Raw genomic sequence first — 57,671 nt, 5'->3', positions numbered from 1 at the left:
GTACCGGTATATACGGCCGGGTCGAAGGTAGATGTCATTTTATCTATTGCTCCTTGATTTGATGGCTGTTCTAAAAAAAGAGATGAAAGAGTAATCTGGAGAACAAGTTAAGTGAGCGTCGCGGATTATGGCTCTTTAGGCTCGTAATTGAAGACTTCAAATTGTTTCCCCAGACCAATTTCCAGGTTGTACCAAGATTTTGGCCAGAAATCGTCAGTGAACCAGTGAGAAAACGAAGTTATGTTTGGGAAGCTGAATTCGCCGAAGTTGGGATCAAAGAAAACGACACCTTTCTGATCATTCACATAGGCCGCTACAGTATGTCCAGCCATTTTTCCGAGAAAACTAATTTTCTTGTAGCCTGAGCCTTTATCACCCGTATCCAGAATGGCGCGTAATAGGTCTGTTGTACCTTTGTTACCGGTTTGACCGACTATCTTGGATGAGTGTTCGTCCTCGTCGTTTTTTTGCATGCTTGGCTGAACGCCTTGAGTACCAAGCCAGTACTCTGTCATGGTACTTTGTTCATCATCCAGATAACCGTCCATCTGTAACTGTTTAATGGAAACCAGTGAGTCGATATGAAATTTTCCCTTTTGGCCCCCGACATAGAGTTGGTCAAAGATGCTTTCACCCTTGGCATGGGCGCTTATCCAATGAGCGGATATAGACTCGCAGACACCGCCTGAGGTGTCTTTGTGTTTCATGATTTGGTCTAGGAAAGTACCTTTGGTTTGGGCAAATTTGAAGGTGACTTGACCACCGTGTTTACTCGCCGAATTTCGGACTTTACCTAATCTGGTTCTGACCCCGAAATGCATGAGCCTGTCCATTATCATGCTAGGGGAGAATCGACTTTCTTGGTTTTTCTTGCCATCGGTGGTTAGTTCACGATCGAGCATAGAATGGCCTGGCAGATTGCGTTGTAAAGTGGCCGAGAAACGTTCCTGTAACCCAGGTCTTTTTCTGTTAGTGTATTGAGAATTAAGTTCCAATGGAGTTGTGGTATTTATATCCTCCTTATCATGTCCGATAGAATCCCTTAGTTGCATTGGGCATTTTTGGAGTTTTTCTTTTTCACTGTATTCGTGTTCCATATATATTACCTCTAAGTTAATTTTTTTATTGTTGAATATTAGACTGATATTTTAAGGCTTACTTTAGCCTGTTTATTTTTATCAACTATCAGTACGAGATCTTATATTTTTTGGTTTCTTGCGTTTTGAAAAGATAAATGATTCTGGAGATATATTGGTGTCACTGTCATGTATAGGAACAGATTTCTTTTCTGCAAAGATTATTTTTTCTTCAAGGATGGTGTTATTTTTCTTTATAGGTGGTTGGCTTGGGTTAAGATCAGCAATCTGTTTGATCTCTTCTAGATCATTAATTACACGTGTGATAGAGTGGCCTGGAATTTCTGGTGAAATCAGCACCTCTTTGTCTGCAAAGGCGTTTTGAGCAATGTTGCTATTTGCGGTACCAAAGAAAGTATTATCCGGTTTATTCAGGTCGAAGATTTTAGTGGTATCAGGCAGCTTATTAACGTCGATTTCTATTATTGGAGACCATGTTTTTTCTGGTCTTAGCCTTCTTTCTGATGCGGGTCCAATCCCATTCCAATTCCTTACAGTATTCTGCGCGGCCCCTCGCTCGTCACCTGTAGAGATGTAAGGGCTTAATACATCATCACCGGAAACATGTTGTGCAATAGGAGTATTAGCGCTGGAAGCGGTTGCTATAATTGAAGCATATGTCGGCCATTCTTTTAATTTTTTATATTCAGCAGCTCTATCCAGATGTCTATCTTTGAGTTCTGTAAATAGATTACCATCAGGTGACACCGATACTTGATCTTTTGTAATGGGGTCTCGTTTGTTTGAGGCTATCATACGGATTGCACGGAATAGTTTTTTTCGACCAGTTCTATTAATAAAATCTTTCGGTGTTTCATATTTATCTTCCATATTAGAAGTATTTTGATTGTTTCTGGACAAATCTAATACTGGTAAAAATAGTTTTTCTTCATAATTATCTGATTGTGTTGAGCGCTTTCTTTTTCTATCATCGGTTTTACCGTATTCGTACACCATAATTATCACCTATGAGTTTTTAGTGGGAAGTATTTATCTTGTGGTCTTGTTATATTAATGATTGTACTATAGCTAAGATGTTAATTGAATACGGGGTAATTCAACCACATCATCATAACGTTTGCGTTGGTTGATATTATCGACCTGAGCTGTAAAACGATTATTTTCATCTACCTTGAGAGCCGGTAAACCAAGACGATGGGTAATGCCTGGTAAAAAGTGATCAATACCTTCATGGGATTGCAAATGAGCATTACCATAAATGGCAACGAACTTCTCTCCCGCAGGCAATTGTCGTAAACGCTCTACCGCCACGTTATTAGCTGCCCCTGCACGATACATCAGGCCATGTTGTGTTCCTTCCACGGTAGGGCGAGTTGTGCTGTTGTTATCTAGTGCAATGATTTTCATCTGCTTGCTTCTGGCTTGTTCAAACAAATTCGCAGATAAATGTTTAGTCTTAAGCATTGCGGCCAGTTCAGCAGGCATGGGTTCATTCCCACTTGCTAGGAATTTATCTATCAACGGTTGAGCTAAATCTGAGCGTAGGTGTTCCAGGCCAATGACTGTCACGCCATGCGCTTTTAATACCTCCATCTGATCTTCGACAAAACGTAATCCGTTCAGATCTGAGCCATGACTTTCACCAATCAGTAGCCCTTGGCGATCTTTAAGTAAAAGAGACAACTGGCTGTTCAGATCCACATTGTTATTCAGTTGATGATTAAATTGCGTCAGCGCATCTGAGGCAAATTGCTTATCCCAAGCAGTCACATCAGTGTCATGAGAGCTGTGATATATTGCTTCTATTTGTGCCAATCTGCCTTGTTCCAGTTGTGCCAGATAGGCAGGATTAGCAAATCGGTGGAGCAAAATTTCTTCTTGCGATTTAGTAGAACCTGGTTCAGCTTGTTTGGCTGCTTCCTTAAGGAAATAGACCGCCATCTGCACGCTTTCAACTCCAGTCATATCTAGCAGCTCATTATAGCTGTAACCAAGATGGGCCTGTTTATTTTGTTCATCAAGCCGGGTATGAGTCAGCAATCCCTTATTCTGGGCGGTGTCCAACCACTTTTTAAAGTCATCAAATTGAGCGCCTAGCTCCACGTGAAACTTAGGTTCAAAAGGTAGATCATTGGGAATTTTTCCTTGATAGCCTGTTTTAGCAGCAAGATAGGGATCTTCTTTTACCCAACGCACCATCAGATCGGTCAGCCCAGGTGTATTACCTGTGGCCTCATCACGAGCAATCTGGTAGATATGCGATGCCATTTCAGGGCGAGTTTCCGCCATTTCCAACAACGAGTGGCGTATTTTCTGCAAAGTACCGGTAAACATCAGATCCCCAAACTGCGTTTGTATCCTTCTCAGGGCAGTATTACGTTTAGAATCAGGATGTTCTTCTAGGTAACGGATAATGCGTCGATACAATTCGAAACCTGTCGTCAATTGCTCATTCCCACTTAGATTATGAAGATGCTCAAGTCCATCCAGAATTCCCTGATAGGAGGGACCAATCCGTTTGGCAAAAACCGAAGCCTCTTTACGTAAATTATTGCTGGTGATGAGATCGTGGAGTAATGGATTATTCTGATTACTTTGAGACAATTCTAGTGCCTGTTCAAATGATTTTTCTTTATTATTGTCTAATTGTATCGACGGTTTTCTTTTTCTTTCGATGGTTTTATCGTATTCATATACCATATTATCACCTGTTAATTTTCGGGAAGAGGTATGTTGGAAATAAATACTATATAGATTGACTATTGTCATTTTATTTTTAAAAAATAAAGTTAAGTATATTTTAATATATAAGCAAAGTGATTTTATAAGAAATTTTAATTGGTGTTGCAGTGGGTTTTTTATATAAATATGAATTAGAGATTTTTAATGGCTATTAGTTTATCAGATTTATCTTCTGAAGTAATAATACCAATATTATTTATCCTAACAACGGCACTATGACTATTTTTCCATGTCGAGAGAATACCTTTTATTCTAGGTAAATAATCCAAACGGGTAATACCAGAAACTTCAAGAATTACGTTTTGATTATTCTGATTTTCATTATTTTCCTTAGCAGGTTTGGTTGTCAGATTCACTTTCGAAAGGGCAAGGTGAACATCTTCTGTGCCGCCTAAATCGGCACACAATTTTCTAAATAAAGCTTGGTTTATTTGAGAATTATCCAGATTTGGTTTTTGTTCCATAGAAGCGGAAATCTGGCTAACGGGTTTTATGACGTCTTTAATATCTTGAAGCTTTACTGGTGCGGTGATTGAATATAACAAAGAAAGGCGAGGGCGGTTGCCGAGCGCTTGCCAAAAGTTACCTAAACTATTTAGATTTTCTTGCGGTGGAATGACTCTGGTATATGCCGCTGGAATTTTAGGTAATTGTCGGTTGTTAACTAATGCATTTAAAATAGCTGTCATGACGCGTGCAGCTTGATTATTGGGATGACTGTCAGGGTTAGAGGCATCTCCTGATGGTTGGTTTGAATGCCAGTAAGTAATTAAATAGTTGTAATTAATATTTACCCATCCAGACAATAATGAGTTGGTGGCAGGATTATAACTCCTTGGTTCCGCGGAGCGTAATTGTAGATCTTCATGTATATCATAAAGAAATACACTGACGGTAGGTTTAGCAGGAGTTGAATTAATTTCCGGTAGATCAAAACGGATATCAATTATTTGGTTAGAGGTGTTTAGATGTTGAGATAAAATTTCATGTAATGCGGTATTGACTGCAACAATCGCATTATTAGGATCAATTATATTTGTCATATCGACTCCAATCTTATTAAACGTTTAAAAAAACAATCGACCAGTTTTATTCAATTCGAGAATAACTGCCCGTTCTATATGTTTGTTATCAATCTTTTCACTATTATCATCTACTGCTAATATTGATGCTAATAAAGCAATATTTCGGATATTCGCACCCGTCAGATCTGTTTGTTTAGACAAATGATCAAAATTAAGTTCGTCTGATAAATGTAGTTGTTTAGGCCAAATTGCCTGCCACATTTGTTTACGTAATATTTCATCGGGATAAGTAAAATGGGTAATAAAGGTAAAGCGGCGGTTAAAAGCGCTATCTAAATGACTACGATTATTAGTGGCTAAAATCACTAATCCGGGATAATTTTCCAAGCGTTGTAGCAAATAAGAAACTTCAATATTGGCATGTCGGTCTTGGGCATCTTTGGTTTCACTGCGTTTGCCAAATAGGGCATCGGCTTCATCGAAAAACAGCACGCCGGAATCGGCTTCGGCCAAATCGAAAATTCGAGAGATATTTTTTTCCGTTTCACCGATATATTTATTCACCACGCTAGAGAGATCGACTTTAATCAGATCAACGCCAAGATGCCCGGCAATCACTTCTGCGGCCATCGTTTTTCCGGTCCCTGATTCACCATAAAATAGGGCGCTAATACCGGTACCATAACCTATTTTCTCTTGAAAACCCGCGTTTAATATTTGGTTTCGGTAATTAATAGCGGCAATAATTTCTTTCAGTTGTTGAGTTAATCCCTCTGAAACCACCAAGTCATTAAAATTGCGTTTGGGGGTTATTCGTTGGGCTAATTTACCGAAATTTTGTTGGGCGCGGAAATTTAATGCCTTACGCAAATCGATCTCCTTCAATTGGTCTTCTGGTTGCCGGATTATTTGATATTGAACGGCTTCTTTAATAATTAAAGGTAACGTTTCGGGAGTAAATGAAAAACGCTGACATAACTGAGTAAGATTAATTCCTTGATCGGCATTATCTGGCAGATTTTCTTTTAGCATTGATTTTTTCTCTGCCGGCGTTGCTATAGGCATCTCAATTTGTACCATTGGCAGATGTTGAATCCATACAAATGAATCTCCCGGTTCTACCAGACAAACTACACGTAATTTTGGTTGATTCAGCAGGGTGGACAATTCGCTTTGATATATTTTCTTTTCCTCTGCAAATAAAGAAAAATTGCGGATTAATAAGCAGGCATTGTGTAGCCGGGCTTCCCGTATTGCGTCTGTTAACAGGCCGGGTTTAGTGTTGATATTCTCTTCGTCCGGTAGATGGGTTAAATCGAGAATTAAGGTACTGATGTCATGAAGTGCCATAATATTATTGACTGCTAATTCTCTGGCGCTCTCTTGTTTCCCTTTGAGAATCACCAGTGGGCGTACTTCATCTATCTCATTTAACAATATCTTTTTAAGTGAATGATAAAGGGTTTGCGGATACCAAGTCTGTGAGGTAGAAGAATGCCAATAAGCACAGGTTATCAGGGGAGGTAAAATAACCCGTTGGCCGGATAAAAAATGCCAGACGCTACTGTGTGTTAAAAATTGCGTTTGCAGCCAAATGGGTTCCTCATGGTTATTAAGCTGTAACAGATGGTGATTGATTAATGGTGTCTGAGGCAGAAAGCTATTTTGCAGTAATTGCCAATCACTTTGGCGTTGGCTAAATAATTCAATTGCTAAAGCAAAACTGGGCCACTGCTTTTTACTGTTACCGTGCAGAAAAGCAAATAGTGCATGATAACGACTGTCAAAATGGGGTAATAAACCCAATAGTAAAGTATCACGCTCAAATTCAGTCAGTTCAAAACGTTCTATCAACAATGATAATGTACCGGTAATAGTTTTATTCTCTATTTCCTTATGAATAATAATATCACTCTGTTTTAACCAATGAGGCATGCCTAATGGTTTTATCAAACGTTGCTCTATTTCATCTTCGGTCAGTAAAAAACTTTCCGGTAAGGAATCGTACCAATTTCCCTTTTGATAATAGTAGCGTTGTAATAGCAGATCAATACGCTCCAGATGAGGATAAATCCAATGCAATTCTGCTGCCATAAAGTGGTTATTTGTCAGAGGTAAGTTCATATAAACCTTTTAAATAGTTTGCCAGTTGATTAGTAAAGGATGATCCAGCCAGGGTAGTTTGGCGATATTTAATGGCCAAGGCCAGTCAGATAATAGTGCATCAAACGGTTGATGTTGTACCGTGATATTGATTTCTTGTTCATCTATTCGTAATTCACCTGGTCGTTGTAAAAATAACTGACGGGCGTCATTACGGCTTAATTTCTTCCATGCGGGAAGTTGGGCGATAGCTGCGTCCAGCCATTGATCTATTATTAACTGTTTCTCTGGTTCAATGGATATTGATTCGATATTTTCGTCAGTCATTAGCCCACATAAAATAGAGTTTAACCCTTTACGTTCTATCGGTGCTTTTTCAGTTCCCCAAATGAGATAATCAAGGATAACAACGGCACTGAATTGAGCTTGACGATGGATAAATTTCTGCTTTTCAAGTAGACCAAGTTGATTAAACAGCGCAGGTAATATCGGCCATAAAACTAATATTCCAGCATTGTTTATCGGTTGTTCAGGTAATAAAATTGGTTCAGGGAGTTGTGTGTTGTCATTTCTAGGTTGGTTATGGTTATTTTCTCCTGTTGTAATAAAGTATTTCGACAGGTATTGGTATTCTTCAACCGATAGATATTTTTTACAGTATTGTGAAACGGGTATTGTTTGCCAGAGTGGTTTTAACCAATTATTTAATGGAGAATTACCGGTTGCAGTCTGGCGAAATAGCGCAATAATAGATGCGATATTAATCTTACCATTATTAATGCCAGTCGTGATACGTGAAATAATTTTCGCGTCGGGTTCAGGTATTTCTTGTGTATTATGTTGTTGTATATATTTCAGAGCATTCAGTATTAATTGCCAGGAGGAAACTGGTTCCTCCTGATGTTGCGGTGTGACTGTGTTCTCCGATAATTTTCGACTAATGGCAGTTAATAAAGCGGGTTCTCTGATAGCCAGAATGTTTTGCAGACTATGCTCAGATAAACAGCTTCTTGCTAATAAAAGTGTCCAGTTATTTTGTATATGAGATAATTGGTTAATTAATTCTTTAATGTTTACATCAGTAATTTTATTCTTCTTAATTTTCTCCATCGGGTTTAATGTGGGATTTTTTTGATGTAAGTAATGAATAAATTTCTCAATATCAGTCTGATTATTTACCTGATATTGGCTTAATGCTTGAATTAATGTAGCATTAAGTAGAATAGGAAACAGTGAATTAAAATCATCTAATCTTATTTCGCCAAGGTTCAGGGTAAGTGTTTCCAAATAGATATTTGCATTAATGATATATGGGTTAAAATAAGAATTGATTAACTTATTTATACTGGATTGATTAAGCAGGGAGCCATGTAATACTTTTTTAGCTACCTGTGGATTATTGGCTGTAATAGTAATAATAATTCGATTTAATAGATTTGGATCTGAAACCATATTAATATTCTCTTTGTAATTAACAGATATAGAGAAAGCTAAGAGTGAAATATTTCATAGAATCGCAATAATAATTGCCACAGGATATTAATACACTAAAATAACTTATGAATATTTGGATTCATAGATATCTTTGTAATATTAGATATCATAAAATAATCCTTATGAAATCATTATTTCTTCACTGTATTCTTCTACTGAAGCAGAAGGTTTCTTTCCTAGTGTTAATGTTTCTAGAATTCTATATGCGTGATCACCTAAAGGAGCGCCATTATTTTGCCAAAGTTTATAAGTGCTGGCAAATTTTTCGAATTCTTCCGATGATAGCCAATGAATAACGAGTGAGATATGAGCGGGCAGTTCAGCTAAAATTTCAGTTTTCACCCAAGATTCTAATTTGTAAAAATCAGTAGTGCCGCTCTTAATGCGTTCTCGATTCAGTACTATGCTGACTACAAATGAAAATTGGTCAGATTGGATATATCTTTCTCCGGAGAAGTACCAATAAGAGTGCGATGCGTTGCTTTCCGATGGAAAATTATTTATTTGATCTATGTTTTTTTCAACTAATATTCGTTTTTCTATACGATCAAATTCTTTTACCTGTGTTTTAAGCTCATAATCCGGGTCAAGTTTTAGTATTATTTCATCATCCGCTTGGAACATATCAAAAGGAAAACTATCGTAAGGAGAGTCATCGGGTTGTTTTCTGATGGTAATCCAGCGTTCATTTTCATTTGAGGTTGTATCGGCAGAAATCAATTTATATGTGCGTTCCTCTCCGTATCCGTAATCATATTTTGTGTAGGACAAGCAGTGGTGTGATATATATTCTCTTGATGGAAATTCGTTTTTTGAATTTACATCTTTTCTAAGTAATATCCGGTTATTAGCACTATCAAGTTGCACAATTTGGGTTGTAAGTTCATAATCGGACTTGGTTCTTATTGTGATTTCATCATTCTTTTCGATCATGGCAGGGAAGGGGTTTTGGTCATTAAGGGTAATCCATCGTTTATTTTCGGTTTCTTCTTGATTCTCTTCACTGTCATAAACGAGTTGATAATCCATATCTTCTATCCACACGGAACTATTGCGCCAGTGCAGGCTATTAAGCTGCTTAGATGCGTTTTGTAATTTGTCCAGATTGTTTTTTAGATCATTATTGTTATTGGTGTTAATAGTGAATGTATCTCCTGTCACTTCAGTGATCATTAGGTTCAGAAATTTGAATACATTGTAGTCTTCTCTAAATTCCAGATTAATAACTTGACCTTGCATTAAATGGCCTGCTGTATCAGTTTGTGTAATCATGACTTGATCATTTTTAATTTCTAGATTATCAGGTGTTTGGTCATTATTGAATTTTTCATTAGGTTTTATTGGTAAGAGTTGACGATGTTCAATTAAATAAAAAGGGAGTTTATCCAGTTCTGGTGTTTCTTTGAAACACTCTCCTCCCAGACCCAATCGGGCGGCAATGCGTTTTTGTAGCGCTGACACTTTATCAATACGAATATTATTACGTTGATAGGCTAAGCCAGGTTGTTGAGAAAGATATTCGCGCTGAGTAGATAGAAAATCTTCCTGAGAATTTGAGTTTTGTGATAGGAGAGGGGTTGCACATTGCGCTCCAAAATATTGCAATAGATAGTCTAACATCGCCAATTCTTTAGTATAGTTTTTATCATTATTATTGATTTCAGCTTCATTATTCATTTGATTAATTAAATGAGATTTTATGTTTTGATGAGTATTTTTATTTTGAGCTACAGTATTTTCTTTAAAAGGCCATTGAGTACCACGTACAGTATTCCCTCGTTGTTTAAAAGCCAATAGTTTTGGTAACAAGGCGAGATCAGCGCAGTGATTAGCCAAAGTTTGTTCAAAAGGTAACATGAACTGATGTAATTGTACTTGCTGTTGGGTATTAGTTTGTAATCCATAGCAAGCGGGTAATTTATTGCTTACCGGATAGTAATCCAAGACCTTACGATATTTACCCCAATCCAGTAATTCAGGTTGTGTTTCAATCAGAGGCTCTGCAATGAGCTTTTCCTTTACATCTTGTTTGGAAACAACAATTTTAACGCCACCTTTGGCTGTAATGGTGAGTGGGCTATTTGATGAGGTAATTGACTGTAAGGGATCGTTGCCCCATAGTCTGGGATAGAACCCCTGATCGATTGTCCAGGACCAATTATCGTTTGGTAGTTTAGAAATTCTTTCATTATCCTTATCTAACGTGAATTGGGTAACTTTTTTGATTCCTTTGATTCTCAGTAGTTGGTTAACTAAGGGACTTAGATTTAGTTCTTTAGGTTTGGTGTAATCTTCGTTTGAAGGTAATTGGGGAATCCAACCATGACGTAAATAGGGCCCATTAAAAATTTCTTCACTACTGTAACCCATTTCTCTCATAGCTTGGGTGGTATAACGTCGTGGTTTTTCAACTACCATTTGTTCTGCCGCCGTGTAAACTTTAGTGAATATATCAGTGATATCTTTAACGTCATCATCAAGTTGAATATCAATTTTCAATGGTAGATCGATGGGTTCCAGCCAAATAATTTTACTGATTGATTCTCCTAAGTTGCGATTGTCCCTCAGAAAATCATCCAACTTTTTCTGAGCTTGAATTCTATTATCTTGAACTTTTTCGGTTTCTCGACTAGGGAGTAAATAAAGCCAATAATTTCCCCTGAGTGTTAACTTTAACTGTGATGAACTGCTATATTGCTTTTTAATAAAACTGTATTGCCGTTCTTGTTTGTTATACCAGTATGTATAGCGTTGATTTTCAGGTTCATGAATAAGTTGCACGTCATCAAAGAAGAAATAACCATCTCTTTTGTCGTTGCTATGCAAATCCAACAAAGCTCGGCGATAATCCTCTTCGGTGATAGGGCCACAAGTCAATATTTGTTGTGGGCCAAACTCTTTAGGGAAAATACCGTCTCTGGATGTTTGTTCCTCTTGTTTAGGAGTAAGAAGATCTTTCAGTGGTAATGAATGACGGTAAGCTAAATCAGACGCGCCATAACAACAAGCTTCTAATAAGGTGATGCCTGGATCATTTTCCCCCATATCGTTCCAACATTGGCCGGATTGTTGTTCAATAACGGTTTTTGCCTGAGTAAGTAAGGTATCAAAGGCAATATCGTCTTTAATAATGGGAAATAGTCTATCTTGATTATTCATTTGTTAACTCCTTCGTTTAGGGGGGATTATTACCAGACTAAAATCAATACTTCATCATCGTCGGCTTCTATACTTTTACCTACGGTATCTGTGGGTGGATTGCCTTTTTGCAAAGTCAAGCTAGTGACCCGTTCAACATAAGGTGATTGTTGAATCGTGGCTAATAACTGGTAATAGTCAATGCGATTACCTGGTGTTACGCCAATAGCAATATTTTCTCCCCACGGCATGTAGATTCGACTCAGTTCCTGTTGTAATTGATGGCGGCCATAATCGGGATTAACTCCTGAAGCAAATACCAATTCATAGCTAATCGGGACATCAACGTATGTGGGATTATTAATTTCAATGGTTGTCCAGGGGCTACTTAATTGATCTAACCATTCGACCATTTCAGTTAATCGAGCTTGGTTCAATTCTGGACGAAGTGAATCATCATTATCTTTGTAACGATTATTAGGGATGACGATTAATTGGCGCTTTTCTGGCGCTGGTATTTTGGTTAATTCATTGGTAGAAGGGTATTTGACATCAAATATACTGACAAACCGCTCTTTTAGTAAGGTGACAACATCGCTCCAATTTAATGCTCGATTACGATGGGACAGCCGAGCGGGAATCCGTTTCAAAAAGGTTTGTCCGTCTTCTTTCGGACGACCATTCCAAGATGTCCAAGGTTGAGCCACTTCACTGATTGCAACAGATGAGTTCACTGGCTGTTTAATGCTATTAACGGCTAATCCGCTGATAAAGTGATCTTGTTCTACTGTTACTGTGTTGATTAACGTGGCTGTTGTGGCGTTATATAACAATCCTTTAATTCTTGGGTAATCTGGAGGGACTATCTTTATCTGCTTTTTCTCCTGTTCTATCTGCGCTTTTAGCCAGTATCTCCCCTTTGGCATTTGAGATGCTTGGTTTGAAGCGTCCTGTGGTAATAGGATACTTTGATCTTCTGATTCAAATAGATTATATGTTTGGTGGTAAGTTGATCTATTTAATAATTCCCAGGTATTTCTTTGACTCAGATAAAACCAAGACAAAGATAGATTTTTCAGGCCCTTTAGCTGCCAATATAGAGAAAAAGTTTGCCCTGGTGATATATCGGTAAAACCTAAATAGAATGTATCGTGGGTTAATGGTGTTATATCTTTTCCGGCTTCGTCCTTGCCAAAAGGTGTGAGGGGATAAACGGAAAATTGTCGACGGAAAGCTGTAGCACTGAATTCCACCTGTAATTTACTGAGTTCTGGGGTATAGGGCTTATTTTTACCTGTAGAACTTTTCTCGTATTGGGTGTGCATAAAGTCTTGCTCAACTAGTTTTATTTTTATACTAGTTGATTGATCGCTGTTTGAATATAAGTAATGCTTGTCAGGTAAGGTAAAAGTCAGGCTTTTTCCTTGTGGTGCATTTTCGCCATCAAATAATGACAGAATTTCATCAAGTTTTTTCTCTCCTCTGTAGGGAGTGACAAGATAGCCTTCCACTTTAAATACATTGTTATTGGTAGGTTTATTAGCATATCCTTTATACCACGATGAAAAGTTCTCTGTAGGTAAGTTGACCCATTGAGGAGTAATAGTGAATGTTGTGTTTGATACATATTCAGAGTTAATCCATTCAGGGGGAACTACCTTCGGACTAAAACTGGAGTCCAGTGATGGCGATTGGCCAAAAGGGAAATGAGAGATTTTTGCTTTTGAATTGTCGGAAGCAGAGAGCACGATGTTGCTGTTAATACATATTTTATAAATCCAGGGTAAAGTGAAACCCTCAGTAGTTGTCAATTTTAACAATGGCGTATCGAACGTCATATTATCCAGAGCATTAGGGGGGCTGATGGGATCATTGTTATCATCGTCTGGTAATTGCAACTTAATACTATTAATGTCACTGAGATATTCGACTGACAGTGTTAACCAGTGATTCCCTGAACTTATTTTAGCAGCTATATTCTCAGAATTACCTTCCCATTTACTTCCCAAAATTAATGTAATGTTGAGCCCTTTTTTTAGGAATGTGAATAAAGGCCAAGTAATTAGGTAGCCGGATAGAATCGGGATATCATTAGATGTTGGACTAAAAATCTGGATACCATTTGTTGGTAATTTCATGTTATTTGAAAGGCGAAGAGGTGTTGCAGATTTCCAGCCATCGTTATCTTTCCGATGCCAATATAGGTCAGTCAGTATTGCTTGATTCGTCTGTAAAATTTGTGCCTTCACCCAGTATTGCCCCTTCGGCATTTGGGATGCTTGGTTTGAAGCATCCTGTGGTAATAAGGTACGCCAAGTTCCTCGATCAAATAGATTGCGGGTTTGGTCGTGTACCAAATTATCCAATGCACTCCAGGTATTTTCTTGGTTTAGATAAGACCAGGATAAAGGTAGTTTTTTAATACCTTCTAATTGCCAGTACAGGGATAAAGTTTGTCCTGGTAGTACATCGGTAAAACCTAAATAAAATGTGTCGCTGATTAATGATGGCGTTTCTGCGTTTGCTTTGTCCCAGCCAAAAGGGGTGAGAGGATAAACAGAATATTGCCCAGTTTTGACTTCTGCTCTGAATTCAATTTTCAATGAACTGACCTGAGGAGTATAGGGTAATGCTTTATTTTGGGGCGTTTCATTGTACTGAGAATGCATAAAATCCTGTTCAGCTAATTCTACACGAATAAAAGCTGGCCAGTCGTTTGGAGATTGGCTATCTGCAATAAGACAATTCATTACTGGTAAAGGAAAACTCAGGCTTTTTCCTTGTGGTTTATCCGTTCCATAAAATAATGGTTGAGTCTCAATTTCTTTTTGAGTATTAATCTCTTTTAGTTTGTTTTTTCCCTGAGGCGTAACTAAATATCCCTGTACTTTAAATGCACTATTATCGGGTTGAGAGTTATATGCTTTATACCACGTTTTAAAATTCTCTTCGGGCAATCCCACCCATTGGGGAGTAATCGTGAGTGTTGCGTTTTCAAAGCCGTACCATTCAGGAGCAATCAGATTAAAACCGGAATTTAGTGACGGTGATTGCCCAAAGGGAAAACTAGTCGTACCTACGTTTTCAACACCTCTATCAGAGGAATAACGTACATTACTGTTGCCGTTAGTGCTAATTTCAATACCCATAATCTTGGGTAACATCGCTCCTTGAGTGGTGCCTAGTTTTAATACGGGGACATTAAACTCCATATTATCTAAGGAATCAGGGGGGCTGATGGGTTCATCGTTAGCTGATAAGCTTAAGATGAGTTTAAGATTGGCCTCTGCTTTTTTTACTAACAGTGAAAGCCAATGTTTTCCAGAACTGATCTGAGCAGTAATGTTGTTAGGATTACCCATCCACTCATTTGCTAGAGTTACCTCAATATTACGCACTCCTTTCGACATAGCAAATAAAGAAGAGGTAATCAGATAACCAGATAAGATTGGAGCATCGTTGGGGGTTGGGCTAAAAAGCTTAATACCGTTTTCAGGTAATTTAATATTATCTGAGTCGCTTAATAGTATCGCCGATTTCCAACTATCGTTATCTTTCCGATACCAACGCAGGTCGCTTAATTTTCCTTGGTTCGCCAGTAGATCAGCATCTGATGCATATTGTAATGGGTTTCCAGTGTTATCCTGCCCGGCGTCAAACAGGGTTCCTTTAGGGATAAGATATTCTGCCTTATCTGTATTTAAGGTAATGCCTAAAGCAACGCTATCCGCTTGTGCATTTCTCGGTTTCAATCCTAATAATTCCCGATAATAAAGATCACGATGTCGTACCGGGAAGGTATTAAATAAAACTTTGGTTGTTTCTAAGAGTTTTAAAAAAGCCAATACAAAAGCTTGATGTGCCGGTAAATTTCCATCTGCTTTATTAATTTTTTGGTAAATATCTGCTAATTTCTCAGGATTATTTTCCTGAATAAAATAGAAGCTATCCCAGAATTTTTCTTTCTCTTGACCGAAAGGTATTTCCTTAGAGTATTCTTGTAGCCAGTTTAAAATATCCAGCGTATTTCTTTCATCAAGTTTAAATTCTGTCTCTGGTACGATAGCGGCAAGTTTATTTTTTAATTCGGTGAGTCCCATATTATACCACCTGTTATTTGAATATATTGATGATAGCTTTGCGTAATAGGATCGTTATTTAATAATGGATTTTTAGAGGTTATTTATCCGGCATTAGCGATATATTGACCGGCAATAAAACGGCCTTTTCCCATACTGGGTGTTGTTATATCCGGTACGCCTGACGGATTAATCGCCGGTTGTGTCGGAGTAAAACGGGCGGTAAATTGCTGCCCGACAACAATTACCGTGGCATTACTGCGGCAAAAGTTGACTTGTTGGCTGGCATCCAATTGCGCAATGGTGACTATACCCATGCCGAGTGTTGGGTGGCTGGGGGTAATATATTGCGCCTGGAGCTGTACCTTTTTTTCATCACCTACAATGGCAATCTTTTTACCTTGAATTTGGGCGTGCCCGCTGCCTCTGATAATTGCCGGTCCCAAAATGGTGACTTGCCGGTTGCCGAATAAGGGTTCGAATAACAGACTATCTCCATCGATGATCAATTGCTTACTCATAGGCTCACCTTTGCCCGACCTTCGTTGACTTCAAGAATACCTTCAAGCTGTTGACTAATTTCACTGCCTCTTAGGGCATAGGTCACTTGAATATGTAAGGTATTCGGTGAATCTGTTTTCTGAGTTACCTGAATATCGGTGATTTCAGCACGAGGTTCATAGCGCAGAACTCGCTCTTCAATACGGGTTTGAATCTCCGACAACAATTCATCACTGATATTTTCAAACATATAATCATTCAGACCGCAGCCATAATCTTCACGCATAATCCGTTCACCGGGTTCAGTTAAAAAAAGGATTTTTATACTTTGGCGAACATTTTCGGCGCCTTCGGCCATTGCTACGCCAGTCTTAAGAGAAAACTGGGGCGGAAATTTCCAGCCGCGCCCATAAATATCGGCTAATATTGGGTTTGTCATTTCAATACCTCATTACTGTGTTAAGTTAATTTTCGAGCCTTTAATATCAACGCCGGATTTTCCTATAGCTGACAGAGATTTTTCCGCTTGTATGTTAATTTCCTGAGCTTGAGTGATGAGATTTTTAGTTGAATTGAGCGTAATATCTTTATCCTGTTGCAGAGAGACTTTATTTTCTCCGCTATTAAGTGCCACGGTGTTTTCTTTGTTATCGAATATTAATGCCTGTTGTTTATCTCCTTGTTTGATCACTAAGGTTTTCACCGGATTTTTTTCACTGGGTTCTACCGGCGATTTATTTTTAGGATTATGCATGGAGCCTAATATCACCGGGAAACGAGGGTCACATTCAAAGAAGCCGATAATCACCTCGTCCCCCGGTTCTGGATAAAAGCAGAACCCACTTTCATGACTGGCATAAGGTTTACCTAAACGTGCAAAGAGTACACCTTGGGTTAGGTTTAATGCCGGTATTCTGACGGGAATACGGCCTAGCGATTGGCTGTCTTGCTGATATTTTTCCACGATACCGATGTGTAACTCTTTTACCTGCGGCACCGGAGGGTCTACATCCGGCAACATGCCTAAGGTTAATCGGGTGCGCCAACCTTGCCGCTGGTTAATTATCTGATTTACTCCGGTGATAATCCCTTGACCATCCATTCCCTGACCAAAGCCGTTTAACGCCAGAACATTCCCCGGTTGGTAATGATGATTACCTTCGATTTCAAAGCTACCGGATATATTATGACTGCGTAAGTTATCCATAATGCCTTGAGCAAGATGTTTGGCTTGTTCGTTATTCAATGGATAGCTGTAAGCCAATTGCCACTCTTTATCAGCTAGCGCATCGATACTGTCCACGGCCAGCTTGTTACTGCCAAGCTTGCTGTTTTGGGTATTGATTGCCTGAGAAAGCTTTTGTTGAGTCACATCCCAGGCACGTATACTCACGGTTTTGGGGTTGTGTTGGTTATTCCACTGGAGATCCGCTTCAAATAGCACAATGTTTTGATCGCTGGCATGCCGATGAAGGGTATGCACAGTTGACTTATTCAGTGCCTTAGGTGTTATCAAGGTAACTGATTCATTACCGGGCAATAACCAGGTGTTAGTCGCAGTCAATCGGCTTTTTAGGAATGCCCAGTCATTGCAACGAAATTGCACCATTTGTTCATGAACGGTTTTGAGTTGCGGCGCCTGTTTGATCGTCGTTTGGATGCCATTCTGATTAAAGAGTTTTTTGATAATCGCCTCATCACTCTGTTTATTAAATAGCTGTGAGTGAAAGCTATGGGTTAATTTTTGCAGGTGATGTTTTGCTGTCAGGGTAATGATGCTGTCTTGACCTTTAAGACCCAGTGTTTGCCGCACGATAACGCCCTTAAATAACACGGTTTTTTGCATCTGCACGATAACTTCATGATTCGGGCGACAGCTTGTCAATTCAGCCTGCGTCTTGGCGTCAAAAATATGGCTGGCATCACCGGCGATACCCAGAGTGATGTTGGCCGAAGGGATGCCGTTGATGTGATGGTGGGTTGTCAGGCTGATTACGGTAAATTGGTTGAGTGTCTTACCACCTATCTTGATGATTACTGTGGGTATTTTCATGTATCCCTCCGTGCTTGTAAGGTTTGCCCGGGGGTAAAGTCATCAAGATTATCCAGATCGTTCTGCCAGGCCAGAGAGAGATAATCGATACCGCCTGCCAGAGAAGCGCCGGCGCCTAAAGCAATCAAGGGTAAGGAGAGCATGTCTGTGACGCTAACCGCAGTGACCGGTGGCGATTTTAATTGCCGCTCAGTGTCCTGAATCACTAAGCTTTCATCTGCCACTAAAGATAAGGTCGCACTGGCCCGTAAAGGGGTGGCGTCCCGGTCAAACAGGGTGTAGTTGATGGCAAGGCCACTGGCCCGGCAGGCAAAATAACCTTTATTTTCCCAGCGCATTTTTCCCCATTTGATTTTAAGGAAGTGGGGTACTTTGGTGCTGGCATCAACCGCACACAGTGATTTTAGGGTCGCAAGCTGAGTTTCTATTGGCGTGCTATTGCCGGGCATCGATGCATCAAATAGCAGGACTAAGGATAATCCGGCAGGTTGGGATAATACATAGCGGCTGCTTTGGCTGGCACGATTGACACTTTCATCCTGTTGGTAGCGGGTTTGGTAATCAAGTTGGATCGTATCGGGGTTGTACATGGCTTGTAAGCTACCCACGGAAATTTTGCCTTCCCGATCTTTGAAGGCTGTTAAGGTGAGTCTGGATAAACCGCGTTCAATTAAACTCATAACCACCTCCTGTTTCACGTAATGCCTCTAATACCTCCCGTTTCACCATTTCAATCAAACGGGCGTTATCCAGCTTTTCTTGAGCTAATGTTCGTGAGCCAAGTTGATCATTCGTCGGATCGGTGACTTTAGCCTGAATAATCAGTTCTTTAATTTCTACAGTCATGCTTTTACTCCTAACCAGCGCATATCCTGATAACGTAGTTCTAGTGAGCTCACCAACACGGTGTTGCTATTAGCATCAAAGTCGCTGGTGGACCAACGAACCGGTAGCGCGTTACTGACGGTCCAGCTTGCTACAGGTAACGTGTTTTCGTTCAGCAGCATGATGACGACATCGGCATACACCGCTTTCTCACCGCGCAGCACGCGATCAAATATTAAGGTGAGTGGGGTGATGGTCATGACTCCACGTTCCAATACCAGACTGCCATGTTGGATCTTTTCGGTTAGCCAGACATTTCTGGCGTTTTCTCCACCTTGGCTGTATTGAGTGGTTTGCAGTTCTCGACTCAGGCCCGATATGCGCTGAAAGGCGATATCAAGTGGACTGGGAATGTTGTTAAACAGAAAACTGGCGATAAAACGGTGTGATACTGACGGGGTGTATAAGTTGTACATGTTTTTCCCCTGTTGAGATTAACTAGGTACGGTATTGTTACGGATATCAAATGTCAGACTCAGCTCAATAAATTCCGCCGGAATTAACAGGGCCAGCCTGATTTTCATGATCATTTTTCCGGCCAGGATATCGGCTTCACTCATTGATTCATTAACACCCAGTAACACCTCAAATGCTTGATCTTCCTGAGTGCCGCGCAATCCACCTTTTAACCATAACTGACGTAACCAGTTGTGGGCCTGACCTTTAAATTTCATCCAGGTGATGGCGTTATTGGGTTCAAAGACGAAGGCTCGGCCAAGTTGGGTCATGTGGGTTTCGATATAGGAAACCAGTCGGCGAATTTGGATATAGCGCCAAGGGGAACCCGGCGTGTTGTCCAGTGTGCGGCATCCCCAGATTTTAATGCCTTTGCCGGGGAAACTGCGAACCAGATTCAACGAAGTGCCTTCTTGATTAAGGTTAAGGAGGGCGCCTGCTTCAATGTAAGAGCGTACCGGGCTGATCACCTTGGTTAAAGCGACATTGGCAGGGGCTGTCCATACGCCTTTTTGGTTGTCATTGCGTTGTATAACAGCGGCGACCGCAGCGGTAGGTGAAAGTACGATATGTTTATCTTTCTCCTGGTAGGTGCTTATCAGCCTTGGCCAGTATACGGCGCCCCATTGTCGATCACTTGAAGAAAAATCATCCAGACAATTAGCAGCTAATGTTGGATCGTCAGGAGCATCCAGTAATCCCATGATGCCGCGTCGGCTTTTGCAAAGTTCAAGTATTGATTGCCAAGATTGTAGCCAAAGGTCTTTTGGGGTGTTGGTATCACTAAAACGAGCAATATCAGGTGCGACAATCAGCGTGATTTCGTTCTCTGCGGAAATAGCTTGTTTAACCCAGTCCTGTTTTAGGGTGGTGATCAATAATTGAAAATCATTTAGCGATTTATCATGACCCAATGACAATGCATAGGCTTGCTGACCACCGTTTTCAAAAAAATGGCGTACTGAATAATAGGTTAATCCTGATTCACCAAAATGTTGGGTAAAGTCAGTCAGGCTGTTTAGTTTAATAGCGGTTTTATTGCTTGAGCTTGTTTCGGTATAACCAATAAAAACGGGGACACCGATAAATTCATTGTTTGGTGGCAGAGATATACGGCTTTCCGTTATCGTGACGCCCGGTTGTTTTGTCTCTGTTGTCATTATCATCTCCTCAATGACTGAATGGACGCGGTGTTAAACCGCGCCTCAGTACGGTTACTGTGCTACATGTTGTGAGAATTGAAGGATAATAAATTCAGCCGGACGAACCGCTGCCATACCGACTTTGACAATCATTTTGCCTTGTTTGATATCGTCATCGGTCATGGTGATATCTTTACCAATCTGGACAAAGTAGGCTTCTTGCGGTTTATTTCCCGCGAGTGCCCCTTGTTGCCAAAGTTGATAGAGGTAGTTGTCAATAGCTGTTTGTACCCGCTTCCAAGTTGGCTGGCTGTTAGGTTCAAAGACGGCAAATCGCATTGCCCGCTTGATGTCTCGTTCCGCCGCATTAAATAAACGTCGTACCGGGATGTAACGCCAGTTGTCCGTTTGGTCTAATGTACGTGCTCCCCAAATCAACGTGCCTTTGCCGGTAAAGTGACGGATAGCGTTAATACCGGCTTCATTCATGGTGCCTTGCTTATCATTTGTGATCGGCTCAGATGGTTTGGCATTATTCAATGCCACATTAGCGGGTGCTTTCCAGACACCACGACTGGCATCGGTTGCCGCATAGGCCCCCGCAACGGCGGCACTAGGGGGTAAGGTAATTTTAGTGGCTTTCAATATGTCGTCGACGGCTTTTTTAGCTTTATCATACTCCGCTGTTGATTTTGATTTCAGTTCTGCCAGCTTAGTCAAGCTTTCATAACCACTCAGAGCAATATCAGCATCTGCCGGACGGCTATAAGTAAAAGAGGTTTCTAAATTAGGGTAATAGACAGCGGTTTTATCCTTTTGGGTATCTGGCTTATTTGTTCCATCTTCGCTATCAGCAATTAGGAAATAACCTACTTTATCCTTTAATAGAGAATTTACGGCGTTATAAACGTTCTGTTTTAACGTTGTATTCGTTTCAGGACAGACCAGTAAGGTAATCTCCTGTTGTTTTTCAATCAGGTCTGGCAGCGTTGCTAACTCTTCTCCTTCTTCCACCGGCAACAGATAACAGACTCCACCACCATTATTAAAATAGTGTTGTACAGCAAAGGCACTGAGAGGAATGGTTGTGGCTGTGACAGTGGCGGCATAGGTATAGGTTTTTGGGGAATTCTCACTGTTACTTGTAGCCATCACTGATATGGCCGGTGAAAGTGAAAACTGAGAAGTAAAATCCAACCAACTAGTAATTCTAATACAGCTCCCTTTTGCTGGCTGATTGCCGTTTTTTTTAAAAAATTTACCAATAAAAACAGGAATAGCAGTTGGGCTGGTATTAACCGATAGAGATAGCGAGGCGTCTTCTTCAATATAAACGCCGGGATAAGTTGTTAATGTTGGCATATATTGCCTCCAATTATTGGGCGATATTTTATACCCGTCATCTTTCAAGTTGCTTCTTTGTTGGCTGCACTCACTCACCCCGGTCACATAGTTATCTATGCTCCCGGGGATTCGCTCCCTTGCCGCCGCGATGCATCTTGAAATCTATAGGGTATATGTGAACTGTAGGATGGTGAATTTAGTTGGACGGGTGGCAGTTATGCCAATTTTGAGCATCATTTTGTCCCGTCTGATATATCAGTCATCGTGATACTTTAAGCAGCCTGAATGGTTACTCGGTCTGCGGTAAGTTTTATTTCTTGAACGGCGATATCATTGCTGGTGGCATCAAAAGAGGGGGAAGTTAATGAAGTTGGGAATGCATTTGCTACGCTCCAACTCATTAAAATTTCGGTACCGGCTTCATTGGTCAGGCTAATTGAAACGTCTTTTTTCTCAACTTGATTAAGCTGAATGGAATTAAGCCAGTCAAAAAGTTTGGTATCGCCAGGGAATACCCCTTTACGCAGCGTAATATTGATTAATTGACGTTGGCCCGGCATTTTATAGTAATTACCAATGCCATCTTTGTACTCGATGACATCATAAGTAATATCTAGTCCCGAAACGCTGTTGAAAGGGATTTGTTCATCACCAACGGAGACAACAAATCGATAAGTTGGTATTGGATAGTCAACAGCAATTTGTTCTGTTGTTATGGTCATAGTTATTTCCTTTATTTTTCATGTGTATTACATGTTAAGCGCGATTATCGCTTTGTTTTGATTAGCACTGAACTATAGACAATAGCTACCGCACTAACCTGGTTTTTCTCGGTTACTCTTTATATAGAAACGTTACTCGGTGAATTTGAGATCATATGGATGATCACATTGGATTATAGTCAATCGATGTTAATTTCAAATATCAATTGTTAATATTTAAAATTATCAATCAATAAAATTATTTCCATATAAATTATTTTGTAATCACATGGTTATATTTTCCTATAAAAGGATGAATAAATGGTGTGTTATAAATTTTGATATGTAAAAGATGCTAAGTTTCGGCAAAGAGATTTATTAACAGAAGGTTACGTATAATTCTTTTTTCAGGTCTAATATGTCAGGTTATTTGATTTTAATAATGAAGAAGGGAAATTAATGTTGTTATTTATAGTTTTCCTATAATAACAACTATTTTTTGTTATGATTCTTATAGAGATAACCTGGATTTGTTTCCTTTACTTATTTTCATATTCCTATCTATTATTAACAGGCTATGATTCATATCGTTTGGATTTTATGGATAAAGTTATTTTTGGTTTTAAACCTGATTAATCTGTCTAAAGGAATATTATCTTATGAATTACAAATGTTTATTAACCATTTCAACCGCAGTATCGTTTGCCATTCTTAGTCCTTCATCATTTAGTCACGATAAACTTTCCCTTCCTGCTACGGAAATTACTAAACAAATTAATGCCGAAATGGCATCAACTTTGCCATTCAATGATAAATCTGATTTTGATGATGCGAAACGAGGTCTTATCGCCAGGCCGGATTCTCTGATTATTCGTGATGATAAAGGTAAAGTTATATTAGATCTCGATAGTTACCGTAAATTTATTACTGATAAAACACCTGCGCCAGACACGGTTAACCCTAGTTTGTGGCGTAATGCGCAACTGAATATGGAATATGGGCTCTATAAAGTGAGCGATCATATTTATCAAGTACGTGGTTATGACTTGGCTAATATTACTTTTGTTGCAGGAAATACCGGATGGATTGTTTTAGATCCGGCGACATCCACGGAAGCAGCAAAGGCAGCCTACGATCTGGTCAGTAAACACTTGGGTAAAAGGCCGGTAGTGAGTGTGATTTACAGCCATTCTCACGTTGATCATTACGGTGGTGTGCGCGGTATTGTCAACGAGGATGATGTTAAAGCCGGAAAAGTGCAAGTTATTGCGCCAGAAGGTTTTATGGAACAGGCTGCTAGCGAGAAGGTGATCGCCGGTAATGCTATGAGCCGTCGGGCTGTTTATATGTTTGGTACTGTATTGCCGCGTACTCCCCAGGGGCATGTGGGGTCGGGTTTGAGTTTGGCATCGGTGGCTGGAACGGTAACGTTGATCCCACCAACGCGTACTATCAAACTTACGGGCGAAAAAATGACGGTTGATGGTGTGGATATGGTATTTCAGGTAACACCTGGCACGGAAGCTCCCGCTGAGATGAATACCTGGTTTCCGCAGTGGAAAGCGATGTGGATGGCGGAAAATACGACGAATACCATGCATAATATTTTGTCGTTGCGGGGTGTCCAAGTACGCGATGCTTTAGCTTGGTCGAAATATATTGATCAAGTCATTGAATTATATGGGGATCAGGTAGAGGTAAAATTTCAGAGCCACCAATGGCCGATGTGGGGTAAAGAGCGTGTGGTGGATTATTTCAAAAAGCAACGCGATTTATACAAATATATTCACGACCAAACAGTGAATCTGATGAATAAAGGTTACACGGGTGAAGAAATTTCTGAGATGCTCAGATTGCCATCAGAGCTTGCACATTATTTTCCCAACCGTGGCTATCATGGCGCACTGAGTCATAACGTTCGTGCGGTTTATCAGTTCTATATGGGGTGGTACAGTGGAAATCCTTCTGATTTGAATAATCTGCCGCCGAAACCTGCTGCGATTAAATATGTGGAATATATGGGAGGGGAAGATGCGTTGATCAAACGTGCGCAGGCTGATTTTGATAAAGGAGAATACCGTTGGGTAGCGCAAGTAATTAAGCATGTTGTTTTTGCTAACCCCGATAGTATGGCAGGGAAGGCATTGCTGGCTAAAACCTATGAGCAATTAGGTTATCAATCTGAATCAAATTCCTGGCGTTCGAGTTATTTGCAAGGCGCATCGGAACTGCGTCATGGTGTGCCAAAATCTGGCGGTCTGAGTACTAGCAGCCCGGATACGATTCGTGCCATATCACCGGAGATGTTATTTGATTATCTGGCCGTGCGGTTGAATGGACCTAAAGCTGCTAGTAAGAAATTGGTGATGAACATTAATCTTACCGATCTCAATAAGCGCTATACACTGACCGTGGAAAATGGGGTACTGAATTATACGGGTAAACAAGTGGCGCAGGCCGATGTCACATTGACGTTAACCAAAGCTATTCTGGATAAAATTCACTTGGGTAAAGAAGAATTTGATAATGAGGTGAAAAAACGGAATGTGAAAATTAAGGGAGAGCGCGCTAAGTTTAATGAGTTCCTTGGTATGCTGGATAATTTTCCATTCTGGTTCAATATAGTGACACCCCGCGCCGAATAAAATGTGATGTAATTCTTCCCTTTGATTGTGGATTTTTAATAACAAACTACAGCTTAATCGCTGTAGTTTGGCGCAGAAAGTGTTGTGAGAAAAATCAGACCGCAGGGCGGGCGACAATATTACGCGTTTCCATTCTGACTTCCTCAATACGAACATCAATAATGTCGTTCAATTGGTAAGCGGTTTCACCTTTGATAATCACTGTGCCGGTCTCTTGGCTACATTGCAGTTCATCACGCACCGCATGCAGGAATGGCGCCGGTATAAAGGCTACGGCGCCGTTATCGACCAAGCGAACACGTAAACCGCCACGGGTAATATCAATGATTTCCGCAGTAAAGCGTTGCTCTGTTCCTGCATGGGAGTGCAGGAAGCGTGCGTATAGCCAATCTCCTACATCACGTTCGGCCATACGATTCAATCTGCGACGTTCGGCCAGTTGCAAACAGGTTTCTTCTGAGGGTTGTTCCACATCCGTTTTTTGAATAATCGCTTTTAGTAAGCGATGGTTAATCATATCGCTGTATTTACGGATCGGTGATGTCCAGGTGGCGTAAGCCTCAAAACCGAGACCAAAATGAGGACCGGGTTCAGGTTTAATTTCTGCGAAAGTCTGGAAACGACGAATGCGACTATCAAGGAATTGTGTTGGTTGTTTATCCAATTCACGGCGTAATTTGCAGAAGCCGTTTAAGGTCAACAACTCTTCTGTATTGGCATCGATGCCATTTTCTTGCAGTAATTCAACCACTTGTTCAATTTGCAGCGGCTCAAAACCCATATGGACATTGTAAATACCAAAACCTAATTTATCGCGCAGGATTTTTGCGGCGCACAGGTTAGAAGTGATCATCGCTTCTTCAACAATACGGTTGGCTGTACGGCGTTGTTCTACCACGATATCCAGTACATAACCATTATCGTCAAGGATGAAGCGGTAGTCAGGACGATCTTTGAAAATAAGCGCGTTTTGGTGGCGCCATTGGTTACGGCGATCACTCATTTCTTTCAGGAGAGTGATTTGAGTTCCAATTGCCTCAGAAGAAGGTTTCCAGGTTCCTGTTTCTTCCAGCCAGTCGGAAACTTCGTCGTAAACCAGTTTAGCTTTTGATTCAACCCAGGTAGAGAAAAACGCAATATCATCACCCAGTTGACCATTTTCCAGAATGGAAACTTGACAAACCAATGCCGGGCGGCGGGCGTTAGGGCGCAGAGAGCATAAATTTTCTGACAGGTCGCGCGGCAGCATAGGAATGTTAAAACCCGGCAGGTAGTTAGTGAAAGCACGTTGATGGGCGATTTGATCCAGTTCGCTGTTAGCCGCGATATAAGCGGTTGGATCAGCGATGGCGATACTGAGTTTCAGGCTGCCATCATCTTGCTTAACGATATGCAAAGCATCGTCCATGTCTTCCGTGGTTGCACTGTCGATAGTGACAAAATCCAGTGACGTTAAGTCAATGCGCTCAAGATCGCCATCGTTCATCTGGCAATCGGCAGTCATGGTGGGAGCATCACGTTCCAGATTATGGCGAGTTAGTGTTACCCACCAAGGGGCGTAGTGATCGCTACTCTCAGTAATATAGCCGGTAATTTCCGCATGAAACCCACGGCTGCCTTTCAGTGGGTGATGGCGCATTTCAGCGACGGCCCAATCACCATGCTGAAATGGATGTGTGACCTGATTGGCTGGCCGACAAGGGATAGCATCTTTTAACAGTGGGTGATCAGGAACGATCCATAAACGGTTATCGTTTTCTTTTTTCTGGATACGGCCAACGAAGCGATTTAGAAATGGTTCGACCAATGTTTCTGGTTCGGCGATCTCTCTTTCTTTATCAGTATGAATAGCGGCAGTTACTCGATCGCCATGCATAACTTTTTTCATGTGTGGGGGGGGAATGAAATAGCTTTTTTGCCCATCGACTTCTAAGAATCCGAATCCTTTTTCGGTACCTTTGACCAAACCTTCTACTCGAAGTGTTTGGGAATGAAGTTGCTGTTTTAGCTGTGCAAGCAGCGGGTTGTTTTGAAACATAATATCCGCGGAGAAAGTTAGAGGGTTATTATCAGATAGTTTTTGGAATAACAGTTTTACGCGAATTGGCGGTGTCGAGCAAGCAACATCTGCAAAATAGCGCAAGACAGTATGGAAATTGCAATGAAAATTACAATAGTTACTCAGGGTAAATTTTTTCTTTAAATTCACATAGATCTTCAATAATACAGGAGCCACAACGAGGTTTACGAGCTATGCAGGTATAACGACCGTGTAAAATAAGCCAATGATGACAATCAACTTTAAATTCGGCCGGAACGACTTGCAGTAATTTATTTTCGACTTCATCGACATTTTTACCGGGCGCGAATTGAGTACGGTTACAAACGCGGAAAATATGGGTATCGACCGCAATAGTCGGCCAGCCGAAAGCGGTGTTTAACACCACATTGGCCGTTTTGCGGCCAACACCCGGCAATGCTTCCAATGCGGCGCGATCTTCGGGAACTTCGCCAGCATGTTTTTCTAGCAATATTCGGCAGGTTTTAATTGTGTTTTCCGCTTTGGTGTTATAAAGACCGATTGTTTTTATATACTCTTTCAACCCATCAACACCCAGATTCAGAATTGCCTGGGGCGTATTTGCCACTGGATAGAGTTTCGCCGTGGCTTTATTAACACTCACATCTGTCGCTTGCGCTGAAAGCAATACTGAAATAAGTAACTCAAATGGTGTTGTGAAAACTAATTCAGTTGTTGGCTTTGGATTGTTATCCCGTAAGCGCGTTAAAATTTCGATACGTTTCTGTTTGTTCATATCAAATAGAACTCTCCGATCCTTGCGACATTGTTATTGTACTGCTTTTTTCTTTTATTGCTCTGGTTTTCATTTTTTCGTCAATAAGATATTTGGCTGCCAGCATTAACCCCAAACCGATAAAAGCGCCAGGAGGTAAGATCGCTAACAGGAAAGGGGAATCCATATGAACGATTTCTATTCGTAATACCTTAGCCCAATTACCCAAAAGTAAATCAGCGCCATCAAATAGGGTTCCATTGCCGAGAATTTCTCTAATAGCACCGAGAACAAACAGTGCACAAGTTGCTCCTAATCCCATTGCTAAGCCATCAATAGCAGAAGGCACGATTGGATTTTTCGCCGCATAGGCTTCAGCACGACCGATAACAATGCAGTTAGTCACAATCAGCGGAATAAAAATCCCTAGTGATTCATACAGGCCAAAAGCGTAAGCGTTAATCAACATTTGGACGGTACTAACAACCGAAGCGATGATCATAACATAAATTGGAATACGGATCTCGTTGGGTACCCAACGGCGCAAGCTGGAAACCGCAATGTTGGTACAGACTAGAACCAGTGTCGTTGCCAGCCCTAAACCAAGCGCGTTGGTTGCAGTGGAAGAGACGGCTAACAGTGGGCACAATCCTAGCAGTTGTACTAAAGCGGAGTTATTTTTCCATAGCCCTTGGATAAATAAGTTTTTGGTTTCGTTCATGATTTTTCTCCACAGGATTCTAGAGAAGAGAGATGTTCAGGTATGGTCTGTAAATAAAGCGCAGTCCGCTTGACTGAGTTTACCACGGCGCGTGGGGTAATAGTGGCGCCGGTAAATTGATCAAACTCACCGCCATCTTTTTTTACCGCCCAGTGCCGGTCATGATTGTATGTGATGGTTTTCCCTGAGAAGACATTAATCCAGTCTGAAATCCGGGTTTCAATTTTATCCCCTAGTCCTGGGGTTTCATGATGTTCTGTAACCCGTACACCAAGCACTTTTCCTGAGAAATCAGCTCCGACCAGTAATTGAATAGCGCCGGAATAGCCATCCGGTGCCGTACTTTCTAGCGCTGCCGCCACGGGTTGACCGTTTTTACGCGCCAAATAGAGACGATGAGGCAAGTTATTGCCCAGAGCATCAGCATTGACTAGATAGCATTCGTTTTGTATGTCGTTGTCGTACAGAGCCGGCGGAATAACCTGATCAAGCAGCGATTTGTGCTGTAGTGCGGCCTGTTCTGCAATAGTACTTTTGGTGAGTGAATTCACGATAGCTGTCAACCCGGTGGTAATTGCGGCAAAAATGGCTAACGTGATGCCGTGACGTCGCATGGTTTCTAACATAACGGCTCCTTATTTATGCCCGTAAACGCGGGGTTGGGTGTAATGGTCAATGAGTGGCACGGTGATATTCGCCAGTAAAACCGCAAATGCTATCGCATCAGGATAACCACCATAAACACGGATAACCCAAACTAACAGGCCAATCATGGCGCCAAACACCAAACGACCTTTGGGGGTCGTAGAAGCACTGACGGGATCGGTTGCAATAAAGAATGCGCCTAGCATGGTGGCACCGGAAAACAGTTGTAATAATGGCGGCGAATAACGGGATGGATCAATCAGCCAGCTTGTAAGTGCACATAAGCCTAATACCAGGATAAATGCCACAGGAATTTGCCAGGTTATCACTTTTCTGTTCAGTAGAATCAGCCCACCAATAAGATAGGCAATATTGACCCATTGCCAGCCGATACCCGCCAGAGATCCTTGTAATATAGGTTGGCGAAGAACGTCATCAATATTGTGGGTCAATAAACCGGTTTTGAAGCTATCCAGCGGTGTGGCCTGGCTAATCCCATCGAAACCTTGTTGCAACTGCTGTAATGTTGTTCCATCGGGGGTATGGCCGGTGAAGATCACCATCAGGCAGTCTAGCGGTGTAATTTGTGTTGCCAGTAAATCCATAGGAGGCAACCAACTGGTCATTTGCACTGGGAATGATATTAGCAGCACGACATAACCGACCATTGCCGGGTTGAATGGATTTTGACCAAGACCGCCATAGAGGTGTTTGGCAATAATCACAGCAAAGACAGTTCCTAATACAATCAGCCACCAAGGGGCCAGCGGAGGAAGGCTGATCCCTAAAAGTAAACCGGTCAGTAATGCAGAATTATCCTGCAAACGAGGCATAACTGCCTGTTTACGCAAAGACAGGGCAAATGATTCCGCAAGCAGAGCGGTAATCACCGCAAGTAGGATCTGGAACAAGGTACCGTAACTAAAGAAGTAAGTTTGTACCGCGATACCGGGTATCGCTGCCAGCACAACCCACAGCATAATACGGCTGGTATTTTGCTGGTTGTGTGTAAAAGGCGAACTTGCGACTTTTAGTTTTTTATTGTCAGTTTGAACGGGTCTGAATTTCATTTATAACAATCACTATTCTATTGAAACTTTCTGTTGTTCCTGAGTGCCTTTTTTGGCTTTAACCCTGGCGATGGCGGCAGCAATTGCCGCTTTACGCGGATCAGTTTCTTCTGTTGGCGGTATTTCTGCCTGAGTTTCAGTTGATTGCTGAGTCTGAGCCTTCTTGGCCTTGACACGAGCAATAGCGGCCGCGACGGCAGCTTTACGCGGATCAGTTTCTTCTGTTGGCGGTATCTCTGCCTGAGTTTCAGTTAATTGCTGAGTCTGAGCCTTTTTGGCCTTGACACGAGCAATAGCGGCTGCAACGGCAGCTTTACGCGGATCAGTTTCTTCTGTTGGCGGTATTTCTGCCTGAGTTTCAGTTGATTGCTGAGTTTGAGCTTTCTTGGCTTTGACACGGGCAATAACGGCCGCGACCGCATCTTTACGAGGTTCACTAGCGGTAGTTTCAGATTCTTTTGTTTCCAGTGATGGCGCTACTTCCTGATTTTGAGCTGCTTTCTTTGCTTTAGCTCTGGCAATCGCTGCTGCTAATGCGGCTTTGCGTGGATCTTCCGCACTTGTTGGTTCAGATGGAGCAATATTAATATTTTCAGCCGCCTGTTTTTCCGCCTGACGAGCGCGAAGTTGCTCTTTTCTTGCCTGACGAGCCGCTATTACTGCGGAATTATCGGGTACTTGCCCCGGTTCTATAGCAACAACTTTACCTGCGTCAGCCTGTTTTTCCTTCACCCGGGAAAGTGCATCTTGTACAGCACTTTTATCTTTATTATCAATTTGAACGGCCGATTTTTTGTGTCGTTCTTCACGGGCCAATTTTTCTCGTTCCATACGGGCTTGTTTAGCTTCGAAACGAATTTTGGCTTCCGTTGAACGGCGGTTTTCCTGATCCAAGGCCCGAATTTCAGCTTTCTCCTGGCGATAATATTGCACCAGAGGAATATTACTTGGACAGACATAAGCACAGGCGCCGCATTCAATACAGTCGAACAAATTGTGATCTCTGGCCTTTTCGTGCTCTTGTCCACGACTGAACCAATAGAGTTGTTGCGGCAGTAAACGGGCAGGGCAGGCTTCCACACATAATCCACAACGAATACAAGCCTCTTCCGCTGTATTTGAATCCATTTCCTGATGGGATGGCGCCAGAATACAGTTACTGATCTTAACGATGGGTACGTTGAGGTCGGGCAGCGTGAATCCCATTAAAGGGCCGCCCATAATGACCATTTGTTCTGATTGTGGTTCAAATCCGGCTAACTGGAGAAGAAATTGTACCGGAGTACCGAGCCGCGCCCAGAAGTTACCCGGTGAGGTGACTGCTTCTCCAGTAAGCGTCACGACTCGCTCAATCAAAGGTTCTCCATCGATAATGGCACGCTTGATTGCAACCACTGTGCCTACGTTCTGCATCAGCACGCCGATAGCGGAGGAACGGCCACCGGATGGAACTTCTTTACCTGTCAGGATTTTGGTCAGTTGTTTAGCGCCGCCGGAAGGATATTTGGTCGGGATAACCCGGACGATAATCGATTTATCGCCTTTTAGCGCGGTTTTAAGTTCTTTTATTGCTTCTGGCTTATTATCTTCGATACCAATCAGGATCTGCTCCGGTTTAAGCAGATGTTCCAGAATATGAATGCCCTCAATAAGTTCGTCGGCATGTTCCTGCATCAGACGGTCATCCGCGGTAATATAAGGTTCGCATTCTGCCGCGTTAATGATCAACGTCTTAAGGCCATGCCGACCGCTTTGCAGTTTAGCGGCGGTCGGAAAGCCGGCTCCGCCTAAACCTGCGATACCTGCCTGATGGATTCGGTTCAGGATTGTCTCTGTATCTAGTGATTGATAATCCAGTGTCTGAATGCGTGTACACCATTGGTCGGCGCCATCAGGGCGCAAACGAACACATAACTCTTTTAGCCCAGATGGGTGCGCGGTAATACACGGTTCAATGGCAATGATGGTGCCGGAAGTCGATGCATGAACCGGTACTGTGCGACCAGTACCAAATGTTAAAGGTTGGCCTTTAAGCACCTTATCACCCGTTTTAACCAGCAACTCGCCCTCCGTACCCAAATGTTGTTGCAATGGGATGATTAACTCTTCCGGCAGTGGCGCGATGCGTAAAGGAGCTTGGCTGGATTGCAGCTTCATTTCAGGTGGATGAATACCACCGGCAAAATCCCAGATTTTGTTTTTATTGAGTAAATTGAATAAGTTAAACATGATGTTCAGCCTCAATATTTTTAACTGGGATACTGTTGATGGAAACGGAGTGCGATGGCTGAACAGTAATATTTTTAATGGGAATGGTTTTTAAATCCCATTTCCAATTAGCAGTGGTTGTGGCTACAGGGATCATCGTAATGCAGTCTGTTGGGCAAGGAGCAACGCACAGGTCACAACCGGTACATAAGTCTTCAACAACGGTATGCATGGCACGGGTAGCGCCGACAATAGCGTCTACGGGACAGGCTTGAATACATTTGGTGCAGCCGATGCAATTCTCTTCATCGATAAAGGCGACTTTGCGGGCTGGATTTTGTACGCTTGCATCGCCATCTAATGGTTGTGGATCGACACCGAGCAGCTCTGAAATTTTCAGCATAGCTTGTTCACCACCGGGCGCGCATTTGTTAATCATCTCACCATTATTCGCTATGGCTTCAGCATACGGGCGACAACCAGGATAACCACATTGCCCACACTGGCTTTGCGGCAGAATATCATCAATGTTTTCAACAATAGGGTCCTCTTCCACCTGAAAACGGCGGGCAGCAAACCCCAGGATTAACCCAAAAATTAACCCTAGTGCACTGAGTGCACCAATAGCAATCCATAATGATGTCATCAGAACTTCACCAAACCACTAAAACCCATAAAAGCCAAGGACATTAAACCCGCAGTGATAAGACCAATAGATGACCCCTTGAAAGGGGCGGGGACATCAGCAACAGCCAGACGTTCACGAATAGCGGCAAACAGTACCATAACAAGAGAGAAACCGGCGGCAGCACCGAAACCATAGATAGCGGATTGTAAAAAATCGTGTGATTGATTGATATTCAGCAGCGCCACACCAAGTACAGCACAGTTAGTCGTAATCAACGGCAGGAAAATACCCAATAACCGGTATAACGTCGGGCTGGTTTTGCGTACAACAAGCTCGGTGAATTGCACCACCACCGCAATAACAAGAATAAAACTCAGGGTACGCAAATAGATTAAATCCAGTGGTAATAAAATAAAGGTATTCACCAGCCATGAACATACAGAGGCCAGTGTCATAACGAATGTTGTTGCAAATCCCATCCCGATAGCAGTTTCCAGCTTTTTAGATACGCCCATAAAAGGGCATAAGCCGAGGAATTTCACCAAGACAAAATTGTTAACCAATACGGTTCCAACAAATAAAAGAAAATAGTCAGTCATTGCTGTGCCTGAAAATGAGTTTGTTGACTTTTTATTAAATTATAAGTATGCCCTTGCCTCACCAGGGGCAATCTATTGTTAATGATAACAACCAAAGAAAGTTGAGGTTATCGATCTTGTGTGAAAGTCATTTTGACTCGATGAGAGCGTTTAATGTAGGGGACGAAAATAGCGGTTGCCAATAGTGGCCATGCTAATGCGCGTAAAGCCATTTGATCAGGAATAGGGGAGAAAGCGAAAGTTTTCAATGCAATTAATACGGTAACAATAAGCCAAATAATAAAAATTTGCGGGAATCTTTTTGATCGAATGAAAAGCAGTTTCAATACCCATAGGGTGTAACACCACATTACCGCAGTAATGGCGACAGAAAAAAACCACATTAAAGTAAAGTGATTATTTCCGGCGCTCAATGCACTGTTTTGACTAAAAAATGCCACAATATATAAGGCGAGCATTATACTGGCACTGAAAAAAGTCATAATCAGATAAGCTGCCGGAGCCAGAATCCAACCATTAATTCGGTGGTAATCATTGGTTTGATACATAAATCATTCCACTTGAAGCTATACGAAAAAAGAATAATAGGCGATTCTGATGACTTAGGAAATAGATGGTAGGAATAGATTGGTTGAAAGATCTTCAAGAGTAAATTCAGAGATAGTTTGCGCAACGGTCATCACCGATGATATTTTTTACGGATGCTGAAATTGCTGCATGTTATTAATGAGTTTGAGGGGCTGTTATGCGTGAGCTGTTAAAGGTTGGATTGGTGGGGTATGGTTATGCGAGTAAAACGTTCCATGCACCGTTAATTGCCGGCACTGCTGGTGTTAAATTGGCCGCCATTTCCAGTAGTGATGCTGAAAAAGTGAAATCAGATTGGTCAAATATTCCGGTGGTATCCTGTCCTGAGGATCTTTTTAATGATCCCGACATTGATTTAATCGTTATTCCGACACCTAATAATACGCATTATCCTCTGGCACAGAAGGCATTGGCAGCGGGTAAGCATGTTGTGGTGGATAAACCATTTACCATCACAGTTGAACAGGCTGAATCTTTAAAAGAGCAAGCAGAAAAGGCGGATTTATTACTTTCTGTCTTTCATAACCGCCGTTGGGATTCTGGTTTTCTGACGATAAAATCGTTAATTAAAGAAAATCGTTTGGGCAAATTAAAATATTTCGCATCCCATTTTGATCGTTATCGTCCGGTTATACGTCAAAGATGGCGTGAATCGGCAGGGCAAGGAAGTGGTATTTGGTATGATTTAGGCCCACATTTACTCGATCAAGCGGTTCAACTATTTGGTAAACCACAATCTATTACCGCTGATTTGGGGATGATCCGCCCACAAGCGGCAGCAGTAGATTATTTCCACGTGTTGTTGAATTACCCGGATATCAAAGTGGTTCTTCATGCCACAACCGTGGCGGCGTCTGAATCTGCTGTTTATACGTTGCATGGTATGGAAGGCAGTTATGTGAAATATGGTCTTGATCCTCAGGAAGAACGGTTGAAAGCAGGGGAAAGGCCGCCGCATGCCGATTGGGGATATGATATTCGTGACGGTGTTATGACACTGTTAAGTGGAGAGGAGTTAGTGACTGAACATGTACCGACTTTGCCTGGTAATTATTCTGCTTATTATGCTGCTATCCGTGATGCGATTACGCTAGGTAAACCTAATCCAGTCACGGCAAGTGAAGCAATTCAAATCATGAAATTAATTGAAGCCGGTATTCAGTCGGCAGAACAACAACGTACAGTGGCAATTTAAACTTACTACCTTGTTGTGACTTTTTAATTTACTACTTAGCCTGGTTTGCCGGGCTAATTATTTGCAAAGCAAGGAAAATGATAAATGACTTGGTGGCAAAGATTAAAAATAGATCCTTTTTTGATGGTATTAGTGACGGTAGTTGTTATTGCAACATTTTTTCCTTGCGAAGGTGAAATAAAAGTAGGATTTCAGCGGTTAACCACAGCGGCTATTGCTCTGTTGTTCTTTATGCATGGCGCTAAATTATCCCGTCAGGCCATTATTGCCGGAATGGGACATTGGCGGCTTCATTTAGTTGTTTTTTTCAGTACTTTTGTCTTATTCCCAATTATCGGATTAGGACTGAATTTACTAGTACCCGAAGTCATGACACCAACGATTTATTGGGGATTCCTTTATCTTTGCGCATTACCGGCTACAGTTCAGTCAGCTATTGCTTTTACTTCGGTTGCTGGTGGTAATGTTGCCGCGGCTATTTGCAGTGCTTCGGCATCCAGTATTTTGGGCGTGTTTTTGTCGCCAATATTAGTCGGACTGATGATCCATACGCAGGGAGAAGGCAGCCCCGATACATTGGCAGCAATAAAATCCATCGTCCTTCAATTAATGGTTCCTTTTATTATCGGGCATCTGTCACGGCCATTAATTGCACGTTGGGTGGAGAAACATAAAAAACTAGTGAATATAACTGACCGGTCATCAATTCTTTTGGTGGTTTATGTGGCTTTTAGTGAGGCGGTTGTAGAGGGCATATGGTATAAAATTGATGGTTATTCGCTACTGATGATTGGGGCTATTTGCTGCATTATGCTGGCGATTGTGCTGATTATTAATACTTATACCGCTCGCTGGTTGGGTTTTAATAAAGAAGACGAAATTACGATTGTTTTTTGTGGTTCGAAAAAGAGTCTGGCTAATGGCGTGCCAATGGCGAATGTGTTATTTCCGGCGGCGACGGTTGGTGTAATGTTGTTGCCATTGATGATTTTTCATCAAATTCAGTTGATGGTGTGTGCAGTATTGGCGCAACGTTATGCCAAGAGGTTAAAATAGAAATAGTTATAAATCTATAATAGGGAATTGTTGTAAATATATGTTTATATATTAATGATATTTACAACAAGGTAATATTTGACTACGAAATTTAAATCGTAAATTTCTATTTGAATTTTATATTGCCCCAATGAATGCAATTTTATATTTCAAATATTTTTCTTCCGAGATCTAAGGCTAAGGAGTTTGGAGTCCGGTCATGTAAAACCTCGTTATCCGATAAGCGCTTTTGCTTTAGCTCTTATATCTTCCAGTTCTGAAGAATTAACATTGCCTTTTTTTGTCACTTTTCTGGCTCGCCAATCAACGCATGTTACCTGGTCAGCTAAGGCGACACTATCGCGGCTTCCTGATAGTTCAACTTCAAAAGGATAATCTTTTGCTTTCGTTATGCAAGGAACACAGAGTAGTAACCCCACTTTATTGTTATATGCAAATGGACTCAGTACTACTGCGGGGCGATGGCCTCCCTGTTCGTGTCCAGTCACAGGATCAAAGTCAATCCAGATAATATCGCCAGCATCGGGTACAAAACGAGAAACCATCAGATCAATTCCTTACCCACGGGAGAACCAAAATCTATTTTTTCATGAATATTTTCCGGTGTAATTCCTGCTAATAGCGCATCTAGAGAATACTCTTTCGCCCTGACTGGAATAATGATAATTCGACCATCTTCGACAGTAATATCAACAGTATCATCGACATTAAGTGAGGCGGCTTGCATGATAGCTACCGGAAGACGTACAGAAGGGCTGTTACCCCATTTTTTCACTACTACTCGTGCCATTTTTAAATCCTCAAAGTATCAACAATGAAGATACTCTATCAGTTTTAATTTTAAGTATCAACTTTGTCGATACTCTACTTGTGTGTTGTCATAATGCAAATGAAAACTGTTTTTGAAGCGGGAGTTTAGGAACCGGAAATAACGACGAAAGGGGATGATAGAACGCAGTTTTGCGGATGCGAATGTTGTTGGTGAGCTAGCAGGGCAGCTAATTCCTGAGTACAGGCTTGTTCACCAAAAGTTCTGCTTAAAATTTCGATAAGACGAATGTCGATATCGCGATTTTGACGGGCAGAATGGATACCGTCAATAATCGCCTGGTGCTATGATAGATATGCTGTGCATCGTCCTGATATCTTTTTGGAAGAAAAGTATTAGAACGATATTGAAGGCTTTATAATCTCAATGAATTCATATTTAATGAGTTTATTGAAGAATTCCTAAACAGATTAAATAATTGCTTATCTCTACAAGGAAACTACACTCTATCAGATATGCATAATTTTAAAGCCTCTTTTCTTGAAATAAAAAGTAAGATCAAGGAGTAAAGAATTTATGACTCTAAGTATAATCATCCCTTCTTATAACAAAAAAGAAAGTCTAATGTCTTTGCTCTCTTTACTAAACAAGCAAAGTTCGGATTTTAATGACTTCGAAGTAATAGTTGTAGATGATGGTTCTAGCGATGAGACTTGTCTCGCTGTTACTAAACGAGTTTACAACTATAAACTCAAGTATATATATGTACCTGACGAAGGTTTCCGTGTAGCCCGAGCGAGAAATATTGGAGTTAAAAATGCAAAAGGGGAGCTACTGGCGTTTGTTGATGCTGACGTACTTTTGCCAAGTGATTTCGTTAAGAATGTGATTAAGTTCCATAGCTCTAACCCACAATCAGTTTCGATTGGAAATGTATACGGTCTGTACTCTGAAAATAAATGGGATCTAAAAGTTGACCTAGATGATGTAGACAGCACAATTAAAAGGATGAAAGAACTGGGTGTTGGCAAAGATATTCGCCAAAGCTCATACGCGAGATTCAACTATAAATTATGTTCCATGCCTGCACCTTGGGTTTTTTTATGGGGAACAATATTTAGTGTAGAAAAAGAACTCTTTGAAAAAGTGGGCTGTTTTGATGAACATTTTAAATCATGGGGTGGTGAAGATATTGATCTTGGTTTCCGGCTTCACAAAGCTAATTATCAATTTCATTTGTTTGAGGGGATAGAAGGTATACATCTGTCTCATCCAGAGGATGATGATGAAAATTATAAGACCAACTTAGAAAATAAAAAGTATATTTCTGAGAAGTATAGTAATGAAATGACAGATTGGCTTATAAAAGAAGAAAATATATTTAAATTAAATGATTTAATAATTTCACAAAATACTAACGAAAAGGATTTTTAATATGATTAACGTTGCTATTGCAGGTGTTGGAAATTGCTGTTCTTCTCTCTATCAAGAGATTTATTTTCACTCAGATAGTGATCCAATAATTAATAATCTAGGTATTTCAATCAAAAATATTAATGTGAAATCTGCATATGATGTTGATTGTAGGAAAGTTGGTTTACCAATATCAAAAGCAATTTTAGTAAGTTATAAGCAAATCATTAGCCTAACCAAATTGACTAGACCAACAAAAATGGCTATGTTTAAAGTATGTACAAAAAGAGGTCATTTTATGGAAAAAGTTAACATCTACGACGATAAAATTAACTTGTCCAAAACGCAAGCTCGGTTTCCTCAAAGGCAAAGGTAGCGTCCCCACCAATTTTGACGATATGAACAGCACTGAAGTTATTAATATGTTTGAAGGAAAATATTCTTAATGGATTTGCTGTTAGATACCAATATCCTGCTGTTCATGGCATATGAATCGGAAAAATTGAATTGAGGTTGGTTTGATTGAAATCCCCATAAAGGTACAAGCTCAATTGAAAAAATATTATGTAGCCATTGCAGCAATATTAATAGTCGTATTTATATCGAAGTGACGTTTAGCACCGCATTCGCCACATTTCCATTGGGGCATGGATAACATTAATTGCTCATTAATATGACCGCAGAAAATTACTCCAAATAAAAAATTTCCCTATATTTTAGTAATGCAGTAATTGGTGCAATTAAAAAAACAACGCTAATCCAGCACATAAGATTTTAATTTTTACTGTTTTAGCCATTTTAACTGTCGTGAATACAAAAAATAAGCCTAACGGAACAGAGATATACCAGAAATGACCGAAATACAATACGTAAATCATAAACAGCCAAATTATTACTGCTGTTGCTTCATCTAATACGGACATATTCCAGAACTCCTAACGTGTTTTGATAGATAAATCATAAGGTCAAAACCACCAAAAAATCCACTAAAATCAACTAGAACCTATCATGTAGCTATTACCGCGTTTATATTGCGGTGACGTCCATATTCAGCACTATACGAACTACATATTTGTACATTATATTTCAAGTAATAACCATAATCAGGAATGGGAGATTCCATTCCTGAACTATTTGTGTTTAACGACTTGCTGCTTTCATGCGTAATGCCTGTTTTTCTGCATCACTGATAAAAGCGGTTTCCAGCCCATTTATCTGAGCTTGGCGAATTTGCGCGATAGATAAACCTGCGGCAGGTGCGGCAACTTCATATTCATGGCGGATGTCTATACCTTCAACGGCCGGATCATCGGTATTAATGGAAGCAAGAATACCTTTTTCCAGAAATTGTTTCAGTGGATGATCCAATAAAGAACTAACGGTGCTGGTTTGAAGGTTTGAAGTTAAACAGGCTTCAATACCAATACGGTTTTCAATCAAATAATCCATCAATCCGGGATCGGTAATGGCTTTTACCCCATGACCAATACGAGTCGCGCCTAATTCACGAATGGCTTGCCAAATACTTTCAGCGCCGGCGGCTTCACCGGCATGGATAGTTATGTTCCAGCCAGCATCACGGGCTTTGATAAAATGAGATTGAAAAAGATGTCCGGGAAAACCTAACTCGTCACCCGCCAGATCCAGCGCAGTAATATGTTGGCGATGGGTTAGCAGGGCAGCTAATTCCTGAGTACAGGCTTGTTCACCAAAAGTTCTGCTTAAAATTCCGATAAGACGAATGTCGATATCGTGATTTTGACGGGCAGAATGGATACCATCAATAATCGCCTCAACGACCCCTTCAACCGGCAATTTGTGATTCATCGCCATGTAATAAGGGGAAAAACGTAACTCAGCATAGTCAAGCCCAGAATTGATGGCATCTTCAACGTTCTCAATAGCAACACGACGACAAGCGTCCAAATCAGCCAGTACCGCCACTCCCCAATCAAGTTTTTGCAAAAAGCTTACCAAGCTCGGTTCATTGTTAATAATTTGTACGTGAGGGCGTAGTGATTCCAGATCATTTGCTGGAAGCTGAATATTATGCTGGGTGGCAAGATCTAAAATAGTCTCCGGCCGGATATTTCCATCAAGGTGGCGGTGTAAATCTGTCAGTGGGAGTTTTATGTCAATCACATTCCAGTCCTTTTTTATATAAAAATGCCAGTCACATGCGTTGACTGGCAATTTAACAAAACGTCTATGAACGCGTTTTATTGCGCAGGTTGAGTACCTTCTGTTTTCTCTTTTCCACTGTCGTGGTTGTCGCCTTCTGGCATTGTTTGCTCTGGTGCTTCATCATCAGAAGAGTCGTCGGATAAATAGTATTCAGACAGGAACTGATGTAAAGGCATTTTCTTACCGTTCATTTCTACATTACCGTCAGCATAGCTAAACTTAATGCTGATAGCATCTTTATCAACTGTGGTAAGTTTAAACAGTTGTCCTAATTGTTCAAATTGATTTATCTGTTGTTCAGCATTCTGTTCAGCTTTTGCTTTATCCATGCCATTCATGATCATTGACTGAGTGGAAAACTCAATCATCATAGGTCTTGGTAATGTGACATTCAGAGACATGTTCTGAATTAAAGTACGAATAGCTTCTTCTGTTTTCATTGAATACAAGCTACTTTTATCTTTCGGTAAGTTCTTCAAACTCACGTGGTAATTAATGGTGCTTTCACCTTTGGCATTTTTCCAGGTTAATGGTTCGATACCAAATTGTGGATTGTTTTTCAGCAAAATAGGCAGGTTAGACAATACTGCGTCAATAATGGCGGTATCTGCCGCATCGGAAGAGAGATCGCCAGAAGAGAGTGATTTGGCGGCTGCATCATTGTAGGCTTGAGTAAACTGACGAACGGCTTCACCATCCAGACGATCCGCAGTAATTACAAACTTACCAGAACCAAAATCAAGATTTCTCATCTTGAGACCATCTAAACTGTAAGTAATTTTCCCTTTTAGATTAGTTTCATCTTCACCAATATTTGAATCTATTTTAACACCGGAAAGCATCATATCTTCATTGCCGATACCTTTTAGGCTGATTTCCTGAATTTCAATGCTTTGATCGCCAACATAGATATCAAATTTGCCTTTTTTGTTGGACAGGTTTAAATCAATACCTTTGACAAGGAAATTTTCGTCATTTTTATTGATGGCTAATTGGTCACTCTTGATTGCCAGTGATATCTCTTTCAGATCACGGCTGAGATCGGAAGTCAGTTTGGCGCCGGAAAAATTGAACTTAGCGCCATTTTTTTCAAAATCGATAGGAATGATATCAACATCAGAAATAACAGAACCACGATAACTGACACGTGAATCAGAAGTAAACAGCGATTTTCCTTTAGTGATTTCAAACAGTGGTTTTAAAGCTTCATTATTCTCCAGTTCGGAATGAACAGAAGCCATACTAGGAATTAAGGTTAGTTTTTTCACTTGTGCAAGTGGGAAAGGGCCGTGATCAATCACAGACTTAATTGAAATCTCTTCACCTGGTTTAATTTCTGTGTTTCCAACGCCATCTTTAACTGTCAAAATGAGGCGGACGTCAGAACTGAACACGCCACGGTGGAAATCTTTACTCTGTAACATCAGACCTGTTTCAGGGAAAGCTTTTTTCATTTCAGCATTAGCGCGGGAAATAGATTGATCTATACGTTGTTCAATCTGCTTGCCTGTATACCATGAAGCCCCAGTCCAAGCTGCTCCTAAAGCAACAATAATGCCTACGGCCACTAACGATTTTTTCATAATGGAAATCCATCCTTTTAGCACATACTTTGTAGTAAGTAATATGTGCCCTCTAGTATAAAAACGGCCGTTAGCATCACTTGGAATTTAAGCAGTGCTTAACGGCCTGTGAATAAGTTTCAGGCCCAGATTGGCATTATTAATTAAAAACCTGGGCGGTAAAACCATCACCCTGAATAATCACAGCCTTTTCGGCAGCAGATATAAATACTGACTCACCTGGGAAAATTCTTAATTGGTGTTCTCCAGATTGTATAACTGTTTGACCTTCAACACAAAAAACAATCGATGCTGAATTGTTATCCAGCGTAATTGGCTGCTTTGATAGAGAATAAATAGAAAATGCAAAATCATCTACTGGAACAGGGAAGTTTTTCGCTGTTTTTTCCTGTTCCGGGAGCGTAAATAAGGTGTCTGTTGGTTTTGATACAAAATCAAGGTTTGCCATTAACTCAGGAATATCCATATATTTATTGGTCAAACCCGCTCGTAAGACGTTATCTGAATTTGCCATAACTTCAAGAGCAACCCCTTCCAGATAAGCGTGAGGCGTGCGAGCGCATAAAAACATGGCTTGACCTGGTTCAAGCTCAATGACATTAAGTAAAAGTGGAATAAACAGGCCATTGTCATCGGGATAAAACGCCGTCATTTTCTTGATAGAATCCCAAGGTTCACCGAGTCGACTGTTTAACGCCGATTTTAATACGCCAAGAGCTAACTGCTTTTGTTTACCACCCATATTAAGCAATTGGGAAAATAAGCAGGCAAGATTCTGTTCATTTGGTGTTTGAATAAAGTACGGAATCTTGGGATGGGCCGCAATAACGAATTCCAGTAATTGCGCGATTTCGTTTAATGGACGGAATCCATTCATTGCCCGGAAAGGGGTAAGGGCATAAACCAATTCAGGTTTATGGTTATCATCTTTGTAATTTCTTTCGGTTGAATCCAATGGAATACCGGCGATATTCTCTTTGGCAAAACCCTCTTCTGCGGATTTTTTATCAGGGTGAACCTGAATTGAGAGAGGTTGAGCCGCGCACAATACCTTAAATAGGAAAGGCAAACGGTGAAATCTATCTGAAACTTTTTTCCCCAGATATTTTTCCGGATCACTGGCTATTAATTCATTTAAGGCAATGGGTTTTCCTGTTTCAGGATTGGTTACAAATGAACTGCTTTTAGGATGGGTGCCCATCCATAATTCAGCCATTGGCAGATTATCTGGATTTTCAACACCATAAATATCGGTCAGGGCGGTTTTACTTCCCCATGAATAGTGCTGGATCTGATTTATCATCTTCAACATGGCCGTTACTCTCTTTTTAAAAAAATCAATCTATTTCCTTTCTACCACAATACGATAAATACGACTTGGTTGGCATAATCAGGAACTAATATGTGGCATGATAGCAGAATGTTAATCAGTTTATCTGCAAAGACCGATTATGCATATTCGATTATTCTGTGTGTTAAGGAGAGATAGTAATGGCAGCCACTCGCATTGAAAAAGACTCAATGGGGCCTATCGAAGTACCTGCTGACCAATTGTGGGGAGCGCAAACTCAACGCTCGCTTGAGCATTTCCGCATTTCGCAGGAGAAAATGCCGGTTGCATTAATTCATGCTCTGGCATTGACCAAACAGGCTGCGGCCAGTGTCAATATGGATTTGGGCCTTCTGCCGCAAGAACGTGGAGAAGCAATTATTGCCGCTGCGAAAGAGGTGCTGGAAGGTAAACATCCGACAGAATTTCCGCTTGCTATCTGGCAGACCGGTTCTGGAACGCAAAGCAACATGAACATGAACGAAGTGTTGGCGAACCGTGGTAGCGAGATCCTTGGCGGGGTGAGGGGTAACGAACGCCTTATCCATCCTAACGATGATGTAAATAAAAGTCAGAGTTCTAATGACGTTTTCCCAACAGCAATGCATGTTGCCGCTGTTATCGCGTTGCGTGAACACCTTATCCCTGAGCTGAAAATATTACAAAAAACATTAGCTGATAAAGCTGAAGCTTATAAGGATATCGTTAAGATTGGTCGTACCCACCTGCAAGATGCGACGCCATTGACCCTTGGTCAGGAAATTTCTGGTTGGGTAGCGATGTTAGCGCATAACCTGAAACACATTGAAGACAGTATTCCCCATGTTTGTGAACTGGCGCTAGGAGGAACTGCGGTTGGCACAGGTTTAAATACTCATCCTGAATATGCTGTTCGTGTTGCGAAGAAATTGGCTGAACTGACCAGCCATCCGTTTGTTACTGCGCCAAATAAATTTGAAGCGCTGGCGACTTGTGATGCTCTGGTTCATTCTCATGGCGCATTAAAAGGTCTGGCTGCATCCATGATGAAGATTGCAAACGATGTTCGTTGGCTGGCTTCCGGTCCTCGCTGTGGCATCGGTGAAATTTCAATTCCTGAAAATGAACCAGGTAGCTCAATCATGCCAGGTAAAGTTAACCCAACTCAGTGTGAAGCGGTGACTATGCTTTGTGCCCAGGTGATGGGTAATGATGTTGCTATTAATATTGGTGGTGCATCGGGCAACTTTGAGCTAAACGTGTTCCGCCCAATGGTGATTAATAACTTCTTGCAATCTGTTCGCTTGTTGGCTGATGGTATGCGTAGCTTCAATGAGCATTGTGCAGTTGGTATTGAACCTAATCGCGATCGCATTACTCAATTGCTGAATGAATCTCTGATGCTGGTAACGGCGTTGAATACACATATCGGTTATGACAAAGCCGCCGAAATTGCCAAGAAAGCCCATAAAGAAGGGCTGACATTGAAACAGTCGGCGATGAAACTGGGTTATCTGACAGAAGCCGAGTTTGATGAGTGGGTTCGTCCAGAAGATATGGTTGGCAGTTTGAAATAATTGTTGTTTAGCCATAAAAAACTGACCGGAGACGAGTGCTCCGGTTTTTTATTTAAACGGGAATACGTGGGATTAGGTTTATGGTTTCCACCGCTACTGGCAGTGGGCCTGCTACGCTTCTGGGATAAAAAGTTATATATTTATTTAACTTTTTAGTGTTGCCGCTTGGTTTATTTCCCTGTTGGATGTTATATTTATATATAACTTTTATGGAGGTGAAATATGCATACCACTCGTCTGAAGAGAGTCGGCGGCTCCGTTATGCTGACCGTTCCGCCGGCGCTGCTGAACGCACTGTCTCTGGGAGCAGATAATGAAGTCGGCATGGTCATTGATAATGGCCGGCTGATAGTGGAGCCGCACAAGCGCCCACAATATTCGCTTGCTGAACTGCTGGCACAGTGCGATCCGGATGCCGAAATCAGTGCAGAAGATCGTGAATGGCTGGACGCGCCAGCTGCAGGCCGGGAGGCAATCTGATATGGAGAGAGGGGAAATCTGGCTTGTCTCACTCGACCCTACCGCAGGCCATGAGCAGCAGGGAACGCGGCTGGTGCTGATTGTCACGCCAGCGGCCTTTAACCGCGTGACCCGCCTGCCTGTAGTGGTACCCGTTACCAGCGGTGGTAATTTTGCCCGTACCGCTGGCTTTGCAGTATCGCTGGACGGTGCCGGTACACGTACAACCGGCGTTGTGCGCTGCGATCAGCCGCGCACAATTGACATGGGCGCACGGGGCGGAAAGCGGCTTGAGCGTGTGCCTGCAAAAATCATGGATGACGTTCTGGCCCGACTGACCGTAATTCTTAGTTGAATCAATAACGTGAATATGTTGCCGGCATAGCCTGTTCCTGAATAGCTGCAATATACTGTATGTATAAACAATATTAGGAAGCTAATTTTAGGGGGTCGTGGAGCAACGGAACAGTAAACGCCGTTAACCGTTATTTTGGTTCTGTTACTCTCCAAACCCCAAGGAGAACCTTCGCCGTTCCGGTAAACGAGCTCTCGTGTTTTCGGGTCCTGGTGGAACAAGGGGTTTACCTTTACCTGAGCAGCGTCTTGAATAGCTGCGTATTTTGGCACCTTCAATCCGCAAAATATCCCCTTTACCAAACGTTGACCAATGTTGTATTTTATCAACTATAGTGATTGGTTACCCTTCATTTAATATTGCATTCAGATGTGGCCCACTGCTTGATGGGAAACCAACTGTTCGCCAAAGTGGGTTACTCTGGACTTTGTGGCTTGGTGTAAAAACTTGCATAAGCACCTCCTCGGTCTTTGTCACTATTATAATAGACAATTGACTATGCTTGGTCAAATAAGCAACATGCGCTAAATCTCACGATATAAATGTAGTCTCGGAATAATTAACTCTAGTGGTTTGGCTTTGGGTTTATAGCGATGCACTATGGCACTGGCATCGTAGTGAGTAAGTCTACCTATCTTTGGTTGGTTATCTCCATAGTTAACATAAAATGCAATGATCGGCAGGGGACAAGCATATTGCACTTGTTTTTGTTGTTCCGCATACCAGACTCGCGCAATGGGTTGTACTTTTACGGGACGTTTGATTTTTAACACCACATCATCAGGCAATTTTTTTATATCGATAATTTCTTTGGCGACCAATGCTGCCCATTGTTCACGAGAATAGGGGGAAACGGCACGCCCAGAGTTATAACTCTTTTCTAAACGTTGCAGGATTTGATCTTTTGTAACTTTATTAATGATATTTTTATTCGCCCAACCAAAACGAACTGAATCAGGATTGAGAAGGGGAGTGATGGTTCTATAAGCGTTTAAAGTTATCAAACCATGTAACTGACTGTGAACAAACTCAAACCGTTGTTCTTTATCCACCCCTGATTGCACAGTTACGATATGTTCAAGTTCTGCTTTCAACTTATTAATTTCTTCAATCAAAAGTAAAGCAGAGCGATATTGTGGTTGATTCACAGAAAAACATAATACACCGGGAAGACGAACGGCAGCTTTACTACTGATATTTTGATTGTTGTGATAGATAAATAGCTTCTGGTAATGACTTAATCCTAGATTTAGAGCGTCATTACCAGTCATTTCATTAACAATGATTTCTGTTACAGGGTCATGTTCACTTCCTTTCTCTACTTCTGGCAAAACGAACACGTGAGCGGCTAGAAGGGAATAGTTATGTAGTTGTTCGTACAGTTGTTTTAACTTGCTCTCTTGTTGTTGAAAACAACGATTCAAATCTTCAATTGATAAGTATTTATTCATTTCAATAACAAAATTAGTTACAACATACATTTATTATAAAACAGAAAAGGTGCAAACATCAAACTCATAAATAACATTCAAAAGCAAAGCATGAAATTCACATACGTCGGATGCATGTTCAACCACCTAGAACGTTACAGTGAACAAGATTGTTTGGTGGAAATATCCATTTCAGCAGCTGCACAACAATGCCCGAAGTTGGGGAAATAGAGACAGGTTTTAGTGAATTTGTTAGCCATAGCTGGATCGCAATACTACCAACAAGGATAAATTTCATCGCTGTATTCAATCTGATTGAATCCCAAGTCCATATTGTGAATTAGATACCAGAGTACGGTTACAAAAAATAAAAAGCGCCGTTCTATGAAGGAGAGTTTTTACTGTCACTTTTGCGCGATACGCCACACCAATTCCTTAAATATTAAAATAAACAATAAAAGTTATAATGTCTTTGTATAGAAATTCATGATTGGATTGTCGATGTCATTTATTATGATATTTTATAGATATTTATATATCAGGATGCTGATGTTTATTATTAATATTACGCTTCATTAAAAATGACACAATAATTAAAATATCTATCTAAATGAATGCGAATACAATGAATACCACATAAACTAACGAAGAATGACTACGGGAATAATGATTATGGGAATACTCACAGGCAACGATATTCCTATCCCAGGAAAATCCTATATTATTCATCCGTATCCAGCGGGTGATTACGCAACTGCTGTAACGGTGGCTAGTATATTTCATGCAGTGCCGGGGAGCGTTTCATTGGCAATATGGGAGAGCAATACACTACACCAAAAATTTGAGTGCGTCTGGCATGGGGGCTACCTTGGCTTTATTTGCCGGGCATCCCCTGTAAGTGATCAAGGGGCTTACCTTGGCTACGACGCTCACGAGACACTTATCTGTAAAGCTCAGTACCAGCAAAAATGGGAAGATATGGTTGTGATTAAGCGTCCGTCTGGAGGGTTCGAGTGGTGTATGAGGAAGGATGACCATCTTGCATTTGTTGGAGTTCAGGGCCACATACAGCTAAAGATATTTAAAGACTTTACCGGGACATGGGGCTTCACCGAGTGGCTCTGACCTCAAAATCCAGCAGTTAAACGGGGGGCTTTGATGAATATTGTTTTTGGTATAGTACGCGAATAATGACTATTTATGACTATTTTTATCGATTATTTCTATTGACCAAACATAATGTTAATTTTGTTTTCATAAACATCTTTGTTTACATCGAAATTAACTTAGTTCAATGGATGGAACAAGAAACCCGATAAACAGGAACAGCATTATGCTGTTCCTGATAATAGTTGTTTTATAATCAAGCAGGGCTAATTGTTGTATCAATCACTTGGTAAAATGCATTGAGGGTATCTGAAATTGTCCAAACACCCAGTATAATGTGATAACCTTGATAACCTTGATAACCATCTGGTAAAGTACATTTATTAATAACTCTGCTGCCCGGCATTTTTTCCTGATAATCCTCAAAACAGAAAGGTGTGCTATTAAATTGCTCTCTGGTTAAAGGTTTATTGGGATCCCAATCAGGTTTGGTAATAAAATATTCCCAACTTGAGGTTTTGTGTTGAATCATAATTTCCCACTGGAACTCAATATCACCGGCAGTAATAGGGATTTTTTTCCAACGATCTTCGGTTTGAATATCCAATTCGCCAAAATGACCAATGCCGGCGCTGGCAATATGGCCATCTTCTGGACCCGCTTGTGGAAAGCCTTTCTTCGCTTCAAGAGATTGAGGTTCATACTTGACCAATCCACAATTCGTATTTTGTTCATTTCCCTGTGCAGAACAAAGGAATACACGACTTCCTGGGCTGTCAATATAACCATGAGCCCATGCGCCATTAAATAAAGCAGTAATTATCGTCGTGGCTAAAGTCATCACTTTCACTTTATGTTTATACATAATAGTGTCCTCCATTTTACAGGATAATTTATCTACGACAAATAAAGCCCCAGGACTTAACTATCAATTCTAGATAAATATAATATGATTATCCATTTCATAAATTGATTAATAATCTAATTATATTAAGTTATTGAAATTTTGTTTGAAATATGCCTGTTATTATTTTTTGTAATATAAAAGGATATGATTTTCTTAATTTATTTCACATAGTTCATACAATAGTCAATTAATGCGTTTCAGGTAACGTCAGCTATCTCAAAAACACTTATTTATGGTTATGGTGATGTATCTTCGTCAGTCTATTCTTATGCAGATAATTCAAATAAAGAAATTATCGATAAAGGTAATGAAAACCGATTCGTGAGTTAATTTAATGTAGAAGGAAATGATAATGAAGCGAAATACAGGGTTTTTCTTTGATGAATATTGTTTTTGGCATACCACTGGCATGTATATAACGACTCTGCCTGTCGGTGGTTGGGTTCAGCCTTCTTCTGGAACTGCACATGCCGAATCGCCGGAAACAAAAAGGCGGTTGAAAAATTTGATAGATGTATCAGGCTTGAGCCGCTCTTTGCACCTTTCTTCGGCATCGCCTATTGATGAGCAAACACTACGAAAAATCCATCCAGAAGAGTATTTGAAGCGATTTAAGCAAGTCAGTGATAATGGTGGAGGAATGCTTGGTATAGAAGCCCCTCTGGGACCGGGAAGCTATGAAATTGCTAAGCTTTCAGCTGGCCTTGCTTGTGCTGCGGTGAAAGCCGTGCTTAGCGGTGAGCTTGATAATGCTTACAGCCTTTCTCGACCGCCAGGTCATCACTGCTTGCCTGATAAGCCAATGGGATTTTGTTTCCTAGCAAATATCCCATTGGCCATTGAACAGGCAAAAGCATGTTTTGATTTAAAACGAGTTGCGGTCATTGATTGGGATGTTCATCACGGTAATGGTACTCAGCATATTTATTGGGATCGTTCTGATGTTTTGACCATCTCGCTACATCAGGATGGTTGTTTCCCTAACGGATACAGCGGTGAAGATGATATCGGGGAAGGCGAGGGGACAGGTTATAACATGAATATCCCATTACTTGCTGGAGCCGGACATAATAGCTATATCTATGCAATGACACAGATAGTACTTCCTGCGCTTGAACGTTTTAAACCGGAACTGATTATTGTCGCCTGTGGCTATGATGCGAATGCGGTGGACCCTCTGGCAAGGATGCAGCTCCATAGTGAAAGTTTTCGGGAGATGACCCAACTAGTGCAACAGGCAGCAGATAATTTATGCGACGGAAAACTCGTTGTTGTTCATGAAGGCGGGTATGCGGAATCCTATGTCCCATTCTGTGGATTGGCTGTACTTGAACAGATGAGCGGCATTCGTACGGAAGTCAAAGATCCAATGTTAGATTCTATACGTTTGCAGCAGCCAAGAGCTGAGTTTGAGTTATTTCAACAACAGCAGCTTGATAAACTTAAAGAAAAATTCGGTCTTTAAACTTTGTTACGTAGGTTTGCTCCACATAGTTTGGGAGCAAACCTATAAAGCTAAAATCTGTTCAAAACCGTAATATCGACTCAAATACTACAATAATATGTTATTAATGCTTAATAACATAAAGATCTTTTGTCGACACAAAACCCAACGGACTCATATAATACCCGCCAATATAAGGCTTAACTAATCTGACGCCGATATAGTAATAAACAGGAATTGCCGGTACATCTTTTGCCAGAATATCCTCTGCTTGCTGAAAATATTTTCGATCATTTGTTGCTTTAGCTTTATTTATCAAATCATCATAAGCTGAATTGCTATATAAGAATGTATTATTAGAACTATCAGTGACAAAATTATTTAAAAACGAGGCAGGATTATCATAATCAGCAATCCGCGCATATCTCACCATCTCAAAATTACCTTGACGAATAACATCCAACATAGCTTTTCGTTCTTGGTTCTGCAAAACAATATCTACATCCAAACTTTTCTTCCACATTGAAGTCGCCGCAATAGCAATCCGTTTATGCTCTTCTGATGTATTATAAAGAAGTTTAAATTTCAATGGATTATCTCTATCATAACCTGCTTCATTTAACAATTGCCTGGCTTTCTCAACTCTTTCTTGCTGTGTCCATAATGCATAATCAGGCTGCCCTAAATCCATTCCTCCGGTATTGGGAGGAGTATGATTATAAGCAGGTTCTTGGCCTTGCCCTAAAACTTTATTCGCTATGATCTCTTTATCTAAAGCCAGATTTAATGCCTGCCTGACCCTAACATCATTAAAAGGCGCTTTTTGATTATTAAAATCATAATAATAAACACCTAATGCTGGCGTGATATGAACCTGACTACCTAATTTGGCCTTTAAAGATTTAAATAAAATTGATGGAATATTCTTGGTGATGTCAATTTCATCGGCCAGATAGCGATTTATATCTGCTGTTTCTGATGCTATTGGAAGATAAGTGACTTGATTAATAACAGTATGGGCATTATCCCAATATTGTGAATTCCTGACTCCAACAACTTTTTCATTAACAATCCATTCGGCTAGCTTAAATGGCCCGCTACTGACAAATACATCGGAATGAGTCCACTTTTCACCATATTTTTCAACCGCTTTTTGGCTGATGGGTACCATGACAGGATATGCCAACATCTGTAAAAAATAGGATACCGGTTGTTCTAACGTTACTTCCAAAGTCAAATTATCCAGTGCTTTTACACCTAATTCATCAATCTTCTTCTTACCAGAAACAATATCTTTAGCATTGGCCACGTGCATGTTGCCAAGATAACTGCCATACGGAGACGCAATTTTGGGATCAACTAAACGCCGCCAGCTAAAAACCACATCATGGGCAGTAATAGGAGAACCATCAGACCACTTTATTCCTTTTCTTAGATGAAATAACCACACCTTATTATCTTTGGTTTCCCAACTAACCGCTAAATCAGGATTGATTTTTCCATCGCTGCCCGCGCTAACTAAGCCACTGAAAAAATCATGAATAATATTGAATTCAACATCATTTTCAACTTTATGAACATCAAGAGATACAGGTTCTGAACCATTATTGCGAACGATATCTTGATTAACTGATAATAATGTACCTGCTGGAATAATTGCGGCATGGGATAATGCCAGATTGCCAAATATAATGCCTGTAAATAAGGATATATTCCTTAATGTTTTATTCATCGTTTGTTCTCCAATAAGATCTCATTTTTGGGTATCTGTTTCATGGAAGCCAATTATTTGATAACTAAGGTTTTTATTCAATCCCGCAAATAAAACTTCAGAATGTTTATGACTATTTCAGATATTAAGTTAAAATTATATGATTCTATTGAATACCCTATTTTGAATGCGAGAGGTAAGTATTAGTATAAAATAATTAGCACTACTCCATCAATATCATGAAATTTAAGTAATAAATTTATATACACCTTGAAATATTCACTCGTGATATAAATTATTTTAAAATATTCATTTCAGTATCAATTTTTTAGCCATATTTAGCAAAACTTTTCAAGAAAATGTGATCTAAATTTTATTAATCCTTGATCGCTATCAACATTTAAACCATTTTTTCTAAATAACATCCAGCGAATAAGATGCAATGTGGAGGCTAATATGAAATATAGAAAAATAAATCATGAAGCCAATGAACAGAATGATGACCTGACAGTCAGCCGTCGTCGTTCTATTCAAGCAAGTGCAGCGCTTATATCTATTCCTTTTGTTTCTGCCCGCCAAGCAATAGCCGAAAAGAAAACAAGCCAAGGCTCGCTACCGATTCATGTTATTGATGCGGGTGAAACAAAAGTCGTACCCACCTGTAGTACGTTTGATTGCGGAGGAAGATGCGATATCCGAGCTCATGTCCGAGAAGGTGTTGTCACCCGCATCACCACCAGACCTGATCATGAACTCGATGAAGCAATGCCGATCATGCAAGCTTGCATACGCGGCAGGGGCTATCGCAAATTTGTTTATCATCCTGATCGTTTAAAATATCCGATGAAACGAGTTGGCAAGCGGGGAGAGGGGAGATTTGAACGAATTTCCTGGGATGAAGCGACAACCATTATTGCGGATAAGCTAAAAAGTATTACTGAAAAATATGGCCCGGCTTGCCGCTACGTTAGCGTTAATACCGCGGTAATCGGCGGTGTATCATCAGGTGATAAAATGTTGCGTCGTTTACTCAATATTACCGGCGGACATTTACAATTCTACCATTCCGTGAGTATGGGCAATACAGCGGCAGCGACACCTTATACCTACGGCGTGGCCACTTCGGGTAGCACACTGGATACCTTAGAAAATACCCCTTTGGTGATCCTTTGGGGCCATAATCCCGCTGAAACTATTTTTGGTCACTCCAACCACTATTTCCAGAAGATGAAAAAGAACGGCACCAAATTTATTGTTGTCGATCCCCGTTACTCTGATTCTGCTTCCTCGTTGGCTGACCAATGGATTCCTTTGCTGCCAACAACTGATAACGCATTAATGGATGCAATGATGTATGTGATTGTCAGTGAAAATTTGCACGATAAAGAATTTATCGATCGTTATACGATTGGTTTTGATGAAAACAATATGCCGGATGGCGTTCCCGCCAATGAATCTCTGATTGCTTACTTGACAGGCGCTAAAGATAGCATTGTGAAAACAGCGGAATGGGCTGAAAAAATCACTAAAGTGCCGGCGAATATCATTCGTCAGCTTGCCCGTGAATATGCCAGCACTAAACCCGCAGCCCTGATTCAAGGATGGGGTCCACAACGCCACATCTGTGGTGAACGTGTTGCACGTGGTGCAACAATTTTAGCCACAATAACCGGTAATGTGGGTAAAAAAGGGGGATGGGCAGCAGGTTTCAGTGGTGTCGCTGGTAATAAATCCCTCTATGGACTCGATATTGGTCAAAACCCAGTAAAAGAAAAAATCTCCGTGATGAACTGGGTCCAGGCAGCCGATGATGCCAGTAAAGTTACCCCGGCAGACGGTTTAGTGGGTGCCGATAAGCTGAATACCAATATTCGTATATTATTCTCGTTGGCCGGTAATTACCTTGCAAATCAAAACCCTGATATCAATCAGACAGTAAAAATATTGGCAGATGAATCTAAAATTGAATTCATTGTCTCCAGTGATCTTTATCTAACACCAAGCGCCCGATATGCCGATATTTTATTGCCGGAAACCAGTTTTATGGAACGTTGGAACATTGGCTTTCCTTGGGGCGCCGGCAGTTATTTCATTCTGTCATCAAAATTGATCGAACCTGAATTTGAACGGCGCTCTGATTATGAATGGATACGCGAAGTTGCAGCAAAACTGGGCGTTGAACAGGAATTCAGCCAAGGTCGTGACGAAAAAGCGTGGATAGCCCATATTATGGAATCTAACCGTCAGGCTATGCCAAAAGAAAATCTGCCCACTTTTGAGGAATTACAACGGACACACAAACATCTTTTCAAAATACCGCCTTATGTCGCTTTTGAAGAAAATATTCGTGCCCCAGAAAATCATCCATTTCCCACACCTTCAGGAAAAATAGAGATATTTTCTAAACGTCTGTATGACATGCAACATCCTGAAATCCCTGCGTTGTCACATTATGTACCGGCATTCGAAGGGCCGGAGGATAAATTAGCTGAAAAATACCCGTTGCAATTAATTACCTGGAAAGGGAAAAACCGCTCCAATTCAACCCAATATTCAAATCCTTGGTTAAAGGAGGTGCAAACCCATAAGTTGTGGATTAATCCGTTGGATGCGCAGGAACGCAAAATTAAACAAGGGGATTTGGTTCGGGTATTTAATGATCGCGGAGTTTCTATGATCCCGGCGGAGGTAACTCAACGTATTATCCCCGGCGTGGTGGCAATGCCGACCGGCGCATGGTGGCAACCGGATAAAAATGGTGTTGATTGGGGCGGTTGTGTCAATGTGCTGACATCATCCCGTAAAACTCCGCTTGCACATGGAAACTCCCATCAAACATTACTGGTCGAGGTCAATAAAGCCTGAGTAAATTTATAGAATATGCGCTGGTAAGCAACCGACAATTAGGCTTTTTTATTGATTCACCCCGTTGTTCAGGATGTAAAAGTTCCTGTCGCTAATATGTTTCTGAGATAAAGTTGCCTCGGAAAATATTCTTAGCGAAATAAAATCATTTCCTGATAGATGACTTTATTATGGATGTTTGACAAATTGTTAGTAATGATATCATTTCAAAATGAATCGTGAGTTATTCTATAGATTCGACGAGATGCAGTTAATCTGCATTTTTCCAATGTTTCCATCCTAAATAAAAAGGTAATAATGAAATGAGCGAGAATAAGAAAGAGGTAATTGTACAAGGTAACGGTTCTACTAATGAATATAAAATAATACAACGAAGAACTTTTGCACACAGTGAATTACAACCCTCAGGGTTTTACGTTATTGCCGGTCAAGAAGTGATTATTGATGTTGAAGGAGAAATAAAAGGTGCTATTAATGCGGTGATTGGTGTCCCTGAATTGAATAAACCAGTAAAATACTTGTTAACGAAAGGGTTAAATAAACTAAGACCAAGGAATGAAGGTTTACTCTGTTTTACCAATAACAACAATTATGGTTATGTAAAGGTCATTATTAAATCAGAATTACAACCAGTGCCGTCATTTAAGCTGAATGAAACTAGTAATACAGATTGGGAAAATATGATGGAGTTATATTCTCAAGCACCTGTTGTTCAACTTAGCAGTGAACGAGCAGTAATTGTTGTAAGATATAAGAGTGCTAAGAAATACCTTACCGATCCCAATGCATTAATGAAATATTATGATAATTTTATCCGCTTACAGGATAGCATATCAGGATTATTAGAAGATGGAAAAGCAGACTATAAGAGTGATCCCAATAAATTGTTATATGTAGAATCAGACCGTTTTTATATGTTCGCTACTCATGGACATATGGGCTTTAATGGTGATGCGGCTCTTCAACGATTATTAACTACCAATAATGGTTGGGGGATCTGGCATGAAAGTGGTCATCAAAGGCAACAATTTCCTTATACCTGGAGTGGAGGAACCGGAATGATGGAGGTTACAGTAAACCTGTATTCTTTAGCAGTTCAAGAAGGGCTTTATGGTAGGGCAAGTCAGCTAGATAAATATTACCCCAAGATCAAAGAATATTTAGCCGCTGAAAAGAAGAATTTTGACACCCAGGACATTAATATAAAGTTGGGAATGCTATGGCAATTAAAATTAACATTTGGTGATGGGTTTTATCCTCAGCTCCATCAAATATATAGAATAATGGATTCATTACCAATAAATAATAGTGATAAAAAACAACAATTTATAATATCATCATCTCAACTGGCGAATATTAACTTGGCTGTCTTTTTTAATAAATGGGGCATTACACCCAATGAAAAAACATTAGAAATATTAAAAACCTTGCCGCCGCTAGATAAAAATATATGGGAAAACGATGATAAAAACTTGATTACAATAAGGATGCCACAGGAAAAATATATTCCCGAGTTGGCCTATTTTATGAAAATCATAAAGAAAACATTATTAAGTGAAAATGAATTTGAATTCACTATTGATCGTGATTGGCACACACCGTATCAATATATTATTAAAAAGAATAATCAATATCTTGCGGAGATAAA

47 protein-coding genes and 3 pseudogenes (1 of these 50 running past the window's edge) are annotated in these 57,671 nt (G+C 40.7%); 13 read left to right on the top strand and 37 right to left on the bottom strand.

The genetic code is table 11. The features are described from left to right. Window positions 1-125 precede the first annotated feature (125 nt). The 17 genes from EAE93_RS04120 to EAE93_RS04040 all read right to left on the bottom strand — a co-directional run bounded on the left by EAE93_RS04120 (window position 126) and on the right by EAE93_RS04040 (window position 22,781). Complete coding sequence (locus EAE93_RS04120) at window positions 126-1,052, bottom strand: YopT-type cysteine protease domain-containing protein (RefSeq protein ID WP_250150869.1); 927 nt, start codon at window positions 1,050-1,052, stop codon at window positions 126-128. A gap of 126 nt (window positions 1,053-1,178) precedes the next feature. Then, window positions 1,179-2,093: a hypothetical protein gene (locus tag EAE93_RS04115; RefSeq protein ID WP_214039138.1), complete on the bottom strand. Its 915-nt coding sequence runs from the start codon at window positions 2,091-2,093 to the stop codon at window positions 1,179-1,181. Between the two features lie 72 nt (window positions 2,094-2,165). Continuing rightward, entirely contained in the window at window positions 2,166-3,797 is a 1,632-nt protein-coding gene (locus EAE93_RS04110) for a membrane-targeted effector domain-containing toxin (protein ID WP_214039137.1), read from the bottom strand. Window positions 3,798-3,970: 173 nt separating this feature from the next. After that, the gene (locus EAE93_RS04105) at window positions 3,971-4,882 is read right to left on the bottom strand and encodes a Pvc16 family protein (RefSeq protein WP_214039136.1); all 912 of its coding nucleotides are present in this window, start codon (window positions 4,880-4,882) and stop codon (window positions 3,971-3,973) included. A 24-nt stretch (window positions 4,883-4,906) separates the two neighbouring features. After that, window positions 4,907-6,988, bottom strand: a complete 2,082-nt coding sequence (locus tag EAE93_RS04100; RefSeq protein WP_214039135.1) for an ATP-binding protein — start codon at window positions 6,986-6,988, stop codon at window positions 4,907-4,909. 9 nt (window positions 6,989-6,997) lie between these two features. After that, window positions 6,998-8,419 (bottom strand): contractile injection system tape measure protein, encoded by a 1,422-nt coding sequence (locus EAE93_RS04095; RefSeq protein WP_214039134.1) that lies wholly within the window; start codon window positions 8,417-8,419, stop codon window positions 6,998-7,000. 162 nt (window positions 8,420-8,581) lie between these two features. Continuing rightward, a complete protein-coding gene (locus EAE93_RS04090) occupies window positions 8,582-11,620 on the bottom strand; it encodes a hypothetical protein (RefSeq protein ID WP_214039133.1) in 3,039 nt (1,012 codons plus the stop codon). 29 nt (window positions 11,621-11,649) lie between these two features. Further along, on the bottom strand, window positions 11,650-15,699 hold the full coding sequence (locus EAE93_RS04085; protein WP_214039132.1) for a hypothetical protein: 4,050 nt from the start codon (window positions 15,697-15,699) through the stop codon (window positions 11,650-11,652). 83 nt (window positions 15,700-15,782) lie between these two features. Next, window positions 15,783-16,199, bottom strand: a complete 417-nt coding sequence (locus EAE93_RS04080) for a hypothetical protein (RefSeq protein WP_214039131.1) — start codon at window positions 16,197-16,199, stop codon at window positions 15,783-15,785. Beyond that, on the bottom strand, window positions 16,196-16,618 hold the full coding sequence (locus EAE93_RS04075) for a GPW/gp25 family protein (protein WP_110087334.1): 423 nt from the start codon (window positions 16,616-16,618) through the stop codon (window positions 16,196-16,198). Before EAE93_RS04075 ends, EAE93_RS04080 begins: the two co-directional genes overlap by 4 nt. A 12-nt stretch (window positions 16,619-16,630) precedes the next feature. Next, window positions 16,631-18,232, bottom strand: coding sequence for a phage baseplate assembly protein V (locus tag EAE93_RS04070; RefSeq protein ID WP_110087333.1), 1,602 nt, complete (start codon window positions 18,230-18,232; stop codon window positions 16,631-16,633). After that, window positions 18,229-18,912, bottom strand: coding sequence for a CIS tube protein (locus EAE93_RS04065; RefSeq protein ID WP_110087332.1), 684 nt, complete (start codon window positions 18,910-18,912; stop codon window positions 18,229-18,231). The genes EAE93_RS04070 and EAE93_RS04065 overlap by 4 nt, the downstream gene beginning before the upstream one ends. Continuing rightward, a complete protein-coding gene (locus EAE93_RS04060; RefSeq protein ID WP_036805831.1) occupies window positions 18,899-19,078 on the bottom strand; it encodes a DUF5908 family protein in 180 nt (59 codons plus the stop codon). The genes EAE93_RS04065 and EAE93_RS04060 overlap by 14 nt, the downstream gene beginning before the upstream one ends. Then, window positions 19,075-19,533, bottom strand: coding sequence for a phage tail protein (locus EAE93_RS04055; protein WP_036805834.1), 459 nt, complete (start codon window positions 19,531-19,533; stop codon window positions 19,075-19,077). Before EAE93_RS04055 ends, EAE93_RS04060 begins: the two co-directional genes overlap by 4 nt. Before the next feature lie 18 nt (window positions 19,534-19,551). After that, entirely contained in the window at window positions 19,552-20,733 is a 1,182-nt protein-coding gene (locus tag EAE93_RS04050) for a phage tail sheath family protein (RefSeq protein WP_214039130.1), read from the bottom strand. A gap of 54 nt (window positions 20,734-20,787) precedes the next feature. Then, window positions 20,788-22,077, bottom strand: a complete 1,290-nt coding sequence (locus tag EAE93_RS04045; protein WP_110087329.1) for a phage tail sheath family protein — start codon at window positions 22,075-22,077, stop codon at window positions 20,788-20,790. 254 nt (window positions 22,078-22,331) lie between these two features. After that, on the bottom strand, window positions 22,332-22,781 hold the full coding sequence (locus EAE93_RS04040; protein ID WP_036805841.1) for a phage tail protein: 450 nt from the start codon (window positions 22,779-22,781) through the stop codon (window positions 22,332-22,334). 638 nt (window positions 22,782-23,419) lie between these two features. On the opposite strand from EAE93_RS04040, the gene EAE93_RS04035 reads away from it, so the two are divergent. Continuing rightward, on the top strand, window positions 23,420-25,405 hold the full coding sequence (locus EAE93_RS04035; protein ID WP_214039129.1) for an alkyl/aryl-sulfatase: 1,986 nt from the start codon (window positions 23,420-23,422) through the stop codon (window positions 25,403-25,405). Between the two features lie 94 nt (window positions 25,406-25,499). Here EAE93_RS04035 and EAE93_RS04030 read toward each other — a convergent pair whose 3' ends face one another. The 9 genes from EAE93_RS04030 to EAE93_RS03990 all read right to left on the bottom strand — a co-directional run bounded on the left by EAE93_RS04030 (window position 25,500) and on the right by EAE93_RS03990 (window position 34,619). Further along, the gene (locus tag EAE93_RS04030; RefSeq protein WP_214039128.1) at window positions 25,500-27,443 is read right to left on the bottom strand and encodes an exoribonuclease II; all 1,944 of its coding nucleotides are present in this window, start codon (window positions 27,441-27,443) and stop codon (window positions 25,500-25,502) included. 139 nt (window positions 27,444-27,582) lie between these two features. Next, entirely contained in the window at window positions 27,583-28,221 is a 639-nt protein-coding gene (gene nth, locus EAE93_RS04025; protein ID WP_036776177.1) for an endonuclease III, read from the bottom strand. A gap of 1 nt (window position 28,222) precedes the next feature. Next, entirely contained in the window at window positions 28,223-28,921 is a 699-nt protein-coding gene (locus tag EAE93_RS04020; protein ID WP_040148703.1) for an electron transport complex subunit E, read from the bottom strand. Further along, window positions 28,918-29,547 (bottom strand): electron transport complex subunit RsxG, encoded by a 630-nt coding sequence (gene rsxG / locus EAE93_RS04015; protein ID WP_040148705.1) that lies wholly within the window; start codon window positions 29,545-29,547, stop codon window positions 28,918-28,920. Before rsxG ends, EAE93_RS04020 begins: the two co-directional genes overlap by 4 nt. Before the next feature lie 9 nt (window positions 29,548-29,556). Further along, a complete protein-coding gene (gene rsxD / locus EAE93_RS04010) occupies window positions 29,557-30,636 on the bottom strand; it encodes an electron transport complex subunit RsxD (protein ID WP_214039127.1) in 1,080 nt (359 codons plus the stop codon). A 12-nt stretch (window positions 30,637-30,648) separates the two neighbouring features. Then, window positions 30,649-32,865: an electron transport complex subunit RsxC gene (gene rsxC / locus EAE93_RS04005; RefSeq protein ID WP_214039126.1), complete on the bottom strand. Its 2,217-nt coding sequence runs from the start codon at window positions 32,863-32,865 to the stop codon at window positions 30,649-30,651. After that, window positions 32,858-33,490 carry an electron transport complex subunit RsxB gene (gene rsxB, locus EAE93_RS04000; protein ID WP_105396814.1) on the bottom strand — a complete coding sequence of 211 codons (633 nt, stop codon included), beginning with the start codon at window positions 33,488-33,490 and terminating at the stop codon, window positions 32,858-32,860. Before rsxB ends, rsxC begins: the two co-directional genes overlap by 8 nt. Continuing rightward, window positions 33,490-34,071: an electron transport complex subunit RsxA gene (gene rsxA, locus EAE93_RS03995; RefSeq protein ID WP_011146612.1), complete on the bottom strand. Its 582-nt coding sequence runs from the start codon at window positions 34,069-34,071 to the stop codon at window positions 33,490-33,492. Before rsxA ends, rsxB begins: the two co-directional genes overlap by 1 nt. Before the next feature lie 107 nt (window positions 34,072-34,178). Then, the gene (locus EAE93_RS03990; protein WP_214039125.1) at window positions 34,179-34,619 is read right to left on the bottom strand and encodes a DUF2569 domain-containing protein; all 441 of its coding nucleotides are present in this window, start codon (window positions 34,617-34,619) and stop codon (window positions 34,179-34,181) included. A 197-nt stretch (window positions 34,620-34,816) separates the two neighbouring features. Here EAE93_RS03990 and EAE93_RS03985 point away from each other — a divergent pair, with 197 nt between their 5' ends. Together EAE93_RS03985 and EAE93_RS03980 are read left to right on the top strand one after the other, a co-directional pair. Continuing rightward, on the top strand, window positions 34,817-35,854 hold the full coding sequence (locus EAE93_RS03985) for an oxidoreductase (RefSeq protein WP_214039124.1): 1,038 nt from the start codon (window positions 34,817-34,819) through the stop codon (window positions 35,852-35,854). Between the two features lie 84 nt (window positions 35,855-35,938). Continuing rightward, the gene (locus tag EAE93_RS03980) at window positions 35,939-36,910 is read left to right on the top strand and encodes a bile acid:sodium symporter family protein (protein WP_040148712.1); all 972 of its coding nucleotides are present in this window, start codon (window positions 35,939-35,941) and stop codon (window positions 36,908-36,910) included. A gap of 212 nt (window positions 36,911-37,122) precedes the next feature. Here the strand turns inward: EAE93_RS03980 and mazF are convergent, their stop codons facing one another. The 3 genes and pseudogenes from mazF to EAE93_RS24325 all read right to left on the bottom strand — a co-directional run. Continuing rightward, window positions 37,123-37,455, bottom strand: a complete 333-nt coding sequence (gene mazF, locus EAE93_RS03975) for an endoribonuclease MazF (RefSeq protein WP_214039123.1) — start codon at window positions 37,453-37,455, stop codon at window positions 37,123-37,125. After that, window positions 37,455-37,700, bottom strand: a complete 246-nt coding sequence (locus EAE93_RS03970; protein WP_036805875.1) for an AbrB/MazE/SpoVT family DNA-binding domain-containing protein — start codon at window positions 37,698-37,700, stop codon at window positions 37,455-37,457. Before EAE93_RS03970 ends, mazF begins: the two co-directional genes overlap by 1 nt. A 185-nt stretch (window positions 37,701-37,885) precedes the next feature. Beyond that, window positions 37,886-38,020, bottom strand: a pseudogene (locus tag EAE93_RS24325) (adenosine deaminase); the annotation flags it as partial. Window positions 38,021-38,255: 235 nt separating this feature from the next. Here EAE93_RS24325 and EAE93_RS03965 point away from each other — a divergent pair. Both EAE93_RS03965 and EAE93_RS03960 read left to right on the top strand, forming a co-directional pair. Next, window positions 38,256-39,113 carry a glycosyltransferase family 2 protein gene (locus EAE93_RS03965; protein ID WP_036805878.1) on the top strand — a complete coding sequence of 286 codons (858 nt, stop codon included), beginning with the start codon at window positions 38,256-38,258 and terminating at the stop codon, window positions 39,111-39,113. A gap of 1 nt (window position 39,114) precedes the next feature. Further along, the gene (locus tag EAE93_RS03960) at window positions 39,115-39,468 is read left to right on the top strand and encodes a hypothetical protein (RefSeq protein WP_214039187.1); all 354 of its coding nucleotides are present in this window, start codon (window positions 39,115-39,117) and stop codon (window positions 39,466-39,468) included. A 364-nt stretch (window positions 39,469-39,832) separates the two neighbouring features. Here EAE93_RS03960 and EAE93_RS03950 read toward each other — a convergent pair whose 3' ends face one another. The 4 genes from EAE93_RS03950 to manA all read right to left on the bottom strand — a co-directional run bounded on the left by EAE93_RS03950 (window position 39,833) and on the right by manA (window position 44,171). Further along, window positions 39,833-40,015, bottom strand: coding sequence for a hypothetical protein (locus EAE93_RS03950; protein WP_214039122.1), 183 nt, complete (start codon window positions 40,013-40,015; stop codon window positions 39,833-39,835). 217 nt (window positions 40,016-40,232) lie between these two features. Next, window positions 40,233-41,234: an adenosine deaminase gene (gene add / locus EAE93_RS03945; protein ID WP_214039121.1), complete on the bottom strand. Its 1,002-nt coding sequence runs from the start codon at window positions 41,232-41,234 to the stop codon at window positions 40,233-40,235. A gap of 77 nt (window positions 41,235-41,311) precedes the next feature. Then, complete coding sequence (locus EAE93_RS03940; protein ID WP_110091710.1) at window positions 41,312-42,859, bottom strand: YdgA family protein; 1,548 nt, start codon at window positions 42,857-42,859, stop codon at window positions 41,312-41,314. A 139-nt stretch (window positions 42,860-42,998) separates the two neighbouring features. Next, the gene (manA, locus tag EAE93_RS03935; RefSeq protein ID WP_110087572.1) at window positions 42,999-44,171 is read right to left on the bottom strand and encodes a mannose-6-phosphate isomerase; all 1,173 of its coding nucleotides are present in this window, start codon (window positions 44,169-44,171) and stop codon (window positions 42,999-43,001) included. A 179-nt stretch (window positions 44,172-44,350) separates the two neighbouring features. Between manA and fumC the strand changes: the two genes are divergently transcribed. The 3 genes from fumC (at window position 44,351) to pemK-mt (ending at window position 46,559) form a co-directional block, all read left to right on the top strand. After that, complete coding sequence (gene fumC / locus EAE93_RS03930; RefSeq protein ID WP_036805900.1) at window positions 44,351-45,745, top strand: class II fumarate hydratase; 1,395 nt, start codon at window positions 44,351-44,353, stop codon at window positions 45,743-45,745. Window positions 45,746-45,967: 222 nt separating this feature from the next. Beyond that, window positions 45,968-46,225 carry a type II toxin-antitoxin system antitoxin PemI gene (gene pemI, locus EAE93_RS03925; RefSeq protein WP_036805903.1) on the top strand — a complete coding sequence of 86 codons (258 nt, stop codon included), beginning with the start codon at window positions 45,968-45,970 and terminating at the stop codon, window positions 46,223-46,225. Between the two features lies 1 nt (window position 46,226). After that, window positions 46,227-46,559, top strand: coding sequence for a type II toxin-antitoxin system toxin endoribonuclease PemK-mt (pemK-mt, locus tag EAE93_RS03920; protein ID WP_036805906.1), 333 nt, complete (start codon window positions 46,227-46,229; stop codon window positions 46,557-46,559). 225 nt (window positions 46,560-46,784) lie between these two features. On the opposite strand, the pseudogene EAE93_RS03915 reads toward pemK-mt, so the two are convergent. Both EAE93_RS03915 and tus read right to left on the bottom strand, forming a co-directional pair. Beyond that, window positions 46,785-47,012: pseudogene (locus EAE93_RS03915) on the bottom strand (toxin-antitoxin system antitoxin component); the annotation flags it as partial. A 71-nt stretch (window positions 47,013-47,083) separates the two neighbouring features. After that, window positions 47,084-48,010 (bottom strand): DNA replication terminus site-binding protein, encoded by a 927-nt coding sequence (tus, locus tag EAE93_RS03910; protein ID WP_046395347.1) that lies wholly within the window; start codon window positions 48,008-48,010, stop codon window positions 47,084-47,086. Window positions 48,011-48,661: 651 nt separating this feature from the next. Here tus and EAE93_RS03905 point away from each other — a divergent pair. After that, the gene (locus EAE93_RS03905; protein ID WP_228999136.1) at window positions 48,662-49,114 is read left to right on the top strand and encodes a hypothetical protein; all 453 of its coding nucleotides are present in this window, start codon (window positions 48,662-48,664) and stop codon (window positions 49,112-49,114) included. Between the two features lie 238 nt (window positions 49,115-49,352). Here EAE93_RS03905 and EAE93_RS03900 read toward each other — a convergent pair whose 3' ends face one another. Further along, on the bottom strand, window positions 49,353-49,961 hold the full coding sequence (locus EAE93_RS03900) for a lytic polysaccharide monooxygenase (protein WP_214039120.1): 609 nt from the start codon (window positions 49,959-49,961) through the stop codon (window positions 49,353-49,355). Window positions 49,962-50,355: 394 nt separating this feature from the next. Here EAE93_RS03900 and EAE93_RS03895 point away from each other — a divergent pair, with 394 nt between their 5' ends. Further along, window positions 50,356-51,468 carry a class II histone deacetylase gene (locus EAE93_RS03895; RefSeq protein WP_036805917.1) on the top strand — a complete coding sequence of 371 codons (1,113 nt, stop codon included), beginning with the start codon at window positions 50,356-50,358 and terminating at the stop codon, window positions 51,466-51,468. A gap of 103 nt (window positions 51,469-51,571) precedes the next feature. Here the strand turns inward: EAE93_RS03895 and EAE93_RS03890 are convergent, their stop codons facing one another. Beyond that, entirely contained in the window at window positions 51,572-53,179 is a 1,608-nt protein-coding gene (locus EAE93_RS03890) for an ABC transporter substrate-binding protein (protein WP_214039119.1), read from the bottom strand. A 435-nt stretch (window positions 53,180-53,614) separates the two neighbouring features. Between EAE93_RS03890 and EAE93_RS03885 the strand changes: the two genes are divergently transcribed. The 3 genes and pseudogenes from EAE93_RS03885 to EAE93_RS03880 all read left to right on the top strand — a co-directional run. Beyond that, complete coding sequence (locus EAE93_RS03885; protein WP_214039118.1) at window positions 53,615-56,023, top strand: DMSO/selenate family reductase complex A subunit; 2,409 nt, start codon at window positions 53,615-53,617, stop codon at window positions 56,021-56,023. Beyond that, window positions 56,020-56,106: pseudogene (locus tag EAE93_RS24320) on the top strand (DMSO/selenate family reductase complex B subunit); the annotation flags it as partial. The gene EAE93_RS03885 and the pseudogene EAE93_RS24320, both read left to right, overlap by 4 nt. Before the next feature lie 219 nt (window positions 56,107-56,325). Beyond that, window positions 56,326-57,671, top strand: the 5' portion of a protein-coding gene (locus EAE93_RS03880) for a M60 family metallopeptidase (RefSeq protein WP_214039117.1). It continues 172 nt past the right edge of the window; the window shows 1,346 of its 1,518 coding nt (coding positions 1-1,346); the start codon lies at window positions 56,326-56,328; its stop codon lies beyond the right edge, outside the window.

It is taken from the genome of Photorhabdus akhurstii (genome assembly GCF_018448925.1).
Classification (GTDB): domain Bacteria; phylum Pseudomonadota; class Gammaproteobacteria; order Enterobacterales; family Enterobacteriaceae; genus Photorhabdus; species Photorhabdus akhurstii.
Note: the sequence above shows the minus strand (reverse complement) of the source record. Positions and strands in the feature narration are given on the sequence as shown.

Coding starts and splice junctions, on each gene's coding strand:
- EAE93_RS04120 (WP_250150869.1), bottom strand. CDS start 1,052: ATGCAACTAAGGGATTCTATCGGACATGATAAGGAGGATATAAATACC.
- EAE93_RS04115 (WP_214039138.1), bottom strand. CDS start 2,093: ATGGTGTACGAATACGGTAAAACCGATGATAGAAAAAGAAAGCGCTCA.
- EAE93_RS04110 (WP_214039137.1), bottom strand. CDS start 3,797: ATGGTATATGAATACGATAAAACCATCGAAAGAAAAAGAAAACCGTCG.
- EAE93_RS04105 (WP_214039136.1), bottom strand. CDS start 4,882: ATGACAAATATAATTGATCCTAATAATGCGATTGTTGCAGTCAATACC.
- EAE93_RS04100 (WP_214039135.1), bottom strand. CDS start 6,988: ATGAACTTACCTCTGACAAATAACCACTTTATGGCAGCAGAATTGCAT.
- EAE93_RS04095 (WP_214039134.1), bottom strand. CDS start 8,419: ATGGTTTCAGATCCAAATCTATTAAATCGAATTATTATTACTATTACA.
- EAE93_RS04090 (WP_214039133.1), bottom strand. CDS start 11,620: ATGAATAATCAAGATAGACTATTTCCCATTATTAAAGACGATATTGCC.
- EAE93_RS04085 (WP_214039132.1), bottom strand. CDS start 15,699: ATGGGACTCACCGAATTAAAAAATAAACTTGCCGCTATCGTACCAGAG.
- EAE93_RS04080 (WP_214039131.1), bottom strand. CDS start 16,199: ATGAGTAAGCAATTGATCATCGATGGAGATAGTCTGTTATTCGAACCC.
- EAE93_RS04075 (WP_110087334.1), bottom strand. CDS start 16,618: ATGACAAACCCAATATTAGCCGATATTTATGGGCGCGGCTGGAAATTT.
- EAE93_RS04070 (WP_110087333.1), bottom strand. CDS start 18,232: ATGAAAATACCCACAGTAATCATCAAGATAGGTGGTAAGACACTCAAC.
- EAE93_RS04065 (WP_110087332.1), bottom strand. CDS start 18,912: ATGAGTTTAATTGAACGCGGTTTATCCAGACTCACCTTAACAGCCTTC.
- EAE93_RS04060 (WP_036805831.1), bottom strand. CDS start 19,078: ATGACTGTAGAAATTAAAGAACTGATTATTCAGGCTAAAGTCACCGAT.
- EAE93_RS04055 (WP_036805834.1), bottom strand. CDS start 19,533: ATGTACAACTTATACACCCCGTCAGTATCACACCGTTTTATCGCCAGT.
- EAE93_RS04050 (WP_214039130.1), bottom strand. CDS start 20,733: ATGACAACAGAGACAAAACAACCGGGCGTCACGATAACGGAAAGCCGT.
- EAE93_RS04045 (WP_110087329.1), bottom strand. CDS start 22,077: ATGCCAACATTAACAACTTATCCCGGCGTTTATATTGAAGAAGACGCC.
- EAE93_RS04040 (WP_036805841.1), bottom strand. CDS start 22,781: ATGACCATAACAACAGAACAAATTGCTGTTGACTATCCAATACCAACT.
- EAE93_RS04035 (WP_214039129.1), top strand. CDS start 23,420: ATGAATTACAAATGTTTATTAACCATTTCAACCGCAGTATCGTTTGCC.
- EAE93_RS04030 (WP_214039128.1), bottom strand. CDS start 27,443: ATGTTTCAAAACAACCCGCTGCTTGCACAGCTAAAACAGCAACTTCAT.
- nth (WP_036776177.1), bottom strand. CDS start 28,221: ATGAACAAACAGAAACGTATCGAAATTTTAACGCGCTTACGGGATAAC.
- EAE93_RS04020 (WP_040148703.1), bottom strand. CDS start 28,921: ATGAACGAAACCAAAAACTTATTTATCCAAGGGCTATGGAAAAATAAC.
- rsxG (WP_040148705.1), bottom strand. CDS start 29,547: ATGTTAGAAACCATGCGACGTCACGGCATCACGTTAGCCATTTTTGCC.
- rsxD (WP_214039127.1), bottom strand. CDS start 30,636: ATGAAATTCAGACCCGTTCAAACTGACAATAAAAAACTAAAAGTCGCA.
- rsxC (WP_214039126.1), bottom strand. CDS start 32,865: ATGTTTAACTTATTCAATTTACTCAATAAAAACAAAATCTGGGATTTT.
- rsxB (WP_105396814.1), bottom strand. CDS start 33,490: ATGACATCATTATGGATTGCTATTGGTGCACTCAGTGCACTAGGGTTA.
- rsxA (WP_011146612.1), bottom strand. CDS start 34,071: ATGACTGACTATTTTCTTTTATTTGTTGGAACCGTATTGGTTAACAAT.
- EAE93_RS03990 (WP_214039125.1), bottom strand. CDS start 34,619: ATGTATCAAACCAATGATTACCACCGAATTAATGGTTGGATTCTGGCT.
- EAE93_RS03985 (WP_214039124.1), top strand. CDS start 34,817: ATGCGTGAGCTGTTAAAGGTTGGATTGGTGGGGTATGGTTATGCGAGT.
- EAE93_RS03980 (WP_040148712.1), top strand. CDS start 35,939: ATGACTTGGTGGCAAAGATTAAAAATAGATCCTTTTTTGATGGTATTA.
- mazF (WP_214039123.1), bottom strand. CDS start 37,455: ATGGTTTCTCGTTTTGTACCCGATGCTGGCGATATTATCTGGATTGAC.
- EAE93_RS03970 (WP_036805875.1), bottom strand. CDS start 37,700: ATGGCACGAGTAGTAGTGAAAAAATGGGGTAACAGCCCTTCTGTACGT.
- EAE93_RS03965 (WP_036805878.1), top strand. CDS start 38,256: ATGACTCTAAGTATAATCATCCCTTCTTATAACAAAAAAGAAAGTCTA.
- EAE93_RS03960 (WP_214039187.1), top strand. CDS start 39,115: ATGATTAACGTTGCTATTGCAGGTGTTGGAAATTGCTGTTCTTCTCTC.
- EAE93_RS03950 (WP_214039122.1), bottom strand. CDS start 40,015: ATGTCCGTATTAGATGAAGCAACAGCAGTAATAATTTGGCTGTTTATG.
- EAE93_RS03940 (WP_110091710.1), bottom strand. CDS start 42,859: ATGAAAAAATCGTTAGTGGCCGTAGGCATTATTGTTGCTTTAGGAGCA.
- manA (WP_110087572.1), bottom strand. CDS start 44,171: ATGTTGAAGATGATAAATCAGATCCAGCACTATTCATGGGGAAGTAAA.
- fumC (WP_036805900.1), top strand. CDS start 44,351: ATGGCAGCCACTCGCATTGAAAAAGACTCAATGGGGCCTATCGAAGTA.
- pemI (WP_036805903.1), top strand. CDS start 45,968: ATGCATACCACTCGTCTGAAGAGAGTCGGCGGCTCCGTTATGCTGACC.
- pemK-mt (WP_036805906.1), top strand. CDS start 46,227: ATGGAGAGAGGGGAAATCTGGCTTGTCTCACTCGACCCTACCGCAGGC.
- tus (WP_046395347.1), bottom strand. CDS start 48,010: ATGAATAAATACTTATCAATTGAAGATTTGAATCGTTGTTTTCAACAA.
- EAE93_RS03905 (WP_228999136.1), top strand. CDS start 48,662: ATGGGAATACTCACAGGCAACGATATTCCTATCCCAGGAAAATCCTAT.
- EAE93_RS03900 (WP_214039120.1), bottom strand. CDS start 49,961: ATGTATAAACATAAAGTGAAAGTGATGACTTTAGCCACGACGATAATT.
- EAE93_RS03895 (WP_036805917.1), top strand. CDS start 50,356: ATGAAGCGAAATACAGGGTTTTTCTTTGATGAATATTGTTTTTGGCAT.
- EAE93_RS03890 (WP_214039119.1), bottom strand. CDS start 53,179: ATGAATAAAACATTAAGGAATATATCCTTATTTACAGGCATTATATTT.
- EAE93_RS03885 (WP_214039118.1), top strand. CDS start 53,615: ATGAAATATAGAAAAATAAATCATGAAGCCAATGAACAGAATGATGAC.